Source organism: Streptomyces niveiscabiei (assembly GCF_033794345.1).
GTDB classification, from domain to species: domain Bacteria; phylum Actinomycetota; class Actinomycetes; order Streptomycetales; family Streptomycetaceae; genus Streptomyces; species Streptomyces niveiscabiei.
This window is the reverse complement of record NZ_JARAYJ010000001.1, coordinates 75,443-131,748: the sequence shown is the minus strand read 5'-3', so window position 1 is coordinate 131,748 and position 56,306 is coordinate 75,443. Positions and strand designations below refer to the sequence as shown.

Annotated in this window: 52 protein-coding genes (2 of these 52 running past the window's edge); 20 read left to right on the top strand and 32 right to left on the bottom strand. The window is 71.8% G+C overall.

What is annotated here, in order from left to right; genetic code table 11:
* Positions 1–332 carry the end of an aminopeptidase P family protein gene (locus PV682_RS00535; protein ID WP_319722777.1) on the top strand. It extends 790 nt beyond the left edge of the window, so 332 of the gene's 1,122 nt are visible here — the last part of the coding sequence; the start codon falls outside the window, past its left edge; its stop codon occupies positions 330–332.
* Positions 333–381: 49 nt separating this feature from the next.
* Positions 382–1,296 (top strand): aminoglycoside phosphotransferase family protein, encoded by a 915-nt coding sequence (locus tag PV682_RS00530; RefSeq protein WP_319722775.1) that lies wholly within the window; start codon positions 382–384, stop codon positions 1,294–1,296.
* Positions 1,297–1,316: 20 nt separating this feature from the next.
* On the opposite strand, the gene treZ is transcribed toward PV682_RS00530, so the two are convergent.
* Positions 1,317–3,062 carry a malto-oligosyltrehalose trehalohydrolase gene (gene treZ, locus PV682_RS00525; RefSeq protein WP_319723327.1) on the bottom strand — a complete coding sequence of 582 codons (1,746 nt, stop codon included), beginning with the start codon at positions 3,060–3,062 and terminating at the stop codon, positions 1,317–1,319.
* A gap of 200 nt (positions 3,063–3,262) precedes the next feature.
* On the opposite strand from treZ, the gene PV682_RS00520 reads away from it, so the two are divergent.
* Complete coding sequence (locus PV682_RS00520; protein ID WP_319722773.1) at positions 3,263–3,814, top strand: DUF1707 and FHA domain-containing protein; 552 nt, start codon at positions 3,263–3,265, stop codon at positions 3,812–3,814.
* Between the two features lie 63 nt (positions 3,815–3,877).
* Positions 3,878–4,273, top strand: a complete 396-nt coding sequence (locus PV682_RS00515) for an SSI family serine proteinase inhibitor (RefSeq protein ID WP_319722771.1) — start codon at positions 3,878–3,880, stop codon at positions 4,271–4,273.
* A 9-nt stretch (positions 4,274–4,282) separates the two neighbouring features.
* Here the strand turns inward: PV682_RS00515 and PV682_RS00510 are convergent, their stop codons facing one another.
* The 3 genes from PV682_RS00510 to glgX all read right to left on the bottom strand — a co-directional run bounded on the left by PV682_RS00510 (position 4,283) and on the right by glgX (position 10,290).
* Positions 4,283–5,524 (bottom strand): M14 family zinc carboxypeptidase, encoded by a 1,242-nt coding sequence (locus tag PV682_RS00510; RefSeq protein ID WP_319722769.1) that lies wholly within the window; start codon positions 5,522–5,524, stop codon positions 4,283–4,285.
* Between the two features lie 202 nt (positions 5,525–5,726).
* A complete protein-coding gene (gene treY / locus PV682_RS00505) occupies positions 5,727–8,105 on the bottom strand; it encodes a malto-oligosyltrehalose synthase (protein WP_319722767.1) in 2,379 nt (792 codons plus the stop codon).
* A 58-nt stretch (positions 8,106–8,163) separates the two neighbouring features.
* Complete coding sequence (glgX, locus tag PV682_RS00500) at positions 8,164–10,290, bottom strand: glycogen debranching protein GlgX (RefSeq protein WP_319722765.1); 2,127 nt, start codon at positions 10,288–10,290, stop codon at positions 8,164–8,166.
* Positions 10,291–10,548: 258 nt separating this feature from the next.
* On the opposite strand from glgX, the gene PV682_RS00495 reads away from it, so the two are divergent.
* The gene (locus tag PV682_RS00495) at positions 10,549–11,787 is read left to right on the top strand and encodes an SAV2148 family HEPN domain-containing protein (RefSeq protein ID WP_319722763.1); all 1,239 of its coding nucleotides are present in this window, start codon (positions 10,549–10,551) and stop codon (positions 11,785–11,787) included.
* Between the two features lie 108 nt (positions 11,788–11,895).
* The gene (locus PV682_RS00490) at positions 11,896–12,618 is read left to right on the top strand and encodes a 3'-5' exonuclease (RefSeq protein ID WP_319722761.1); all 723 of its coding nucleotides are present in this window, start codon (positions 11,896–11,898) and stop codon (positions 12,616–12,618) included.
* A gap of 30 nt (positions 12,619–12,648) precedes the next feature.
* Here the strand turns inward: PV682_RS00490 and PV682_RS00485 are convergent, their stop codons facing one another.
* The gene (locus PV682_RS00485; protein WP_319722759.1) at positions 12,649–13,506 is read right to left on the bottom strand and encodes a phosphotransferase enzyme family protein; all 858 of its coding nucleotides are present in this window, start codon (positions 13,504–13,506) and stop codon (positions 12,649–12,651) included.
* 298 nt (positions 13,507–13,804) lie between these two features.
* Between PV682_RS00485 and PV682_RS00480 the strand changes: the two genes are divergently transcribed.
* The 4 genes from PV682_RS00480 to erm all read left to right on the top strand — a co-directional run bounded on the left by PV682_RS00480 (position 13,805) and on the right by erm (position 17,898).
* Positions 13,805–14,692 (top strand): carbohydrate ABC transporter permease, encoded by an 888-nt coding sequence (locus PV682_RS00480; protein WP_055722393.1) that lies wholly within the window; start codon positions 13,805–13,807, stop codon positions 14,690–14,692.
* Positions 14,689–15,516: a carbohydrate ABC transporter permease gene (locus PV682_RS00475; protein ID WP_319722756.1), complete on the top strand. Its 828-nt coding sequence runs from the start codon at positions 14,689–14,691 to the stop codon at positions 15,514–15,516. Before PV682_RS00480 ends, PV682_RS00475 begins: the two co-directional genes overlap by 4 nt.
* Entirely contained in the window at positions 15,516–16,799 is a 1,284-nt protein-coding gene (locus PV682_RS00470) for an ABC transporter substrate-binding protein (RefSeq protein WP_319722754.1), read from the top strand. The genes PV682_RS00475 and PV682_RS00470 overlap by 1 nt, the downstream gene beginning before the upstream one ends.
* Positions 16,800–17,121: 322 nt before the next feature.
* The gene (erm, locus tag PV682_RS00465; RefSeq protein ID WP_319722751.1) at positions 17,122–17,898 is read left to right on the top strand and encodes an ErmE/ErmH/ErmO/ErmR family 23S rRNA (adenine(2058)-N(6))-methyltransferase; all 777 of its coding nucleotides are present in this window, start codon (positions 17,122–17,124) and stop codon (positions 17,896–17,898) included.
* A gap of 107 nt (positions 17,899–18,005) precedes the next feature.
* On the opposite strand, the gene PV682_RS00460 is transcribed toward erm, so the two are convergent.
* Entirely contained in the window at positions 18,006–20,258 is a 2,253-nt protein-coding gene (locus tag PV682_RS00460) for an MMPL family transporter (RefSeq protein WP_319722750.1), read from the bottom strand.
* A 246-nt stretch (positions 20,259–20,504) separates the two neighbouring features.
* On the opposite strand from PV682_RS00460, the gene PV682_RS00455 reads away from it, so the two are divergent.
* Positions 20,505–21,059 carry a DUF1697 domain-containing protein gene (locus tag PV682_RS00455; protein ID WP_319722749.1) on the top strand — a complete coding sequence of 185 codons (555 nt, stop codon included), beginning with the start codon at positions 20,505–20,507 and terminating at the stop codon, positions 21,057–21,059.
* On the opposite strand, the gene PV682_RS00450 is transcribed toward PV682_RS00455, so the two are convergent.
* Positions 21,042–21,881 (bottom strand): aldo/keto reductase, encoded by an 840-nt coding sequence (locus tag PV682_RS00450; RefSeq protein ID WP_319722748.1) that lies wholly within the window; start codon positions 21,879–21,881, stop codon positions 21,042–21,044. The genes PV682_RS00455 and PV682_RS00450 overlap by 18 nt on opposite strands.
* A 23-nt stretch (positions 21,882–21,904) precedes the next feature.
* Between PV682_RS00450 and PV682_RS00445 the strand changes: the two genes are divergently transcribed.
* Complete coding sequence (locus PV682_RS00445) at positions 21,905–22,906, top strand: ketopantoate reductase family protein (protein WP_319722746.1); 1,002 nt, start codon at positions 21,905–21,907, stop codon at positions 22,904–22,906.
* Positions 22,907–22,931: 25 nt separating this feature from the next.
* Positions 22,932–23,543, top strand: a complete 612-nt coding sequence (locus tag PV682_RS00440) for a TIGR03086 family metal-binding protein (RefSeq protein ID WP_319722744.1) — start codon at positions 22,932–22,934, stop codon at positions 23,541–23,543.
* Here PV682_RS00440 and PV682_RS00435 read toward each other — a convergent pair.
* The 15 genes from PV682_RS00435 to PV682_RS00370 form a co-directional block, all read right to left on the bottom strand.
* The gene (locus PV682_RS00435; protein WP_319722742.1) at positions 23,527–24,282 is read right to left on the bottom strand and encodes a sirohydrochlorin chelatase; all 756 of its coding nucleotides are present in this window, start codon (positions 24,280–24,282) and stop codon (positions 23,527–23,529) included. The genes PV682_RS00440 and PV682_RS00435 overlap by 17 nt on opposite strands.
* A 6-nt stretch (positions 24,283–24,288) precedes the next feature.
* Positions 24,289–25,173: an ABC transporter permease gene (locus PV682_RS00430; protein WP_319722740.1), complete on the bottom strand. Its 885-nt coding sequence runs from the start codon at positions 25,171–25,173 to the stop codon at positions 24,289–24,291.
* Positions 25,160–25,945, bottom strand: a complete 786-nt coding sequence (locus PV682_RS00425) for an ABC transporter ATP-binding protein (RefSeq protein ID WP_319722738.1) — start codon at positions 25,943–25,945, stop codon at positions 25,160–25,162. The genes PV682_RS00430 and PV682_RS00425 overlap by 14 nt, the downstream gene beginning before the upstream one ends.
* A gap of 36 nt (positions 25,946–25,981) precedes the next feature.
* The gene (locus PV682_RS00420; RefSeq protein WP_319722736.1) at positions 25,982–27,094 is read right to left on the bottom strand and encodes an aliphatic sulfonate ABC transporter substrate-binding protein; all 1,113 of its coding nucleotides are present in this window, start codon (positions 27,092–27,094) and stop codon (positions 25,982–25,984) included.
* Positions 27,095–27,330: 236 nt separating this feature from the next.
* On the bottom strand, positions 27,331–28,668 hold the full coding sequence (locus PV682_RS00415; RefSeq protein WP_319722734.1) for a sulfate adenylyltransferase subunit 1: 1,338 nt from the start codon (positions 28,666–28,668) through the stop codon (positions 27,331–27,333).
* Positions 28,669–28,670: 2 nt separating this feature from the next.
* The gene (cysD, locus tag PV682_RS00410; protein WP_055721384.1) at positions 28,671–29,597 is read right to left on the bottom strand and encodes a sulfate adenylyltransferase subunit CysD; all 927 of its coding nucleotides are present in this window, start codon (positions 29,595–29,597) and stop codon (positions 28,671–28,673) included.
* Positions 29,594–30,154: an adenylyl-sulfate kinase gene (gene cysC / locus PV682_RS00405; RefSeq protein ID WP_079056891.1), complete on the bottom strand. Its 561-nt coding sequence runs from the start codon at positions 30,152–30,154 to the stop codon at positions 29,594–29,596. The genes cysD and cysC overlap by 4 nt, the downstream gene beginning before the upstream one ends.
* Positions 30,151–30,861 (bottom strand): phosphoadenylyl-sulfate reductase, encoded by a 711-nt coding sequence (locus PV682_RS00400; protein WP_319722733.1) that lies wholly within the window; start codon positions 30,859–30,861, stop codon positions 30,151–30,153. Before PV682_RS00400 ends, cysC begins: the two co-directional genes overlap by 4 nt.
* Complete coding sequence (locus PV682_RS00395; protein WP_079056892.1) at positions 30,858–31,037, bottom strand: hypothetical protein; 180 nt, start codon at positions 31,035–31,037, stop codon at positions 30,858–30,860. Before PV682_RS00395 ends, PV682_RS00400 begins: the two co-directional genes overlap by 4 nt.
* A complete protein-coding gene (locus PV682_RS00390) occupies positions 31,034–32,731 on the bottom strand; it encodes a nitrite/sulfite reductase (protein ID WP_319722732.1) in 1,698 nt (565 codons plus the stop codon). Before PV682_RS00390 ends, PV682_RS00395 begins: the two co-directional genes overlap by 4 nt.
* 115 nt (positions 32,732–32,846) lie before the next feature.
* Positions 32,847–32,930, bottom strand: coding sequence for a putative leader peptide (locus tag PV682_RS44240; RefSeq protein ID WP_316944184.1), 84 nt, complete (start codon positions 32,928–32,930; stop codon positions 32,847–32,849).
* A gap of 128 nt (positions 32,931–33,058) precedes the next feature.
* Entirely contained in the window at positions 33,059–33,631 is a 573-nt protein-coding gene (locus PV682_RS00385; RefSeq protein WP_055721387.1) for a GNAT family N-acetyltransferase, read from the bottom strand.
* Between the two features lie 116 nt (positions 33,632–33,747).
* Complete coding sequence (locus PV682_RS00380) at positions 33,748–35,025, bottom strand: hypothetical protein (protein ID WP_319722731.1); 1,278 nt, start codon at positions 35,023–35,025, stop codon at positions 33,748–33,750.
* Between the two features lie 209 nt (positions 35,026–35,234).
* Positions 35,235–36,461, bottom strand: a complete 1,227-nt coding sequence (locus PV682_RS00375) for a GAF domain-containing protein (RefSeq protein ID WP_319723325.1) — start codon at positions 36,459–36,461, stop codon at positions 35,235–35,237.
* A 422-nt stretch (positions 36,462–36,883) separates the two neighbouring features.
* Entirely contained in the window at positions 36,884–38,518 is a 1,635-nt protein-coding gene (locus tag PV682_RS00370; protein ID WP_319722730.1) for an acyl-CoA dehydrogenase family protein, read from the bottom strand.
* Between the two features lie 93 nt (positions 38,519–38,611).
* Between PV682_RS00370 and PV682_RS00365 the strand changes: the two genes are divergently transcribed.
* Positions 38,612–39,763 carry a YihY/virulence factor BrkB family protein gene (locus PV682_RS00365; RefSeq protein WP_319722728.1) on the top strand — a complete coding sequence of 384 codons (1,152 nt, stop codon included), beginning with the start codon at positions 38,612–38,614 and terminating at the stop codon, positions 39,761–39,763.
* 102 nt (positions 39,764–39,865) lie between these two features.
* Here PV682_RS00365 and PV682_RS00360 read toward each other — a convergent pair whose 3' ends face one another.
* Positions 39,866–40,699 (bottom strand): SDR family oxidoreductase, encoded by an 834-nt coding sequence (locus tag PV682_RS00360; RefSeq protein ID WP_319722725.1) that lies wholly within the window; start codon positions 40,697–40,699, stop codon positions 39,866–39,868.
* Between the two features lie 68 nt (positions 40,700–40,767).
* On the opposite strand from PV682_RS00360, the gene PV682_RS00355 reads away from it, so the two are divergent.
* Entirely contained in the window at positions 40,768–41,451 is a 684-nt protein-coding gene (locus PV682_RS00355; protein ID WP_319722723.1) for a helix-turn-helix transcriptional regulator, read from the top strand.
* 76 nt (positions 41,452–41,527) lie between these two features.
* Here the strand turns inward: PV682_RS00355 and PV682_RS00350 are convergent, their stop codons facing one another.
* Positions 41,528–41,926, bottom strand: coding sequence for a VOC family protein (locus PV682_RS00350; RefSeq protein WP_319722721.1), 399 nt, complete (start codon positions 41,924–41,926; stop codon positions 41,528–41,530).
* A 101-nt stretch (positions 41,927–42,027) separates the two neighbouring features.
* Between PV682_RS00350 and PV682_RS00345 the strand changes: the two genes are divergently transcribed.
* Positions 42,028–42,555, top strand: coding sequence for a DinB family protein (locus PV682_RS00345; RefSeq protein WP_319722719.1), 528 nt, complete (start codon positions 42,028–42,030; stop codon positions 42,553–42,555).
* On the opposite strand, the gene PV682_RS00340 is transcribed toward PV682_RS00345, so the two are convergent.
* The gene (locus PV682_RS00340) at positions 42,542–43,162 is read right to left on the bottom strand and encodes a VOC family protein (RefSeq protein ID WP_319722717.1); all 621 of its coding nucleotides are present in this window, start codon (positions 43,160–43,162) and stop codon (positions 42,542–42,544) included. The two genes, PV682_RS00345 and PV682_RS00340, sit on opposite strands and share 14 nt — an antisense overlap.
* 213 nt (positions 43,163–43,375) lie before the next feature.
* On the opposite strand from PV682_RS00340, the gene PV682_RS00335 reads away from it, so the two are divergent.
* A complete protein-coding gene (locus PV682_RS00335) occupies positions 43,376–44,026 on the top strand; it encodes a ThuA domain-containing protein (protein WP_319722715.1) in 651 nt (216 codons plus the stop codon).
* Between the two features lie 7 nt (positions 44,027–44,033).
* On the opposite strand, the gene PV682_RS00330 is transcribed toward PV682_RS00335, so the two are convergent.
* The 7 genes from PV682_RS00330 to PV682_RS00300 all read right to left on the bottom strand — a co-directional run bounded on the left by PV682_RS00330 (position 44,034) and on the right by PV682_RS00300 (position 52,912).
* Positions 44,034–45,092, bottom strand: a complete 1,059-nt coding sequence (locus tag PV682_RS00330) for a LacI family DNA-binding transcriptional regulator (protein WP_319722713.1) — start codon at positions 45,090–45,092, stop codon at positions 44,034–44,036.
* Between the two features lie 214 nt (positions 45,093–45,306).
* Entirely contained in the window at positions 45,307–47,142 is a 1,836-nt protein-coding gene (locus tag PV682_RS00325) for a family 43 glycosylhydrolase (protein ID WP_407705579.1), read from the bottom strand.
* Between the two features lie 38 nt (positions 47,143–47,180).
* The gene (locus PV682_RS00320) at positions 47,181–48,086 is read right to left on the bottom strand and encodes a carbohydrate ABC transporter permease (protein ID WP_319722709.1); all 906 of its coding nucleotides are present in this window, start codon (positions 48,084–48,086) and stop codon (positions 47,181–47,183) included.
* Positions 48,086–48,970, bottom strand: coding sequence for a carbohydrate ABC transporter permease (locus tag PV682_RS00315; protein ID WP_109362766.1), 885 nt, complete (start codon positions 48,968–48,970; stop codon positions 48,086–48,088). The genes PV682_RS00320 and PV682_RS00315 overlap by 1 nt, the downstream gene beginning before the upstream one ends.
* Positions 48,971–48,981: 11 nt before the next feature.
* Positions 48,982–50,319 (bottom strand): ABC transporter substrate-binding protein, encoded by a 1,338-nt coding sequence (locus PV682_RS00310; RefSeq protein WP_319722705.1) that lies wholly within the window; start codon positions 50,317–50,319, stop codon positions 48,982–48,984.
* Between the two features lie 300 nt (positions 50,320–50,619).
* Positions 50,620–51,747 carry a LacI family DNA-binding transcriptional regulator gene (locus tag PV682_RS00305; RefSeq protein ID WP_319722703.1) on the bottom strand — a complete coding sequence of 376 codons (1,128 nt, stop codon included), beginning with the start codon at positions 51,745–51,747 and terminating at the stop codon, positions 50,620–50,622.
* Positions 51,748–51,898: 151 nt separating this feature from the next.
* Entirely contained in the window at positions 51,899–52,912 is a 1,014-nt protein-coding gene (locus PV682_RS00300) for a hydroxyacid dehydrogenase (RefSeq protein WP_319722701.1), read from the bottom strand.
* Between the two features lie 566 nt (positions 52,913–53,478).
* On the opposite strand from PV682_RS00300, the gene PV682_RS00295 reads away from it, so the two are divergent.
* The 3 genes in view from PV682_RS00295 to PV682_RS00285 are tightly spaced (each overlapping or abutting the next) and all read left to right on the top strand, a layout consistent with a single transcriptional unit that may run on beyond the window.
* Positions 53,479–54,828 carry an extracellular solute-binding protein gene (locus PV682_RS00295; protein WP_319722700.1) on the top strand — a complete coding sequence of 450 codons (1,350 nt, stop codon included), beginning with the start codon at positions 53,479–53,481 and terminating at the stop codon, positions 54,826–54,828.
* Positions 54,825–55,805 (top strand): carbohydrate ABC transporter permease, encoded by a 981-nt coding sequence (locus tag PV682_RS00290; protein ID WP_319722697.1) that lies wholly within the window; start codon positions 54,825–54,827, stop codon positions 55,803–55,805. The genes PV682_RS00295 and PV682_RS00290 overlap by 4 nt, the downstream gene beginning before the upstream one ends.
* Positions 55,802–56,306: the 5' portion of a carbohydrate ABC transporter permease gene (locus PV682_RS00285; RefSeq protein WP_109362767.1), read on the top strand. It continues 332 nt past the right edge of the window; only the first 505 of its 837 coding nucleotides appear in the window; it begins with the start codon at positions 55,802–55,804; its stop codon lies off the right edge, out of view. Before PV682_RS00290 ends, PV682_RS00285 begins: the two co-directional genes overlap by 4 nt.

Genomic DNA, 56,306 nt, shown 5'->3' with positions numbered 1-56,306 from the left:
GCGAGGCGCAGGAGGCCGGGTTCCGCGCGGTGCGCCCCGGCGCCGCCTGCCAGGACGTCGACCGGGCCGCCCGCGCGGTGATCGCCGACGCCGGGTACGGCGAGTACTTCATCCACCGCACCGGGCACGGCATCGGGGTCACGACCCACGAACCGCCGTACATGATCGAGGGCGAGCGGCAGGCCCTCGTACCCGGCATGTGCTTCTCCGTGGAGCCAGGGATCTACCTGCCGGGGCGGTTCGGGGTGCGGATCGAGGACATCGTGACGGTCACCGAGGACGGCGGGCGCCGGCTGAACCGCACCGCGCGCGAGATGGTCATAGTGCACTGAGCCCCCCAAGGAGCCCCTCCCCACCTCACCGACCTGTGACGGCGCGACCATGACCCAGGCACCCACCCCCACCGCGGACACCGTCCGCCGACTGGCCCACAGCCTCCTCAAGAACGGCGACCCCGGCGTCCGCCCGGTCACCGAGGGCGAGGGGCACTCCACGTGGTGGGTCGGCACCCGCCACGTCCTGCGCCTCGCGCCCGACCGGGACGCCGCCGTCCGCCAGCGCCGCGAACTGCGCCTGCGCGACGCCGTCCGCCCGCACGTGCCGGTCGCCGTGCCGACCAGCGTCGCGCACGGCGAGTGGGCGCCCGGCCTGACCTACACCCTCGACACGCTGGTGCCCGGCGGCACCGCCGAGGAGCACGACGTGTCGGCCGTCGGCGAGGCCGACCTCGCCGGGCTGCTCGGCGGACTGCGCGAGGTCACCGCCCGGCACGCCGAGTCGCTCGGCGTGCCGCGCGCCGCCCCGCGCTCCCTGGAGGCGCTGCGCCGGATGGCCGTCCAGGCCGCCGAACGGCTCGCGAAGGCCGACGAGTTCGACGCCGACCGGCTGGCCCAGCTCACCCCGCCCGGCGCGGCGCAGCTCGCCTCGCAGCCCGGGACCGCCGTCCTCGTCCACCACCGGCTGCGCGGCGAGCACCTCGTGGTGAGCGCCGAGGGGCGGGTGCGCGGCGTCCTCGACTGGACCGCCGCCGTCCTCGGCGACCCCGCCGAGGACATCGCGGGCCTCGTCCTCGCCGTCGGCTCCGGCGCCGCCGTCCGCGCGGCCACCCTCGCCGGCTACGGCCCCCGCCCCTGCCTGCGCGGCCTGTGGCTGGCCCGCTGCGAGAGCGTCGTCCAGCTCGCCGACCGCCTCGACGGCCCCGCGACGGCCCTCCCGCTCGCGCGCACGCGCCTGAAGCGGGCGTGGGAGGCGATCTTGCTGGAGAGGGTGACGGACCTTCGGGAGGACGACGAGTAGCCCGGTCCGCGAAACGCCCCTCAGTCCTGCTCCAGGACCGCACACGCCTCTGCGGGCACCCGGAGCACCCCGTCGGCCCCCGGGGGCTCCACGGGCTCCCAGGCGGCCAGCACGCGGGCCGGGCGGGGGCCCAGGGGGACGTCCGCCGGGGTCGGGGAGAGGTTGACCGCCACCCGGAGGTCGCCCCGGCGGAACGCCAGCCAGCGGGCGCCCTCGTCGTAGGCCACGCGCAGGTCCGCGAGGTCGGGGTCCGTGAGGTCCGGGTGGGCGTGGCGCAGGGCGATCAGCGCGCGGTACCAGGCCAGTACGCGCGCGTGGGGTTCGCGTTCCGCCTCCGCCCAGTCCAGGCAGGAGCGGTCCCGGGTGGCCGGGGACTGCGGGTCGGGGACGTCCTCCTCGGCCCAGCCGTGCGCCGCGAACTCCCGCCGCCTGCCCCGCCGTACGGCATCCGCGAGGTCCGGGTCGGTGTGGTCGGTGAAGAACTGCCAGGGCGTCGAGGCGGCCCACTCCTCGCCCATGAACAGCATCGGCGTGAACGGCCCCGTGAGGGTCAGCGCCGCCGCGCACGCGAGGAGCCCCGGCGACAGGGACGCCGAAAGGCGGTCCCCCTGCGCGCGGTTGCCGATCTGGTCGTGGGTCTGGCTGTAGCCCAGCAGCCGGTGCGCGGCCGTCCGGGACCGGTCCAGGGGACGCCCGTGCCGGCGGCCCCGGAACGACGAGTACGTCCCGTCGTGGAAGAAACCGTCCGTCAGGGTCTTGGCCACGGCGGCCAGCGGGGCGCGCGCGAAGTCGGCGTAGTACCCCTGCGACTCGCCCGTCAGCGCGCAGTGCAGCGCGTGGTGGAAGTCGTCGTTCCACTGCGCGTGCAGCCCGAGCCCGCCGCGCTCGCGCGGGGAGATCACCCGGGGGTCGTTCAGATCGGACTCGGCGATCAGGAACAGCGGCCGGCCGGTCTCGTCGGCGAGCGCGTCCACGGCCGCCGACAGCTCCTCCAGGAACGGGTACGCGCGCGTGTCCCGCAGCGCGTGCACCGCGTCCAGCCGCAGCCCGTCCAGCCGGAAGTCCCGCAACCACGCCAGCGCGCTGCCCAGCAGAAACGATCTGACCTCGTCGGACCCGGCCGCGTCCAGGTTCACGGCGGCACCCCAGGGCGTGTGGTGCGTGTCCGTGAAGTACGGCCCGAACGCGGGCAGGTGGTTCCCCGAGGGCCCCAGGTGGTTGTGCACGACGTCCAGGACCACCCCGAGGCCGAGACCGTGCGCCCGGTCCACGAACCGCCTGAGGGCCTCAGGGCCGCCGTACGGCTCGTGCACGGCCCACAGGGACACGCCCTCGTACCCCCAGCCGTTCGTGCCGGGAAACGGGCACAGGGGCATCAGCTCGACGTGCGTGACGCCCAGCGCGGCGAGGTGGCCGAGACGGTCCGCCGCCGCGTCCAACGTGCCCTCGGGGGTGTACGTGCCGACGTGCAGCTCGTACAGCACCGCCCCCTGCAACGGGCGCCCCGCCCACGGCACGCGCCACGCGTACGCGCCCTGGTCGACGACCGCGCTCAGCCCGTCGGGGCCGTCCGGCTGGCGGCGCGAGCGCGGGTCGGGCAGCACGGGACCGTCGTCCAGCGCGAAGCCGTAGCGCGTGCCGTCGGACGCCTCGGCCTCGCCCGTCCACCAGCCCGCGCGCCGCGGATCGCGCTCCAGCGCGCGCGTGATGCCGTCGCCGTGGAGCGTCACACGGCCCGCCTGCGGTGCCCACACCTCGAACTGCACGGACGGTTCCCCTTCGTCGGTGGCCCGTCCATCGTGGGCCATGAACGCCCGGTCCGCCCCGCGAACACCGCCACCAGGGCCCGAACCCGTCAAGTACGCGCGCGGGACGAGCCGTTGTCCCCGCCTCCCCACCTGCGCGCGCGGGGCGTCGTTCTCCGGTTTTCTGGACACCCGGGGGCTACTGAAAGACAATCACCAGCGTGACGTCGTCCTTCGAGTTCAACACGTACCCCGCGCGGCTCTCCGACGGGGAGCGCGACAAGGCGCTGAAGGTGCTGCGGGACGGCGTCGCCATGGGGCGCCTGTCCCACGACACGTTCATCCGCCGCATGGAACTCGCGCTCGCCGCGCGCCGCTCCGACGAACTCGCCGCCCTCACCGCCGACCTGCCCCGCGAGAAGCGGCTGTCGCGCCTGGTGTTCGGCAGCGTCGAGGCGGTCTCCGGGTTCACGGTCCGGCTGCGCAACGCCTGGCGCGCCGAGCGGCTCCCCAAGCTCCTGCTGCCCGTCCCCGGCGCCGGACACCCCCTGCGGATCGGCCGCGACCCGGCCAACGGGCTGCGCCTGACCCACGAGACGGTCTCGCGCGTGCACGCCGAACTGAGCCACCAGGGCGGCATGTGGGTGCTGCGCGACCTCGGCTCCACCAACGGGACCACCGTCAACGGCCGGCGCGTCATCGGCGCCGCGATCGTCCGGGAGGGCGACCAGATCTCCTTCGGGCGCGTCGAGTACCGCCTCGCGGCGGGCTGACGTTCGCCGCACGTTCGGGTGACCCGGGTGGGGTGAGGCGGCGCCGATGCCGATGCGTACGGCATGACACGTTTCCTCGTTCTCGCCGCCGCCCTGGCCCTCACGGCCCTCACCGCGCCCGCCGAGGCCGCCCGGAGCGCACTGCCGGGCAACTGGCTCCAGATCAGCGTCACCAAGGGCGACGGCCACTCCAGCGACACGCGCGGCACCCTCCTGCTGTGCAACGACGTCCCCCAGGGGCACGCGAAGGCCGCCGAGGCGTGCGCGCAGCTGCGGGCGGCCCGCGGCGACATCCGGGCCATCCCGCCGAAGGACGTCCTGTGCACCCTCGAATACGCCCCCGTCACCGCCTCCGCGCGCGGGCAGTGGAACGGGCGGCCGGTGCAGTACCAGCACACCTTCGGCAACAAGTGCCAGATGGCGGCCGAGACGGGCGACGTGTTCGCCCTGAACGGCTGACGCCAGGGCTCAAGCCGCTCTCCCGCGCGCGTGCAGCGCCGCCGCCACCACCGTGCGGGACTGGTGCTCCACCTGGTGGGGGAGCGGCACCCAGCGCGCGTGGAACTGGTCCGCGAACGAGGCGCTCCACACGCGCACCAGATGTTCGAGACGGGGCACCGCCCGGTCGTCGTGCTCGCGCAGCACCCGCAGGAGCATCGCCGCCGCCCGCAGCGGCAGCCGCCGGGCGAACGCGTCGACACTGCTGACGTACGCGCGCGAGGTGTCCGCCGGGCGCGTGTGGGCCCAGTCCGAGGCCAGCCCCGGCACCAGGTCCAGACCCCAGCGCGCGGCCCGCAGCAGGGGCCCCTCCGGGCCGTACAGGCGCGGCAGCGCCTCCCGGTGGACCTCCTCGACCATCCGCGCGTCGTCCAGCAGCCTGCGCGACAGGTGCCTGAGGGCCGCCGGAGGGTCCGGGTGGGGCGCGCGGTCGTCCACCAGGTCGCTCGCCCACATCGGGACCTCCACGACCGCCGTGAGGCCGCCGTAGCGGTGCGTGCGGTACCAGGTGCTGTTGCGCGCGTCGTCCGGCATGCTCGGGTACGCCGCGCCCGCGCCAGGACCCGGCATCACATGCACGCCGGGCCCCGACACCGGCCAGCCCGCCGCGTCCGAAGCGCCCGTCTCCACCGGGATCCGCAGCCGCGCCGCCGACCGCGCGAACGGCGCCGCGAGCCCCGGGATGTCCCGGGTCAGCTGCACCCAACTGCCGCCCAGGTCGGTGCCGTGCAGCGACACCTGGAGGTAGGGCCGCAGCTCGTCGATCACACCGGTCAGCGCGCGCGTCTCGGGCGGCAGCCGGTCCGGCGGGAGCGCGGCCGGCGACCACTCCGGCTGCTCGGGGCCGGCCGGCCGGTAGAAGCCCAGGTGGTAGTCCAGCAGGCTGCGCGGCGCGGGCGTGCTGTGCAGGCTCGCGCCGTCCGGGTCCGCGCACACCAGGAAGTGCCACGACCGCCCGGCCCGCAACCCCCGCTCCCGCAGCACCCGTTCGGCCAGCGACAGCAGGGTCGGGCCGCCCGTCGGCTCGTTCGCGTGCGCCCCCGCCACCACCAGCACCGCCCGGCGCGCGTGCCCGACGGACAGCAGGTGCAGCGGCCGTCCCGCGCGCGAGACCCCCACCTGCCGCATCCCGCACAACCCGGGCCGCCGCACGGCCAACGAGCGCGCGGACGAGGTCAGTTCGGCCAACGTCGGATAGCGCGGCTCCGGCAAGACTCACCCCCGTCACAGGTCCTGCTCCGCCCTCCCACTACCCCACGCCCGCCAGACGCTGTCAAGCACGACGGAGGCCGGTGGTACGGGAGAGCAGCCGGGAGCACCTCGGTGGATGTACGGCGTCGGCGCGCACGCCGGGCGCGCGGCATGGGGTGTGCGCGGGCGCGTGACCAGCCGAACGCGCCGGACCGGACCCGGGTCACGCCCCGCCCGCCCCCTCCTCGGCCCGCTCCAGCAGGGCCACCGGCAGACGGCCGAAAACGTCCCCCACGCGCGCGTGCCCCTCGAACACCCGCCCGTCCCCCAGGACGTCGGCCCACCGCCCCGGCGGCAGCGGCAGCACCGTCCCCCGCCAGCCGCCCGCCTCGGCCAGCCGCAGCGACAGCCGCGTCACGGCGGCGACCACCGCGCCGGAGCGCGCGTACGCCAGACAGTGGCCGGCCGCCTCCCCGCGCGCGGGCAGCGGCGTGTAGGTCGCCGACGCGCCGAACACCTCGGGCCGGCGTCGGCGCAGGCGCAGGGCGGCGGCCGTGAGGGCGGCTTTCTCGTCGGGAACGGCCCTCTCGTCGTGGGCGGCCGTTGCGCCGGGGGCGGCTTCTCCGTCGGGAAGGGGCGCCGGGAAGCGTGCCGGGCGTCGGTTGTCGGGGTCCACCAGGGCCAGGTACTCGCTCTCGGTGCCCTGGTAGACGTCCGGCACGCCCGGCATCGTCAGGTGCACCAGGGCGGTCGCGAGGACGTTCGCCCGGATGTGCGGGGCGAGGTCGCGGCGGACGGCCAGCACCCGTTCCGCGCCCGCCGGGCCTGCCTCGGCGAACGCCTCCACCGCCTCCTCGTACGCCGCGTCGCGCTCCGTCCAGCTCGTGCGCAGGCCCGCTTCCCGGACGTGCTTCAGCAGCGCCTCGCGCAGGCGCGCGGGGTCGGCGGGACCGAGGCCGAAGACCGTCTGCCAGGCCGCCCACGCCAGCTGCGGGTCCTCGAACGCGGGGAGCTGGGCGACGAGTCCGGCCCACCGCTCGGGGCACTCGGTCAGGACCGCGAGCGCCGCGCGGACATCGGCACTGCGCTTCGTGTCGTGCGTCGAGACGACCGTCCCGCCGGTCGGCCAGTCGCGCTGCACGCGCGCGCAGTACGCGTGGAACGCGTCCGGCGACACGGCCGGGGCGCCGGGATCGCCGCCCACCTCCGTCGCCGACAGCAGGGGCACGTACCGGTAGAACGCCGTGTCCTCCACGGACTTGGCGCGCAGCGCGGACGAGGTCTGCGCGAACCGGGTACGCAGTTCGGCGCCGTACGCGGCGGTGCCCAGGAGGAGGTTCCGTACGACGTCCACCGCGCCCGCCTCCTCCGGGACCGCGAACGCGGCGCGGGCCTGCCGGGCGGCCTCCTCGGTGAGGACGGACGCCGGGTCGGACGCGGGGTAGGGGCGGTAGACCTCCATGCGGACCAGGAGTTCCGTGAGCGCCGTGCGCAGGGCCCAGGGGGCCCGGTCGAGGGCGGCGGGGTCGGGGGAGGCGGCGCAGGCGCGGACGGCCGTGCGGGTCAGGCGGTCGAGCTCGGCGGCGAGTTCGTGGGTGAGGGTCGTGTACGCGGCCCGCCGGACGGTCGCCGCCCAGTCGCCGCCCCGATCGGCCTGAGCGCCCGTCAGACGGCCGTACGCGGCCAGGAGGCCGGAGTACCCCACCGGGTCCGTGAAAAGGCCGTCCACGTGCCGCAGGGCGTCGTAGCCGGTCGTCCCGGCCACCGGCCAGGAGTCCGGGAGGCGTTCGCCGGCCGAGAGGATCTTCTCGACGACCGTCCAGCGCCCGCCCGTCGCCCGGTGCAGCCGCTCCAGGTAGGCGTCCGGGTCGGCGAGGCCGTCGGGGTGGTCCACGCGCAGGCCGTCCAGGACGCCGTCGGCCAGCAGACGCAGCAGGGTCGCGTGGGTGGCCTCGAAGACCTCCGGGTCCTCCACCCGCACCCCGATCAGCTCCGAGATGCTGAAGAACCGCCGGTAGTTCAGCTCCGTGCGCGCCAGCCGCCACCACACCGGCCGGTACCACTGGGCGTCCAGCAGCTCCGGCAGCGGCAGTCCGGCCGTCCCCGCGCGCAGGGGGAGGACGTGGTCGTAGTACCGCAGCGTCCCGTCCTCGACCCGCAGCCGCTCCAGCTCGTCGCCCAGCGGACCCCCGAGGACCGGGACGAGCATCCGGCCGCCCTGCGCCTCCCAGTCGACGTCGAACCAGCGCGCGTACGGGGACGCCGGGCCCTCCCGCAGCACCTCCCACAGCGCGCGGTTGTGCCGCGGCGCCATCGCCATGTGGTTCGGCACGACGTCCGCGACCAGTCCGAGACCGTGCGCCCGCGCGGCGTGGGCCAGCGCCCTCAGCCCCTCCTCGCCGCCCAGTTCGCCCCGTACGCGCGCGGGGTCGACGACGTCGTAGCCGTGCGCCGAACCCGGCACCGCCTCCAGGACCGGCGACAGGTGGAGGTGCGACACCCCCAGGGAGGCCAGGTGGGGGACGGCCTGTGCCGCGTCCGCGAAGGTGAACGCCGGCTGGAGCTGGAGCCGGTAGGTGGCTGTGGGGTGTCGAGGGGTCATGCAGGGGTTGGTACCCGGGGGAGCGGGGTTCCGTACCGGGCCCCCGGGAACCCGTGGGCTACGCCGGGCGTTGAAGGACCACCACGCTCCGGTCCAGCAGGCGCAGGTGGTCGCCCGCCGACACCTTGAGGCCGGTCCCGGAGGGCGGCGGAGTGGGGTGGGCGGTGTCGACGGTGAGGTGCCAGCGGGGGCCGTGGTCCACGGGGACCACGAAGTCCAGCGGGGTCGGGGAGGGGTTGAACATGAGGAGGAACGAGTCGTCGGTGATGCGCTCGCCGCGCGGACCGGGCTCGGAGATGGCGTGCCCGTTGAGGAACACCGTGAGCGCGGAGGCGGTCGCCGAGGTCCAGTCCCGGTCGGTCATCTCGCGGCCCTCCGGGGTGAACCAGGCAATGTCGGAGAGGTCGTCGTGAGTGCCCTCCACGGGCCGGCCGTGGAAGAAGCGCCGGCGCCGGAAGACCGGGTGCTCCCGGCGCAGCCACACCAGCGCGCGCGTGAAGGCGAGCAGGTCGTCGTCCTGCGGGTCGTCCGCCTCCGGGTCCGGCCAGTGCACCCACGACAGCTCGCCGTCCTGGCAGTACGCGTTGTTGTTGCCGCGCTGGGTGCGCCCGAACTCGTCGCCGTGACTGAGCATCGGCACGCCCTGGGAGAGCATCAGCGTCGCGATGAAGTTGCGGGTCTGGCGCGCGCGCAGGCGCAGCACCTCGGGGTCGTCCGTGTCGCCCTCGGCCCCGCAGTTCCAGGACCGGTTGTGGCTCTCGCCGTCCCGGTTGCCCTCCGCGTTGGCCTCGTTGTGCTTCTCGTCGTACGACACGAGGTCGCGCAGCGTGAAACCGTCGTGGCAGGTCACGAAGTTGACGGAGGCCAGCGGGCGGCGCCCGTCGTCCTGGTAGAGGTCGGAGGAGCCGGTCAGCCGGCCCGCGAACTCCGCGAGCGTGCGCGGCTCACCGCGCCACAGGTCCCGCACGGTGTCGCGGTACTTGCCGTTCCACTCGGTCCACAGCGGCGGGAAGTTGCCCACCTGGTAGCCGCCCTCGCCGACGTCCCAGGGCTCCGCGATCAGCTTCACCTGCGAGACCACCGGGTCCTGCTGCACCAGGTCGAAGAACGACGACAGCCGGTCCACCTCGTGGAACTGCCGCGCCAGGGTCGCCGCGAGGTCGAAACGGAACCCGTCGACGTGCATCTCGGTCACCCAGTACCGCAGCGAATCCATGATCATCTGGAGGACGTGCGGGGACCGCATCAGCAGCGAGTTCCCCGTCCCCGTGGTGTCCGTGTAGTACCGGCGGTCGTCCGCGAGCCGGTAGTAGCTCCCGTTGTCGATGCCCCGGAACGACAGCGTGGGCCCCAGGTGGTTGCCCTCGGCCGTGTGGTTGTAGACGACGTCCAGGATCACCTCGATGCCCGCCTCGTGCAGCGCGCGGACCGCCGACTTGAACTCCAGCACCTGCTGCCCGCGGTCGCCCCAGGACGCGTACGCGTTGTGCGGCGCGAAGAAGCCGATCGTGTTGTAGCCCCAGTAGTTGCTCAGGCCCAGGTCCACGAGCCGGTGGTCGTTCACCGACTGGTGCACCGGCATCAGTTCGAGGGCCGTCACCCCCAGGCGTGTCAGATGCCCGATCACCGCCGGGTGCGCGAGCCCCGCGTACGTGCCCCGCAGCTCCGGCGGCAGCTCCGGGTGGAGCATCGTCAGGCCCTTCACATGGGCCTCGTAGATCACCGTGTGGTGGTAGTCCACGCGCGGGGGCCGGTCGTCGCCCCAGTCGAAGTACGGGTTCACCACGACCGACGTCATCATGTGCGGCGCGGAGTCCAGGTCGTTGCGTTCCTCGGGCGCGTCGAAGTGGTAGCCGTACACCTCCTCGCCCCAGCGCACCGAACCGGCGACCGCGCGCGCGTACGGGTCGAGGAGCAGCTTCGCCGAGTTGCAGCGCAGCCCGCGCGCGGGCTCGTACGGGCCGTGCACGCGGAAGCCGTAGCGCTGGCCGGGCATCACCCCGGGCAGGTAGGCGTGCCGGACGAACGCGTCGGACTCGCGCAGTTCCACCGCCGTCTCCGAGCCGTCGTCGTGCAGCAGACACAGCTCCACTCGGTCCGCGGCCTCCGTGAAGAGCGCGAAGTTCGTACCGGCGCCGTCGTACGTGGCACCCAGGGGATACGCCTGTCCAGGCCAGACCTGCATGGGACGACTCTTCCAGGGTTGTCGCGGACATGTGGCTCGTACGACGGTATGGCGAACCGGGGTCGGTCCAGTTCTCCAACTCGCCCACGGACGGACGACCGTCATGACTCCGTTCACTTCCTCCCCATCCGGAGGGCGATGGATTCGAGGCAGCCGCGAACGACCCTGTCCATCCGGCTGCACCGCCGACCGCTCCCGGAGTACCCTTCCTTGATCGTTGGGACGGGAAGGCTCGGGGGAGCGGAAGGCGGTGCTTGGGTGGGCTCGGGAGGGCTGGAGCTGCCCCCTGGTGACGAGGGTCACGAGGGCGGCTCGGCGGACGCCCCGCCCGGCGCGGTGTCGCTGGCCAGACCCATGGACGCGGGGGCCATCGGACCGGAGCTGGACTGGGACGCCGACGCCTGGCGCGAGGTACGCACCCGCGCGCAGCGCGCCGGCCGGGCCTACATCTGGCTGAACCTCGTCGAACAGCGCCTGCGCGCGGTCGTGTCGGCGGTCCTGCGGCCCGTGTACGAGCCCGTGCACGGCGACGACTGGGTCGTCGCGGCGGCCGGGCCCGCCGGGCAGGAGTGGGTGCAGCGCGCGGTCGCCGTCCGCGAGGTCAGCCGCCGCAAGGGCTACCTCCTCGACCCCGCCGACGACAACGTGATCTCGTTCCTGACGCTCCCGCAGCTGCGCGAGCTGATGGTCCAGCACTGGCCCTGCTTCGAGCCGTACTTCGACGAACGGCGCGACGTCGAACTCGCCCTCGACGAGCTGGAGGTCACCCGCAACGTCGTCTCCCGCAACCGCGCCCTGTCCGGAAACGTGCTGAGCCAGGCCGAACGCGCCTCCGCGCGCCTGCTGGAGATGCTCGGCACGAGCGGCGACGTGCCCTCCGCGCGCCGGCTGCCCGTCGACGCCGTCGAGGACCTCGTCGGCGACCGGTACGCCGACGTCGTCGCCGTCCACTCCGACCGCGTACGGCTCATGCGGCAGTTCCCCGCCGAGGACCTCTTCGGGGGCGCGCGCCGGATCGACGCCATCGGCATCGGGCTCAACCTGCTCGTGCAGAACTTCTCCGGGCGCCGCCTCGTGCGGCTCGCCGAGGCGGGCGGGCGCGTACGGCTGCTGTTCATCAACCCCGCCTCCAGCGCGGTCAAGCGGCGCGAGCGGGAACTCGGCATCAAGCGCGGCGAGCTGAGCCGGGCCGTCGAGATGAACATCCTGCACATGCGCCGGGTCCGCTCCCGGCTGCGCGACCCCGGGGCGTTCCAGATCCAGGTGTACGACGAGACGCCCCGCTTCACCGCCTACCTCGTCGACGGGGACGGCCCCGACGGGATCGCCGTCGTCCAGTCGTACCTGCGGGGCATGCGCGGGATGGAGGCGCCGGTGCTCGTGCTGCGCGGCGGCAACCGGATCGTCAAGGCGGGGGACACCGAGGAGAGCGGCCTGTTCCCGGCGTACCGCGAGGAGTTCGAGCTGGCCTGGGCGGATTCGCGGCCTGTGTCCTGAAACGCGGTGTCCGGGGCGGGGGATGCGGAAGGTGGCCCTCCGATTGTCAGTGGCTCGTGCGAAGGTGGGGACCACTGGGGGAAAGCACCACCGAGAAGGGGGGCCGACATGGCCTGGCACCAGGAGTTGATGATCGGGTTCGACCTGGAGACGACGGGGACGGATCCGCGGGAGGCACGCATCGTCACCGCGGCCGTGATCGAGGTCGTGGGCGGGGAGGTGCGCGGGAGCCGCGAGTGGCTCGCCGACCCGGGGGTCGAGATCCCGGCGGACGCGGTCGCCGTCCACGGGATCAGCAGCGAGCGCGCGAGCGCGGAGGGCCGGCCGGCCGACGAGGTCGTGGGCGCCGTGGCCGACGCGCTGGTGAGCGCCTGGCGCGGCGGGGTGCCCGTCGTCGCCTACAACGCCGCCTTCGACCTCACCCTGCTCTCCGCGGAGCTGCGGCGGCACGGACTGCCGTCCCTGCGCGAGCGCCTGGACGGCGAGGAGCCCGCGCCCGTCGTCGACCCGTACACGATCGACCGGCACGTCGAGAAGTACCGGCGCGGGAAGCGCAACCTGGAAGCCGTCTGCGCGGAGTACGGCATACGGCTCGACGCCGCGCACGACGCCTCCGCCGACGCGTTGGCCGCCGCCCGGCTGGCCGGGGCGATAGCGGGGCGGCACACCAAGGTCGCCGACCTCGGAGTCGGCGAACTGCACCGGCGGCAGGTCACGTGGTACGCCGAGTGGGCCGCCGACTTCCAGGCGTTCCTGCGCAAGAAGGGCGACGCGGACGCGGTGGTGGACGGGGTGTGGCCGGTGCGGGAGGTCGTCCCGCAGGACGCGTGAGAGGCACAGGGGCGTGAGGGGTGTGGTCGGTCAGAAGGGGTACCAGCGGACCGACGCGTCGCCCGTGCGCAGGGACGCGACCCGGCGGGTGAACTCCGTCAGGGCCTTGGGGTTGGTGGGGGTGTGCTGGGCCACCCAGGCGCAGCTCGCGGTCTCGCGGGCGCCCCGCAGGACGGCGCAGCCGGACCAGGCGCGCACGTCCCAGCCGTAGGCGGCCGTGAAGGCGTCGTACGCGGGCGTGGGGAGGGCGTAGCGGTCGTGGGAGAGGGCCATCACGACGAGGTCGTGCTCGCGCAGGTCGGTGGAGAAGGTCTCCAGGTCGACCAGGACCGGGCCACCTGGGCCGATGTGGACGTTGCGGGGGAGGGCGTCACCGTGGATGGGGCCCGGCGGGAGGTGCGGGGTGAGGGCGGCTGCCGACGCCGCGAAACTGTCACGCCGTTCCCGCAGGTACGCCGCGTCCGCCGGGTCGATCGCGGAACCGGCAAGCCGCAGCCAGCGCTCCACGCCGGACAGCAGATCGCGCGGGGGCAGGGCGAACGGGGGCGCGGGCAGGGCGTGTACGAGGCGGAGGAGCTCGGCCAGGTCGCGGGGCTCGGCGGGACGTACGGCATCCGGGAGGCGGTGCCACACGGTCACCGGATGGCCGTCGACCAGCAGCGGCTCCGACTCGGCCGCGCGGACCGCCGGGACACCCTCCTTCGCGAGCCAGGCGGCGATCGCCGTCTCCCGGCGCGCCCGCTCGATCAGCTCGGCGTCCCGGCCCACCTTGACGACCAGGCCGCCCAGTTCGAACACGGCGTTCTCCCCGAGCGCGAGCAGCCGCGCGTCCGGCGCGCCCGGCAACTCCGCCAGGGCCAGCACCTCGCGCGCGCGTGCCTCGTCCATCCGCCTGCCTCCGCTTTCCGCCGTGGGGCGACCGCTCGGCCGCCTCTCCTGTCGTCGCCGGTGGGCCCGCGCGCAGTACCGCCGCGCACCCTCCTCGCCGCCGGCCCCCGTGCCCGGGGTCCCGCCGGACCGCGTCCGCTTCCCGGGACGCCGCCCGGCCGTGCCGCCGTCGTGATCCGGCCATGAGGCCGCCAGTGTCGCATTCCCACTGGTGAGCCCCCGCGCGCGGTGTCTTGACGGGGGTCGGCGGGTTCACGACCATGGCGGGGCCCGTCGGAGCTGTGCGAAGGGGTGGCGTGTGAGGGTGCGGCAGGGTGTGCTGGACCGAGGGGCGTGGTTCCTGGTGCTGCCCGCGCTCGTGCCGATCCTGGTGCTCAGCGTGGGGCCTCTGCTGTACGGGATCCTGCTCGCGTTCACCGACGCCCAGTCGGGGCGCACGCAGGCCACGCAGTGGATCGGCGGCCTCAACTTCCGTGACCTGCTGGACGACACCCTGTTCTGGGAGTCGTTCCGCATCGGCCTGGTGTGGGCGTTCGCGGTGACCGTCCCGCAGTTCCTGCTCGCCCTCGGCCTCGCCTCGCTCCTCAACCAGGGCCTGCGCTTCGGCTGGCTCGCCAGGGCGCTGGCGATCGTGCCGTGGGCGATGCCCGAGGTCGTCGTCGGGATCATGTGGCGGCTCGTGTACCACCCGGACGCCGGAATCCTCAACGAGACGCTGCGGAACCTGGGGTTGGGCGACGGCAGGGACTGGCTCGGCGGACTCGGTACGGCGCTGCCGGCCGTGATCGTCGTCGGCGTGTGGGCGGGCCTGCCGACGACGACCGTCGCGCTGCTCGCCGGGCTCCAGAACACGCCGCGTGAACTCCACGAGGCCGCCCAGGTCGACGGCGCGGGCGCCTGGCGCCGGTTCCTCACCGTCACCTGGCCCGCGCTGCGCCCGATCGCCCTCGCGATCACCGCGCTCAACTTCATCTGGAACTTCAACTCCTTCGCCCTGGTCTACGTGCTGACCAGCGGCGGCCCCGGCGGACGCACCCGGCTGCCGATGCTGTTCGCCTACGAAGAAGCCTTCCGCTACGGCCAGTTCGGGTACGCGGCGGCGATGGGATGCGTGATGGTCGCGGTCGTCGCGGTCTGCCTCGCGGTGTTCCTGGCCGGACGGCTCAAGGGAGGTGACGAGGCGTGAGAAGACTCGGTAGGCCCGCGCAGTACGCCGCGCTGCTCGCGTATCTCGTGTTCCTCGCCTTCCCGTTGCTGTGGCTGCTGTCCACCGCGTTCAAACCGCCCCGGGAACTGGGGAGTCCGCACCCGACGTGGATCCCGAGGGACCCGACGCTCGACAACTTCCGGCAGGCGTTCGACGAACAGCCCCTGCTGCGCGCCGGGTTGAACTCCCTGCTCGTCGCCGCGACGGCCGCGCTGATCGCCGTCGCCGTGGCCACCCCGATGGCGTACGTCCTCGCGCGGCGCCGGACGAAGCTCGCGCGGGCGGTGAGCGGGTGGGTGGTCGTGAGCCAGGCGTTCCCGTTCGTGCTGCTGATCATCCCGCTGTTCCTCGTGCTGAAGAACCTGCGGCTGATCGACTCGCTCGCCGGGCTCGTCATCGTGTACGTGGTGTGGGCGCTGCCGTTCGCGCTGTGGATGCTGACCGGGTATGTCCGCGCCGTGCCACGGGAGTTGGAGGAGGCCGCGGCCGTCGACGGGGCCGGGCGGCTGCGGACGCTCGTGTCGGTGACCGCGCCGCTGCTGGCGCCGGGGATCGCGGCCACGGCGATGTTCGCGTTCGTCACCGCGTGGAACGAGTTCTTCTTCGCGCTGGTGCTGCTGAAGACGCCGGAGAAGCAGACACTGCCGGTGATCCTGACGCACTTCATCGGGGCGGAGGGGGTCGCCGACCTCGGGCCGCTGGCGGCGGCCTCGTTCCTGGCGACGCTGCCTTCGCTGGTCGTCTTCGCGTTCATCCAACGCCGGATCACGGGAGGGCTGTTGGCGGGGGCGGTGAAGAGCTGATGCGGACCAGGACCCTGAGCGCCGTCGCCGTGCTGCTGCTCGTCCTGCTGGCCGCCTGTTCCCCCGGCGGTTCCCGCGACGACGGCCGGATCACCCTCCGCTTCCAGTCCCTCGCCTGGCAGGACGACTCCGTCGCCGCCACCAAGGAACTCGTGAAGGAGTGGAACGCCACCCACCCCGACGTCGACGTCGAGTACGTCCAGGGAAGTTGGGACAGCGTCCACGACCAGCTCCTCACCTCCTTCGAGGGCGGCGACGCCCCCGACGTCATCCACGACGCCTCCGACGACCTCGCCGACTTCGCGTACGGCGGCTACCTCGCCGACCTGACCGACCTGCTCCCCGCCCGCCTCAAGTCCGACATCCCGGACCGGAGTTGGGCGACGACGACGTTCGGCGACGGCATCTACGGCGTCCCGTTCCTCCAGGAGCCGCGCGTCCTGATCGCCAACGCGACCTGGCTGCGCGAATCCGGCGTACGCATCCCCACGCCCCGACAGCCCTGGACCTGGCCGGAGTTCAGACAGATCACCCGGCAACTCAGCGGCGACGGCAGGTTCGGCGTCGCCTGGCCCCTGCGCGAACCCGTCTCCGCCACGCTCAACCTGTCCCTCTCGGCGGGCGGGCGGCTCTTCCACCGAGGGGACGACGGGAAGGTCACCATCCGCATGGACGCGGGCGACACGGTCGTACCGCGGACCATCCACGACCAGGTCGACGTGGACCACAGCGCCTCCGACTCGACGCTGGGCAGCGGGGGTTCGGACACGCTGCCCGGGTTCTTCGGCGGGAAGTACGCGATGGTCCCCCTCGGGTTCTCCTACCGGCAGCAGATCTCCCAGCAGGCACCCAAAGGCTTCGAGTGGCAGGTGCTCCCCGCGCCCGCCGGTGCCGCCGGACTCACCCAGGGGGTCAGCCCGCAGACGCTGTCCGTCGCGCGCGACAGCCGCCACAAGAAGGAAGCCGTCGCCTTCCTCGACTTCCTCCTGCGCCCGCCCAACATGGTCCGCCTCGCCCTCGGCGACTGGATGCTCCCCACCGGGACAACCGCCTTGCAGGACCCCGCACTTCACACCACCGAACACGGCTGGGCGACCGGCACGGCCCTCGTCGGCCACCTCGTCCCCGCGCCCGCGCAGTCCGTGCGCGGCTACCCGGAGTGGAAGGACAAGGTCGCGACACCCGCCCTCCAGGAGTACTACAGCGGCGCCATCGACCTCGACGAACTCCGCCAACGCCTGGAGAAGGACGGCAACTTGGTGCTCGCGCGCTACCAGCGCTGAGCGGGCCCGCGGAAAACGCGTTGCCCGGGGTTCCCGGGGGCCCTAACGTCGGGTGCGTGGCAGCAACTTGCGCGATCATCAACACCGGTCTCGGCCGGGGTGTCACGTACTCCATTCGGATGCGTCGTCTCCCCGGAACCCTGACCGGTCCGGGGCGCGACACCCGCTGACGGCTGAGCCGCCGGGTCGTCCTTCTCCTCCGTACGCCTGATCAGGGTGCACGCGGTCCGCGTGTGCCCCCTTGGCGTGCCCATCTCCTGTCTTCCGGTCGGGGTCACGGCTGCCCGTTCCCCAAGAACCCGGAAGACGAAGGACGTTGGCCATGGCCCGCCCATCCCCTGCCGCACGCGCGCTCTCCCAGAACTTCCTCGCGGACCGTGCCGCCGCGCGGCAACTCGCCCGACTCGCCGTGCCACGCGGTGAGATCGTCCCCCTGATGCTCGAAGTCGGCGCGGGGAAAGGCGCGTTGACCGAACATCTCGCACCGCGCTGCCGCGAGCTGCGGGCGTACGAGATCGATCGCCGGCTGCTGCCCGGGCTGCGCGAACGGTTCGCCGCAGCACCTCAAGTCGCCGTGATCGGCGGGGACTTCCTCGCCGCGCCGGCGCCGCGTACGCCGTTCTCCGTCGCCGGGAACGTTCCCTTCTCCCGTACGGCGGCGATCGTGGACTGGTGTCTGCGGGCGCCCGCACTCGCCGACGCGACGCTGCTGACCCAGCTGGAGTACGCCCGCAAGAGGACGGGGGACTACGGGAGTTGGACGCTGGTGACGGTGCGGAGCTGGCCCCGGTACGAGTGGCGGCTGGTCGGGCGGGTGGGGCGGACCCGGTTCCGGCCGGTGCCGGGGGTGGACGCGGGGGTGGTGCGGATCGAGCGGCGGGCCGTGCCGCTGGTCGAGGCGGCGGCGTACTCGCGGTGGGTCGGGCTGGTCGAGGCGGGGTTCTCCGGGGTGGGAGGGTCGCTGCATGCCTCGTTGCGGAGGGTCTGTCCGAGGCGGCGGGTCGATGCGGCGTTCCGGGCGGCGGGGCTGGATGCGCGGGTGCTCGTAGGGGAGGTGGCGCCGGGGGAGTGGCTGCGGATGTTCGAGGTGCTGAGGTGAAGATGTGTAAATATGCCCACCTTGACGCCTGACGCCTGACGCCTGACGGCAACGCCGAGGGCCCGTCGACTCCCCCCGGAATCAACGGGCCCCCGGCGCCTACCGGTTCACACCTTCACCGGCGTCCTCTCCTCCCCGCCCGCAGCCCCCACGACCGCCTCCGCCGACTCGTCGTGCGTCAGATCCGGCATCCAGCGCAGCCACTTCGGCAGATACCAGTTCCGCTCCCCGAGCAGCGCCATCACCGCCGGCAGCAGCACGCCCCGGATGATCGTCGCGTCGATGAGGACGGCCGCCGCGAGGCCCACCCCCATCTGCTTCATCGACTGCATCGACAGCGTCCCGAAGATCGCGAACACGGCGACCATGATGACGGCGGCGCTGGTGACGACCCCGGCGGTGGTGACGACGCCGTGCGTGATCGCGTCGAGGGTCGTCCGCCCCCGCATCCGGGCCTCGCGGATACGGGAGACCACGAACACGTGGTAGTCCATCGAGAGCCCGAAGAGGATGACGAACAGGAACAGCGGAAGCCAGGTCACGATCGCCCCGACCCCTTCCGCGCCCACCAGCGATGCACCCCAGCCGTGCTGGAAGACGGCGACGAGAATCCCGTAAGCGGCCCCCACGGACAGGAGGTTGAGGGCGATCGAGGTGACCGCGACGGTGAGCGAGCGGAACGACACCAGCATCAGCAGGAAGGCGAAGACGACGACGAAGACGAACACGGGCGCAACGGAGCCCACGAGTTGCTCGTTGAAGTCGTGCGAACTGGCCACGTCACCGGCGACCGGCGCCTGAACTCCCGGCACCTTGCCGAGAGTTGCCGGACGGACCTCGTCGCGCAGCTTGACCAGGCTCTTCCCGGCCGCGTCCAGATCGGCCCCGCCGACCAGCGGGACGTACACGTAGGCGAGGTTCTGCCGCTGGTGCACCTTGATCTCGACGGGCCCGCGCGAGGCCCCCGAGGAGACCGCCTCGGCCTTGAACTCCTCCAGCGCGGACCGGACTTCGGGCGCGGAGATGTCCTTCGCCTTGACGACGACCTCGGCCGGCGCCGTACCCCCGGGGAACGCCTCGTTGACCCGGACGTACGTCTGGACGATGGGCAGCCGGTCGCCGAACTCCTTCTCCAGCGTGAGGTTCTGGGTCTTCATGCCGAGCGCGGGCGCGGCGATCGCGAGGAGCGCGCCGCCCGCGACGGCCACGGAGACCCACGGCCGGGCCAGGACCCGCTTCAGGACGGCCGACCAGAACCGGTTCTCGCCGCCGCCCGGGCCGCCGTGCCTGGACCGCCGCCGCAGGAACGGCACCCGGCCCTTCTCGACCCGCTCGCCGAGCAGGGACAGCAGCGCCGGCAGCACGGTCACCGACCCGACCATCGCCACCGCGACGACCATCAGCGACGCAAGACCCATCGCCTCGAACTCGGCGAGCCCCGTGAACAGCATCCCCGCCATCGCGACGCACACCGTCACCCCGGAGACGACGATCGCCCGTCCGCTGGTCGCGGCGGCGATCCTGAGCGCGGTCCGCGGATCGTGTCCGGCCTCGCGCTCCTCGCGCTCGCGGCGCAGGTAGAACAGGCAGTAGTCGACGCCGACGGCGAGCCCCACCAGCAGCATCACGGAGTCGGCGGTGTCGCTCATCGGCTGGAGGTGGCTGACGACGCCCATCAGGCCCATCGTCGCCATGATCGCGGTGAGCGCGAGCGCCACCGGCAGCAGCGCCGCGACCAGCGCGCCGAACGCGATCAGCAGGATGCCGAGCGCGACGGGGACGGCGGAGTACTCGGCCTTCTTGAAGTCGTCGCCGAACGCGTCGTCGAACGTCTTGTTCATGCTGGCGGCGCCGATCTCCTCGATCCGCAGCGAGTCCGCGTACCGCTCCTGCACGGCAGCAACCGTTTTCAGCACCGGTTCCACCCGCTCGCCCGCCGTCTCGGCGTCGCCGCGCATGTCGAACTGGACGAGGGCGCTGCGCCCGTCCTTGGAGACCGTGTCCGTGTCGTACGGGGAGGTGACGTCGGTGACCCGGCCGGTCTTCTCGACGGCGCTGATCACCGCCTGCACGGCCTGCCGGAACTCGGCGTCGGTGGCCTTGAGTCGGCCGTCCTTGGCCTGCAACAGGACGGTCTCACCGGCCGGTTCCTCGATGCCGGAGTCCTTGATGATCGTGGCGGCGGTGTGCGTCTCGCCCTTCAGGTCGTCCGCGTCGCCGACGTCCGCCCGGCCCATCGCCGAGCCCAGCCCCATCGCCAGGACGACGAACAGCACCCAGATCCCGACGGCCGCCCATCGGTGGCGGGCGCTCCAGCCGCCTGCGCGGGCCGCGAAGCCCCGCACGTCTGCCTTCCCCATGACCGGCCATCCCCCTCGGCTTCGGCGACGACCCCCTGTCCTCGCCTTTGCATCGAAGGTATGGCGCGGATAAGAGCCGTTCCTCGTGCCCGCCGGTGAAGTCCTGGCCTGCGAACTCATCCCCACGGACCGCGCGCTCTCCCCTCACGGGAGGACCGCGGGCCCCTACACGCATCGGGGTCGGCTCCCGCTCCTCTCGGGGGTGTGCCGCCGTGACCAGCGCCGACCGCCCCCTACCCTGACCCCATGACGACGATCTACGCGGCCCTCCTGCGCGGTATCAACGTGGGCGGCAACCGCAAGCTCCCCATGGCCGACCTGCGCGCCCTGCTGGAGGGCCTCGGGTACGGCGACGTCCATACGTATCTCCAGAGCGGGCAGGCGGTGTTCTCCACGGACGGCGACGATGCTTCCCTCGCCGCCACTGTCGAGCGGGCCATCGAGAAACGCTTCGGCTTCACCGTCGACGTCCTCGTCCGCGACCACGCCTACCTCAAGGCGATCGTCGACGCGTGCCCCTTCCCCGCGGCCGAGCTGGAGCCGAAGCAGCTCCACGTCACCTACTTCTCCGCCCCCGTGACCGCCGACCGCTTCGCCGGGATCGACCAAGCCGCCTTCCTCCCGGAGGAGTTCCGCATCGGCGACCGCGCGCTCTACCTCTACGCCCCCGACGGCCTCGGCCGCTCCAAGCTCGCCGGGCAACTCGCCCGCCCCCGCCTGACGAAGGACACCGTCGCCACCAGCCGGAACTGGAACACCGTGGTGAAACTGGCCGAGTTGACCTCACCCCAGCCGAGCTAGCTCCTCCCGCGAGAGCCGTACGAGGCCGGCGTCCAGGTTCTCCTCCAGGTGAACCGGCGACCCCGTCCCCGGCGTCGGGCACAGCACCGGCGACCGGTGCAGCAGCCACGCCAGCGCGACCTGCCCCGCGCTCACCCCGCGCGCGGCGGCGACGGCCATGCACGCCGGGTCGGTCGTGAGCGTGCCGTTGCCGAGCGGGAACCAGGGCAGGAAGGCGATCCCGCGTTCCTCACACACCGTCAGAAGCCGCTGCGAGGACCGGTCCTGGAGGTTGTACCGGTTCTGGACGGACGCGATCCGCGTCAACTCCAGCGCCGCACCGAGCTGCTCAGGCGTCACCGTGTCCAGCCCGACCAGCCGGATCTTCCCCTCCGCCCGCAACTCCTCCAGCGCGCCGAGCTGTTCGGCCATCGGCACGCCGGGGTCGAGCCGGTGCAGCTGGTACAGGTCGATCCGCTCCAGCCGCAGCCGCCGCAGACTGGCCTCGCACATCGCCCGCAGCCGCTCCGGCCGCCCGTCCACGTGCCAGGCGCTGTCGCTCGTCCGCACGACCCCGCCCTTGGTGGCGACCACCACCCCCGCCGGGTACGGATACAGCGCCTCGGCCACCAACTCCTCGGCGACACCGGGCCCGTAGTTGTCCGCCGTGTCGATCAGCGTCACCCCGCGCTCGACGGCCCGCCGCAGCACGGCCACAGACTCCCGGGCATCCCCGCGCGGCCCCCAGTAGCCGGGGCCGGTGAGCTGGGCGGTGCCGAAGCCGAGGCGGCGGACGGGGAGTTCACCGCCGAGTACGAACGTCTCCTGAAAAGCGCCGGTCATCCGGCAGACCCTACGCTCGTCCCATGCGCTACATCATCATCGGAGCAGGAGCCGTCGGCGGCACGATCGGCGGGCGACTCGCGGGGGCCGGACGGGAGGTCGTCCTGGTCGCACGCGGCGCCCACCACACGGCACTTCGGGAGAACGGGCTACGACTGCACGTCCCCGAGGGCGAGTTGACGTACCGCCTCCCCGTCGTCGACGGACCCGAGGCGCTCGGCGAACTGCGCGCCGACGACGTCCTGATCCTCGCCGTCAAGACACAGGACAGCGAGGCCGCCCTCGCCGCCTGGGGCCCCGCGCCGGTCGCCGGGGGCGGCACCGCCGCCGAGCGGCTCCCCCTGCTGTGCGCCCAGAACGGCGTGGAGAGCCAGCGCATCGCCCTGCGCCGCTTCACGCACGTGTACGGCGTCTGCGTCTGGCTGCCGTCCGCGCACGTCGAACCCGGCGTGGTCTCGGCCGCCGGCACCCCGCTGACCGGCATCCTCCACCTGGGCCGCTATCCGCACGGCACGGACGCCACCGCCCACCGCATCGCCGAGGACTTCGAAGCGGCGCGGTTCGAGGCGCCCGTCGTCCCCGACGTGACGCGCTGGCAGTACGCGAAGCTGCTCACCAACCTGGCCAACTCCCTCGAAGCGGTGGCCGGTTCGGAAGGCATCGCGGCGCTGTGGGAGCAGGTGCGGGGCGAGGGGGAGGCGGTACTGAAAGCGGCGGGAATCGCTTATACCGGCACCGAGGAGGAACGAGCGCTGCGGGGCGACAAGATCACGCTCGTTCCGCTGCCGGGCGCTCCGCGCGGGGGCGGCTCCTCCTGGCAGTCGCTCGCGCGGGGCACCGGCAGCATCGAGGCCGACTACCTCAACGGTGAGATCGCGCTCCTCGGGCGCCTGCACGACGTACCGACCCCGCTGAACACGCTCCTCCAGCGGCTCGCGAACGAGTTCGCGCGCGAGCGGCGCGCGGCCGGTTCGCTGCCGGTCGACGAGCTGCTCAAGCTTGTCGCGTTTGTTCAAGAGGGCTGAGCGGACGGTCTCTAGCGTGGGGTGCATGACCACTTCCGAAGGCACGCCCACCCACCAAGACACCCATGCTCACCTGGTCGCCTGTGCCGCCGAGGCGGCTCGGGTCGCCCGTGGCGTCCCGGCGGCACGGCTCGACGGGCCCACCCACTGCGGGGACTGGGACCTGCGCACCCTCGTCAACCACTGGGTGCTGTACACGTCCCACGGCCTGGAGCACCGCGCCCTGCGCACCCAGCTCCCGGAGAAACTCACAGAAACCGATTTCACCGCCGACCCCGACTGGGCCGACGCGTACGCCGCCCAACTGGACCGCGCGCTCGCCGCCTGGTCAGGACCCGGCGTCTGGGAGGGCGAGATCGACCTCGGGTACGCCACCCTGCCCGCCGCCGAACTCGCCGAGCTGCTGATCAAGGAGACGGTCCTGCACGGGTGGGACGTGGCCACGGCCACCGGCCAGGAGTTCCGCGTGTCGCGGGAGACCGCCGCGCTGGTGCTGGACACGGTCCGCAAGCACGGCGACCTCTACCGGCAGTACGACGGCTTCGCCGCACCGGTCCAAGTCCCCGACGACGCCCCGGTGTTCGACCGCGCACTCGCCGAGAGCGGCAGGGACCCCCGGCTCAACGCACCGAGGTGACCCCGGCGGCGAGCATCGCGAGGGGCTCCGGGCGCGCCCCCGCCTCGTCGTACCGCCGCAGCAGCAGCCGCGCCACCTCCGGCGCCGGACCCAGCACCTCCGCCAGGACGTCCGCCCCGGCCGCCCCCCGCGCGATCCGGTCCGGGAGGAAGCCCGGCGCGAGGACGTACGGGGCGACCGCGACGCGGCGGCAGCCGAGCGCGCGCAGCTCCCGCACCGCGTCCTCGGTGCGGGGCAGTGCCGCGGAGGCGAACGCGGGTCGCACGGCGCACCAACCGGTGTGCCACCACTCCCGCGCGATGTCGGCGATCACCGCGATCGCCTCCGGGTCGGTGGACCCCGCCGAGGCCAGCACGACCCCCGTCGAGGACTTGTCGGCGGGCGTCAACCCCGCCTCGTACAGGCGGCGTTCGAGCGCCGACACCAGCAGCGGCGACGGGCCGAGGACCGCCGCCTGGCGGATGCGCAGCGAGGCGGGCGCGTCCGCGAGCACCGCCGGGATGTCCGCCTTGGCGTGGAAGGCACGGGTCAGCAGCAGCGGCAACGCCACCACGTCCCGTACGCCTTCGGCCGCCAGCGACTCCAACACCTCAGGAACAGCGGGGGAGTTGAAGTCGAGGAAGCCGGTCTCCACGCGCAGCCCCGGCCGCAGCGACCGCACGCGCCGCACCAGCGCGTGGACGGTCGCCGCGTGCCGCGGATCGCGGCTGCCGTGAGCGACAACGAGGAGTACCGGCATGGGAGTTCAGTTCCTCACCAGCAGGCCCCGGCTGCGCAGCACCCACCGCTCCAGCGGGCTGAAGATCAGCAGGTCGATGGCGATGCCGACGAACAGGATGAGGACGATCGCCTCGAACACCATCGCCATGGAACTGGCGTTGCGGCCGTTCTCCAGCAACGCGCCGAGCCCGATGCCGAGATCGGGCGAGGAGGCGATGATCTCGGCGGCCATCAGCGACCGCCAGGAGAACGCCCACCCCTGCTTGAGGCCCGCCAGGTAGCCGGGCAGGGCGGCCGGCATGACGATGTGCCAGGCGCCCTTCAGCCCCGTCGCGCCCATCGTGCGGCCGGCCCGCAGGAACAGCGGCGGCACCTGGTCGATACCGGACACCAGGCCGTTGGCGATGGACGGGACCGCGCCGAGCAGGATCACCGCGTACATCATCGAGTTGTTCAGGCCCAGCCAGATCACGGCCGGCGGCACCCACGCCACCGACGGCAGCGACTGGAGCCCGGACAGGATCGGCCCGATCGCGGCGCGCACGAACTTCACCCGCGCCACGAGGAGTCCGAGCGGGGTGCCGATGGCGAGCGCGAAGAGGAAGCCGAGCAGGCCGCGCGAGACGCTGGTCCAGATGTAGTCCAGGAGGCGCCCCTCCAGCCAGGCGCTCTTGAACTCCGCGCCCACGTCGGACGGCGAGGGCAGCTTCGTCGGGTCGTCGACGACCTTGAAGGTGATCAGCGCCTGCCAGACGAGGACCACCAGGACGACGGCGACGATCGGCGGCAGGATCTTCGTCCGGAAGGTGACGAGGAACGGCGTACGGCTCGACGCGGTCGACTCCAGCGCGTCGAGTCCCGCCTCCAGACCGCCAAGACCGGTGCTCTCCTTGGTGTCAGTGCTGGCCATGACGGCGGATCTCCCCACGCAGTACTTCGGTGATCTCCAGGGACAGTTCGGCCACCGGGGCGTCCTCGATCCGGCGCGGCTGCGGGATGTCCACCCGCCACTCGCGCTCGACGCGACCCGGCCGCGACGACAGCAGGACGACGCGCTGCGCGAGCCGCACCGCCTCGCGCACGTTGTGCGTGACGAACAGGACGGACACGCCCGTCTCGGCCCAGATCCGGGTCAGTTCGTCGTGCAGGACGTCCCGGGTGATGGCGTCGAGCGCGGCGAACGGCTCGTCCATCAGCAGGAGTTGGCTGTCCTGGGCGAGCGCGCGGGCCATCGCGACACGCTGGCGCATACCGCCGGAGAGTTCGTGGACGCGCTTGCCGTACGACCCCTTCAGCCGGACCAGCTCCAGCAGTTCCTCGGCGCGCGTGCGGCGCTCGCTCTTCGGAACTCCCCTGAGTTTCAGGGCGAGTTCGATGTTCTTGCCCGCGGTGAGCCACGGGAACAGGGCGTGCTCCTGGAACATCAGAGCCGGGCGCCCGTCGGTCGTGATGGTGCCGGCGGAGGGCCTGTCGAGGCCCGCCACCAGGTTGAGCAGGGTCGACTTGCCGCAGCCCGAGGCCCCCAGGAGGGTGACGAACTCGCCCGGCGCGACATCCAGCGTGATGTCGTCCAGGACGAGCTGCTGCCCGGCGGGTCCGGCGAAGGACTTCGAGACGTGCTCGATACGGGCCGCGTGCTCCACCGACTCGGCGTCGGCGGCCTTGGCGAGAGCGGTTGCCATGATCGTCACCTCCTGGGAACTCGGGGGAATCCGGGCTTACTTGACGCCGAGACCGGCGTCGGCGACCGCGGTGGCGCCCTCGGCTTTCAGCACCTTGTTCAGGAGCGTCAGGTCGTAGATGCCGTCCAGCTTCGGCTTGGCGAGCAGGCCCGCCTTGACCGCGTGCTCGGCCTCGGTGTTGAGGGTGGCGGCCAGCGGGTCGTCGGTGAACTGGATCGACGCCCACGCCGGGTCGAGGACGTTCGTCGGGAGCGCCTTGCCCGAGTCGATCTTCAACTGGGCGTTGGCGGCGGCCTTCGCCTCGGCCGGGTTCGCGTTGATCCACTTGTTGGTGTCGACCGACGCCTTCAGCACCGCCTCGACGGCCTTCGGGTGCTCGGTGAGGAACTTCTGCGACACGATGATGTTCGTGATCACGAACTTCTTGTCCGGCCACAGCGACGCCTCGTCGAGCAGCACCTTCGCACCCTCGGCGACCAGCTTCGACGCGGTCGGCTCCGGCACCCACGCGCCGTCGATGGAACCGGACTTGTAGGCGTCCGGCGTCACCTTGTTGTCGGTGCGGACGACGGACACGTCACCCTTGCCGCTCTGCGCGTCGACCTTCCAGCCCTGCTCGGCGATCCAGTTGAGGAACGCCACGTCCTGCGTGTTGCCGAGCTGCGGGGTGGCGATCTTCTTGCCCTTGACGTCCGCGACCGTCTTGATCTTCGCCGGGTTCACGACCAGCTTGACCCCGCCGGACGCCGAACCGCCGATGATCCGCAGGCTCTTGCCGTCCGACTTGGTGTAGCCGTTGATGGCGGGGGAGGGGCCGATCCAACCGATGTCGATCGAACCGGCGTTGAGCGCCTCGATCTCCGACGGGCCCGCGTTGAAGGTCGCGTACGACGCCTTGGTGGCGCCCAGCGCCTTCTGGAAGAAGCCCTTCTGCACGCCCACCAGCGCGGTGCCGTGGGTCAGGTTGCCGAAGTAGCCGATCTTGACGGAGTCGAGGCCGTCGATCTTCTCCGCCCCGGCGGCGACCTTCTGCTCCGAGGAGGTGTCCTTGGACTCGGAGCCGTAACCGCAGGCGGCAAGGGTCAGCAGGGGAAGGGCGGTTGCCGCGACGAGGGTGCGGCGGGCGAGCGAGGAGCGGGAGGCAGGCACGGGAGGGGTTCCTCTCGTTGGCCCGGCGGGTCACGGTCTCTCAGGTCGTGGCCGGGAGTTCGGCAAAGGGTTTTCGTCGATGTCGGGACGTCCGGTGGGGGGACAGGGCGCGCGAGCGGTGCGCGTACGTCATCACGCACATCGGGCCACCCCGCCCTGCCCGCTGCCGAGGGCGCCGCTGCCGACGCGGCCACCCTCCTTCGCGAACGTCGAGTAGAAGTCGTCCTGAGTCATCGTCAGAAGTCCCAACCGTCGTCGTCCGACGCGTCCTTGACGGGCTCCGGCGCGGCGAACGACTCGCCGACCATGCCGGCCGTGAGGGTCGTGCCGTCGGCCGGGTCGATCAGGATGAACGAGCCGGTGCGGCGCGAGTCCGCGTACGAGTCGACCGGCAGCGGCTCCGCCGTACGGATCTTCACGCGGCCGATGTCGTTGGCGACGAGCTGTCCCGGGTGCGGGTGCAGGGACAGGTCGTCGAGCGTGAGGCGGGAGGGGATGTCCTTGACGATCGCCTTGACCGTGCGCGTGCCGTGCTTGATCAGGACGCGGTGCCCGACGGTCAGCGGCTGGTCGGCGACGTGGCAGACGGTCGCCTCCACGTCCTGCGTGGTCGCGGGGGCGTCCTTGCTGGGGACGATCAGGTCGCCGCGCGACACGTCGATGTCGTCCTCCAGGAGGAGCGTCACCGACTGCGTCGTCCAGGCCTCCTCAACTGCCGTGCCCAGCAGGTCGATTCCGGCGATGCGGGTCGCGCGGCCCGAGGGCAGGACGGTGACCGGCTCGCCGACGCGGAACGAACCGGCGGCGATCTGACCGGCGTACCCCCGGTAGTCGGGGTGGTCGGCGGTCTGCGGGCGGATCACGTACTGCACCGGGAGCCGCGCGTGGCAGTGCGCCAGGTCGTGGGCGACGGGGACGGTTTCGAGGTGTTCGAGGACCGTCGGGCCGCCGTACCAGTCCATGTTCGCGGACGGTTCCACGACGTTGTCGCCGGCCAGCGCCGAGATGGGGATCGCGGTGACCTCCGGGACGCCCAACTCGGTGGCGTACGCGGTGAATTCCTCGGCTATCGCGGCGAACACGCCCTCCTGGTGGTCGACCAGGTCCATCTTGTTGACGGCGAGGACGACGTGCGGGACGCGCAGCAGGGCCGCGATCGCCGCGTGCCGGCGGGTCTGCTCGACGACGCCGTTGCGGGCGTCGACGAGGATCACCGTCAGCTCGGCCGTGGAGGCACCCGTCACCATGTTGCGGGTGTACTGCACGTGGCCGGGCGTGTCGGCGAGGATGAACCGGCGTGCGGCGGTGGCGAAGTAGCGGTACGCCACGTCGATCGTGATGCCCTGCTCGCGCTCGGCGCGCAGGCCGTCCGTCAACAGGGCCAGATCCGGGGCGTCTTGACCCCGGGACGCCGACGCCCGCTCCACGGCCTCCAGTTGGTCCACCAGGACCGACTTGGAGTCGTGCAGCAGCCGGCCCACGAGGGTGGACTTGCCGTCGTCCACGGAACCGGCGGTCGCGAACCGCAACAGCGTCGTCTCCGTGCGGATGGTGTCGGGGAGTGCGGTGCTCATGGTTAGAAGTACCCCTCGCGCTTGCGGTCCTCCATCGCGGCCTCCGACAGCTTGTCGTCGGCGCGCGTGGCCCCCCGCTCGGTCAGCCTGGACGCCGCGATCTCGGCGATGACCTGCTCCAGCGTCACCGCGTCCGAGTCGACCGCGCCCGTGCAGGACATGTCTCCGACCGTGCGGTAGCGCACGAGCCGCTTCTCGACCGTCTCGGACGGCTTCGGGCCGCCCCACTCGCCGGCCGTCAGCCACATCCCGGACCGCGCGAACACCTCGCGCTCGTGCGCGAAGTAGATCTGCGGCAGCTCGATGCCCTCGCGGGCGATGTACTGCCAGACGTCCAGCTCGGTCCAGTTGGACAGCGGGAAGACGCGTACGTGCTCACCCGGCGCGTGCCGCCCGTTGTACAGGTTCCACAGCTCCGGGCGCTGGCGGCGCGGGTCCCACTGCGAGAACTCGTCGCGCAGCGAGAACACCCGCTCCTTGGCGCGCGCCTTCTCCTCGTCCCGGCGCCCGCCGCCGAACACCGCGTCGAACTTCTCCGCCTGGATCTTCTCCGTCAGCGGCAGCGTCTGGAGCGGGTTGCGGGTCCCGTCGGGACGCTCCTTGAGGACACCCCGGTCGATGTAGTCCTGCACGGACGCGACATGCAGGCGCAGGCCGTGCTCCTGGACGACACGGTCCCGGTACTCCAGCACCTCCGGGAAGTTGTGCCCGGTGTCGACGTGCAGCAGCGAGAACGGGACCGCCGCCGGACGGAACGCCTTCAGCGCCAGATGCAGCATGACGATGGAGTCCTTGCCGCCCGAGAACAGGATCACCGGGTTCTCGAACTCCCCCGCGACCTCGCGGAAGATGTGCACGGCCTCCGATTCGAGGGCGTCCAGATGCGAGAGGGCGTACGTCCCCTCGGTAACCGTCGCGACGGTGGTCACACCAGTCCCCTTTCGCTGAGCAGCGCGTACACCGACGCGGCGGACTCCCGCACGGTCTGGTCCTGCGACTCGATCCTGAGGTCGGGCGACTCGGGGGCCTCGTACGGGTCGTCCACGCCGGTCAGACCGGTGAGTTCACCCGCCGCCTGCTTGGCGTACAGGCCCTTCACGTCCCGAACGGAGCACACCTCGACCGGAGTTGCCACATGCACCTCCAAGTACGGTGTCCCGCCCTCCTGGTGGCGCTTGCGGACGGCCTCGCGGCTGTCCGCGTACGGCGCGATCACCGGGACCAGGACCTTCACGCCGTTGCGGGCGAGGAGCCCGGCGAGGAAGCCGATGCGCTGCACGTTGGTGTGCCGGTCCTCGCGGCTGAAGCCGAGGCCCGCCGAGATGAACTCGCGGATCTCGTCGCCGTCGAGGACCTCGACGGCGTGGCCCTCGGCCCGCAGCCGCCCGGCCAGCTCGTACGCGATGGTGGTCTTGCCGGCACTCGGCAGACCCGTGAGCCAGACGGTGGCTCCGGTCGTCACGTCGCTCTCCTGATTCGTCGTCATCCGTGCAGCCCGCACTCGGTCTTGGCGCGCCCCGCCCAGCGCCCGGCGCGCGCGTCCTCGCCCTCCAGGACGCGGCGCGTGCAGGGGGCGCAGCCGACGGACGCGTAGCCGTCCATCAGCAACGGGTTGGTGAGCACGCCGTGTTCGAGGACGTACGCGTCCACGTCGTCCTGCGTCCAGCGGGCGATGGGGGAGACCTTCACCTTGCGGCGCTTGGCGTCCCAGCCGACCACGGGAGTATTGGCGCGGGTCGGGGACTCGTCGCGGCGCAGGCCGGTCGCCCACGCCTGATACGCCGTCAGGCCCTGTTCCAGCGGCTGGACTTTACGCAGCTTGCAGCACAGGTCGGGGTCGCGGTCGTGGAGCCGGGGACCGTACTCGGCGTCCTGCTCCGCGACCATCTGACGGGGCGTCAGGGTGATGACGTTGACGTCCATCACGGCCTCGACCGCGTCCCGGGTGCCGATCGTCTCGGGGAAGTGGTAGCCGGTGTCCAGGAAGACCACGTCCACGTTCTTGCGGACGCGGGAGGCCAGGTGGGCGACCACCGCGTCCTCCATCGAGGAGGTCACGCAGAAGCCGGCGCCGAAGGTGTCCACCGCCCACTGGAGGATCTCCAGCGCGGAGGCGTCCTCCAGGTCGCGGCCCGCCTGCTCGGCCAGTTCCCTCAACTCGTCGTCGGTGCGCGCTTTCTGAGCGGTCGTCATATCTGGTCCCCTCCGTTGTCGGCCCGTCGAAGCCCCCGGGAGAGCAGCCCGAGGAACTTCAACTGGAATGCGCGACTGCACGCCGCGCATTCCCAGGCGCCGTGACCCTCCTCGCTGGGGCGAAGGTCTTCGTCGCCGCAGTAGGGGCAGTAGAAGGGTGCCGCGCGCTCGCTCATGACAGCGCCTCTTCCGAGGCCCGCGCCGCCCACGCCGCGAACCGCTCGCCGTCCTCGCGCTGCTCCTGGAACCGGGTCAGCACGCGCTCCACGTAATCCGGCAGCTCGGCCGAAGTGACCTTCAGGCCACGGACCTTGCGCCCGAACCCGGCGTCGAGGCCGAGCGCGCCGCCGAGGTGCACCTGGTACCCCTCGACCTGCTCGCCGTTCTCGTCGGTGACCAACTGGCCCTTGAGACCGATGTCCGCCACCTGGATCCGCGCGCAGGCGTTCGGGCAGCCGTTCAGGTTGATGGTCAGCGGCTCGTCGAACTCCGGGAGCCTGCGCTCCAGTTCGTCGATCAGGGAGGCGCCGCGCGCCTTCGTCTCGACGATCGCGATCTTGCAGTACTCGATGCCGGTGCAGGCCATCGTGCCCCGGCGGAACGTCGAGGGGCGGGCCTTGAGGTCGAGCGCCTCCAGGGCCTCGACCAGCGACTCGACCTGGTCCTCCGCGACGTCCAGAACGATCATCTTCTGCTCGACGGTGGTCCGCACCCGGCCCGAGCCGTGCGCCTCCGCGAGGTCCGCGATCTTCGCCAGCGTCGCGCCGTCCACCCGGCCCACGCGCGGCGCGAAACCGACGTAGAAGTTGCCGTCCTTCTGCCGGTGCACGCCCACGTGGTCGCGCCAGCGCTGGAGCGGCTCGGTCGGGGCGGGGCCGTCGACCAGCTTGCGCTTCAGGTAGTCGTCCTCCAGGACCTGGCGGAACTTCTCCGGGCCCCAGTCCGCGACCAGGAACTTCAGGCGGGCGCGGGTGCGCAGGCGGCGGTAGCCGTAGTCGCGGAAGATGCCGACGACGCCCGCCCAGACGTCCGGGACCTCCTCAAGGGGGACCCACGCGCCGAGCCGTACGCCGATCTTGGGGTTCGTGGAGAGGCCGCCGCCGACCCACAGGTCGAAGCCGGGGCCGTGCTCGGGGTGGACGACGCCGACGAGCGCGATGTCGTTGATCTCGTGCACCACGTCGAGCAGCGGCGAGCCCGAGATCGCCGACTTGAACTTCCTCGGCAGGTTCGAGAACTCCTTGCTGCCGATGTACCGCTTGTTGATCTCCTCGATCGCCCAGGTGCCGTCGATGATCTCGTCCTCGGCGATCCCCGCGACCGGCGAGCCGATCACGACACGCGGGCAGTCGCCGCACGCCTCGGTCGTCGAAAGCCCCACCGCCTCAAGGCGGTTCCAGATCTCGGGGACGTCCTCGATGCGGATCCAGTGGTACTGCACGTTCTGGCGGTCCGTCAGGTCGGCTGTGCCGCGCGCGAACTCCTGCGAGATCTCGCCGATCACGCGGAGCTGCTGGGTGGTGAGCCGGCCGCCGTCGATGCGCACGCGCATCATGAAGTACTTGTCGTCCAGCTCCTCCGGCTCCAGGATCGCGGTCTTGCCGCCGTCGATCCCGGGCTTGCGCTGGGTGTACAGCCCCCACCAGCGCATCCGGCCGCGCAGGTCGTTCGGGTCGATCGAGTCGAAGCCGCGCTTGGAGTAGATCGTCTCAATGCGTGTCCGCACATTGAGACCGTCGTCGTCCTTCTTGAACTGCTCGTTGCCGTTCAGCGGGGTGAAGTGCCCCGCGGCCCACTGACCCTCGCCGCGGTGACGGCTCACCTTGCGACGGGACGCTGCGGCGGCAGGGTTCTGCGGGGTGGCGGCCATGGTTGTGTACGTCCTTCAAGACAGGCGAATGCGGCTCTGACCTGGGTGATCCCAGCACGTCAGGAGTATGGGCGCAGGACAGACGAAAGGGCGGGAACAGCTGCGACGCGGCTCGTCAGCTCGCCGGACAGATGGCGCTGGACATGCGGCAGAGATCGACGTGCCGCCGACTCACCAAGGCGATTCCAGTTCCGGACATGGTGGAAAGCGTGGCACGGCGTTCTGGACACAGTCCAGCTTCATCCGACATACGGACACTCATGTCTCGTTGGATGAGACGCGGGTGGAATCGGTCACATGCGCCGCACGAGGGCTTGTCGGCGCAGGTCAGGCCGGGTATGCGCCCGGCCAGGGGCCCGGCGCCGGGACCTCGGCCTGCTCCCTGACCTCGGTGTCGTACAGCCGGAAGCCCCGGCGCTGGTAGTTCGCCAGCGCGTGCTCCCCGTCCAGGCTGCACGTGTGCAGCCACACCCGCTTCGTGGGCGTCCGCTGCGGCCAGCGCTCCGCGAGGTCCCAGGCCCGCGCGGCCCCGTACGACAGGAGGTGACCGCCGATCCGGCGGCCCCGGAACGCCGGGAGCAGGCCGAAGTACACGATCTCCACGGCGCCGTCCTCCTGCGGGTCCAGCTCCACGTACCCGGCCGGAGTGTCCCGCTCGTACGCCACCCACGTCTCGACACCCGGACGCTCCAGGTGCTCGCGCCAGCGGTCGTACGACCAGGCGAGCCGGTCGATCCAGCGGATGTCCCCGCCGACCGAGGCGTACAGGAACCGGCTGAACTCCGGCGACGGGACGGCCGCGCGCGCCACCCGCACATCGCCCTCCGGGGCGGGCGCGGGGAGGAGGTCGGTCGGCGCGGACTGCTCCAGGGACCAGGTGGTGACGGGGATGTTGCTCATGGGGCCAGGCAATCATCCGGACACGAGGTCTGTCGATGACCTGCCGGCGGCCTGCCGGTGACCTCCCGGTACCGACAGAAACGGCACAGCAAACGGTTACGACCTCTTACGGCCCGTTACGACGCGTCGTCGCTCCACTGCCTCTTCGCCGCCCGGTCCACCGACGCCAGCGGCATCGCGAACAGCGTGCTCCCCGACTGGGACCACACCTCGCCGGTCGCCGCCCAGTACGACAGGGACTGCGGGGCGCCGCTCCAGCAGGCGTGGTCGCCCGCGCCGCCGCACTCCGCGGCCGACGTCCCCTCCGTGTCCTGCCGCCACAGCGTCCCGTGCGCGTGGCCCTCGCCGGGCGCCTGGCTGACGTACCAGGCGTCGTCGCGGGAGAGGACGCCGCGCGCCCCCGTCACCTCGGTGCGGTACGCCTCGGTCGCCGCGACGCGGCCGTACGAGTCGGCGGCCAGCAGGCCCGTGCGGTCGGGCAGGGAGCTGAGGGCGTAGCGCCACAGGCGGGTCGTGTCGCCGTGCGTCGTCCACTCGCCGGCGACCAGGCTGTCGGGGACCGTGGAGCGGTCCAGCGAGATCGTCGAGGGACGCGGGGAGCCCGCGCCCAGCCGGTACGTGCCGACCGCCGGGAGCACGAAGCGCGCCCGGTGCGCCGACCAGCCGCCGGCCACCCGGCCGACCGCGTCGCCGTCGACCGAGGCGCGCTGGATGCGGTTCATGTCGAAGACGTACAGCGCCGCGCCGTCCCCGCCGTCGGCGGTGACCAGCAGCTTGTCCTGGTACCAGACCATCCCGGACAGCCGGGAGGAGACCGGGCGGAAGTCGTTCCCGTCGTCCACGGGCACGGCGAGCAGGACCCACGAGTACGTCAGCCGGTCGGGGTCGTTCGCGTCGACGAACGCGACCCGCGCGAGCCCGCTCGCCTGCGACCAGCCGGAGAGGATCACCCGGTTCGTGCCCCACACCCCGTCGTCGTCCGCGTCCCCGGACGTCGTCACCGCGCCCGCCCGCCAGCCGCGCGTGTCCGAGGCGTCCCAGCAGTACGAGGTCACCGGCTCGGGAGCGACGGGGAGCTGGCCGCGCTCGGCCGCCGTGCAGTCGGCGGAGTCGCGCAGCAGCCGGTCACCGGCCTCCAGCACCGAACTCACCCCGACCGGACGGCCCATGCCCGCCGCGAGCCGGTCCAGGGACTGCCGCGGGACCAGATCCTCCGTCATCCGCAGCGCGGTGGTGACCTCCGCCTGCTTCAGCGCGCCCGGCGCGTCCGAGACCGTCGCCTGCGAGGCGCTGACGATCGTCGCGGCGGCGGTCAGGGCGAGGGCGGTCCCGGCGAGGAACCCGCGCAGCGCTCTTCCCCTACGGCGCCGGCGGTGGCGGCCACGTTGCGTCATTACGTCCTCCCAGGGCGGGCCAACTGCGCCTGTTGATCCGTGCGTTGACCAAGGAGCAGGTGGGGTGACCCGTAAGGGACTCTACGGCAGACGGGCCGCACCCGGGAGGAAGACCCGGCAAAGGATGTGCGGAAAGCGTGTGCGAAGGGGATTCCGAGGGATATCCCTATGCCGACTCCCTTGGCGGGCAGGGGATTTCCATGGCGATGTCACGCGCCCGGTTCGCGTGCTCTGCCCACCGCCGACGACGCCGAGTGCGGGAGCAGGTCCCCCGGCTGGTCCGGCAGCAGGACGACCACCTCCGCGTCCTCCCGGTACCGGTACGGCCGGTGCTCCAGGAACTCCCCGAGATAGCGCCGTATCCGCGACATCTCCGCACGCACCGTCACCGTCCGCGCCGGGTCCCCGAACACCTCCTGGGCCAGCTCCGCCGCGCTGCGCCCCGCCGGGTGCACCGCGAGCAGGTACAGCAACTCCGCGTGCCGCGGGCTGAGTTCCTGCGACCAGGAGCCCGCACCGCCCGACACGGTCACCGACCAGCGCCGCCGCCGGGACAGGTCCAGCGCGATCCGCGCACCATGGCCCCGGCCCCCGCCCGGCTCCACCGCCCGCACCAACCAGCCCCCGTCCAGCGGCTCCAGGGCGCACAGCCCCAGCGCCGGCACCCAACCCGTGCCGTCCGGCGCCGACTTGGGCAGCGTGATCCGCTGCACGTACGGCATCCCGGTCACCGCCGCCGTCCAGCCGTCCCGGTCCACGACCGCCGCCCGGCCGCCGAGCCGGGCCAGCACCGGGGCGGCCACCGCGCGCAGGCGTTGCAGGGAACCGAGGTGCGTCTCCCGCAGCCGCGCCTCGGCGAGCTTCGCCACCGACTCCACCCACGCCAGCGTCGCCGGGTGCACGGACTCCTGCGGGCCGCTCACGTCGACCACACCGAGCAGCCGGCCGTCCCTCGGGTCCGTGATGGGGGCGCCCGCGCAGGTCAGATGGGTCAGCGAGCGGACGAAGTGCTCCCCGGCGAACACCTGTACCGGGCGGCGCTCGACCGCCGGGGTGCCCACGCCGTTCGTGCCGGCGACCTCCTCGCTGAGGTCCGCGCCGAGGCCGAGGCCCACCTCGTCCGCCTTGCGCAGCACCGGCGAGCAGCCCTCCCGCCACAGCACCCGGCCCTCGCCGTCGGCCACGATCATGATGTGCCGGGCGTCGTCCGCCGCCGGGAGCAGGCCCGCGCGCAGCACCGGGACGACCTCCCTGAGCGGGGACTCGGCCCGCCGCCTGCGGACCTCGTCCGGCGCCAACAGGCCGGGCGCGAAGTCGTGTTCGGGGTCCACGCCGCGTCCCAGGACCCTCGTCCAGGACTGCTCGATCACCTGGCGCGGACGGGACCGCCGCTCGCCGGGGACACGGACGGCGGTCACGGTCCGCGCCGCTTTCATCGGCGGATTCGCCACGGGTGCCTCCGGAGACGACGTGAGGTGGAGAAGGGGAGAAGGGGAGAAGGTGGAGAAAGCGGACAGGGTCGGGTGCCGGCTGCCCGGGTGCGCGGCGGCCGGTCCTCCCATCCTGCCGCCCCGGCCCGGTGTCCGGATGCGTTCACGTTCCTCTACAGGCCCGTTGCAACCCCTTGCAACCCTGGTGAACACACCTGTGGTCCTTGAAACTTGAGCCACGCCGACGAGAGCGGCGGCCCCGGCCTCGCAGGACCGGGGACGCGCGGGTGGTGCCGTGTCGGCGCGGCACCACCCCGTGGGGGCCGAGGCCCGGTGCGGGCCGGGAGCCGGGCGGGCCGGGAGTTGTGCAACCGGTTACGCCGTTTTGCCGCGCGGGGAGTTGTGCAACCGCTTGCACAACAACCGCCTCACACCGCCCGCGCCCGCTCCACCACCGCCCCCAGGTCCAGCGTGTGCGGCAGCCCCCCGAACGTGGCCCCCGCCTCCCCGCCCAGCCGCGAGGCGCAGAACGCGTCCGCCACCTCCGGCGGGGCGAAGCGGACCAGCAGCGAACCTTGCAGGACCAGCGCGAACCGTTCGGCCAGGCGCCGGGCCCGCGCCTCCACCCCGGCCAGGTCCGCGAGCTCCGTCAGCAGGTCCTTGATCGCCGCGTCGAGGCGGTGATCGGCGCCCCGCGCCGACCCCACCTCCCTGAGGTACGCGTCCAGCGCGGCCGGTTCCCGCTGGAGCGCCCGCAGCACGTCCAGCGCCTGGATGTTCCCGGCCCCCTCCCAGACCGAGTTCAGCGGCGACTCCCGTACCAGCCGGGGCATCCCCGACTCCTCGACGTACCCGTTGCCGCCCAGGCACTCGGCGGCCTCGACGACGACCGGCGGACACCGCTTCGTCACCCAGTACTTGGCGGCCGGGACGGCGATCCGCAGCAGCGCGAGCTCGCGCTCGCCCCCGTCGTCGCACGCGGCGGCGAGCCGCATCCCGAGGACGGTCGCCGCCTCCGACTCCAGGGCGAGGTCCGCGAGGACGTTCCGCATGAGCGGCTTGTCGAGGAGCTTCGAGCCGAACGCCTCGCGGTGCGCGCAGTGGTGGACGGCCTGCGCGACGGCCTGCCGCATCAGCCCGGCCGAGCCCAGCACGCAGTCGAGCCGGGTCGCCGCGACCATCGCGGCGATCGTGCGCATCCCGCGCCCCTCCTCGCCGACCCGCCGCGCCCACGTCCCGTCGAACTCCACCTCCGCCGACGCGTTGGACCGGTTGCCCAGCTTGTCCTTGAGGCGTTGCAGCAGGAACCGGTTGCGGGAACCGTCCGCCAGCACCCGGGGGACCAGGAAACACGTCAGCCCGCCCGGCGCCCGCGCCAGCACCAGGAACCCGTCCGACATCGGCGCCGAACAGAACCACTTGTGCCCCCTCAGCTCGTACGCGCCCGTTTCAGCAAGCGGTTGTGCAACGGACGCGATCGCCCGGACGTCGCTCCCGCCCTGCTTCTCCGTCATCCCCATCCCCAGCAGCGCACCCCCCTTCTCGCCCACCGGCCGCAGCTCCCGCTCGTACAGCGCGGAGGCCAGCAACGGCTCCCACTCGGCGGCCAGTCCGGGCTCCGTCCGCAGCACCGGCACCGCCGCGTGCGTCATCGACAGCGGACAGCACGTCCCCGCGTCGGCCTGCGACCACACCAGGAACCCGGCGGCCCGCCGCACCTGCCCGCCCGGCCGCGACCAGGCCGCCCCCGTCAGCTCAGCGCCGACCCCCTTGCCCAGCAGCCGGTGCCACGCCGGATGGAAGTCGACCTCGTCGACCCGGTGCCCGTACCGGTCGTGCGTCCGCAGCCGGGGCGGATTCCCGTCCGCCTGTACGGCCCACTCGCGCACCTGTACGGAACCGGCCGACCTCCCCAGTTCCGCCAGCGACGAGTGGGCCTCGTCACGCAGCTCAGGGGCCAGATGCCGGTCCACCGCGTCCACCAGGACCCGGTCGGTGCCGTACACGTCGTACGCGGCAAGGGGAGGAGGCTGATTGGTCACGGTGTGGGTGGTGCCTGCCATAGCGCGCAACCTATCCCCTCCCCGGGCGTCACGTGCGCCGACGCCATGGCACCGGGGATGAGCGCGGCCTCCAGTGGCGGATACCTTTAGGGCGTGCAGCCAGCAAGTCAGTCACCCCCGCACCACGCGGCACCGAGCCGTTTCCACCGGGCGCGCGCCCTCTACCGCGACGTGTCCATGCGCAGGACCGCCTGGCTGCTGCTCAAGGACACCGTCAACTCCTGCGTGGAGTACCGGATCCTGGGCCTGGCGGCAGAAGCCGCTTTCTTCACGTTGCTGTCCGTGCCGCCGCTGCTCCTCAGCCTCATCGGGCTGCTCGGGTACGTCGACGACTGGACCGGCACCGACACGATCACCAGCCTGGAGGCCAACATCCTGGACGCCTCCCGGACGGTCCTGTCCGACAAGGGTGTCCAGCAGCTCGCCCAGCCGATCCTCGACGACGTCATGAAGGGCGGCCGGCCCGACATCATCTCGATAGGGTTCCTGTTCGCCCTGTGGTCCGGCTCGCGCGCGGTGAACGTCTTCATCGACACCATCACCGTCATGTACGGCCTCGACGGCGTGCGCGGCATCGTCAAGACGCGGCTCGTCGCCTTCGCCCTGTTCATCGTCGCCCTCGTCATCGGGGCGGTCGCGCTGCCGCTGATGGTCGCCGGGCCCGACGCCGTCGTACGGGTCGTGCCCTGGTCGGCGACGCTCGTGCAGCTCCTGTACTGGCCGGTCGTGACCCTGCTGTCGATCGCCTTCCTGACCACGCTGTACCACGTGTCCGTGCCGGTGCGCTCGCCCTGGATCGAGGACGTGCCCGGCGCGCTCGTCGCCCTCGCGATGTGGGTGTTCGGCAGCTTCCTGCTGCGCATCTACCTCCAGAGCACCATCGAGGGCGCCACCATCTACGGCTCGCTCGCCGCCGCCGTCGCCGTCATGCTGTGGATCGGCGTCGCCGCGTTCGCCGTGCTCGTCGGGGCCGCCGTCAACGCCGCGATCGACCGCGTCTGGCCAGCCGCCGCGACCGCCGCCGCCCGCGCCGCCAACGAGCGGCTGCGCAAGGAGGAGGTCGTCGAGTACGTCGCCCGGATGTCCGCCGCGCAGGGCCGCGAGGACCCCGACGACCCCGACATGCCCTCCGAGTTCCCCGAACGCTGGTCCCGCTTCCTCCCCCACGAGAACGTCACGGCCCGCCTGCGGACCCACGCGAAGACGGTGGCGAAGGCGCAGGAGGAGCAGCGGCGGGAGAAGTGAGGGAGGGTGCGGGAGCGGGTTGCTGAGGGGGGGCGGGAGCGGTTGGTGGGGGAGGTTGTGGGAGCGGTTTCTGTCCGTTGCTACGCCGTTGCTGCGCCTTTGTTACGCCTTCCAGGCGCCCTCCGCCGCCGCCTCCCGGGCGTACTCCGCGAAGTCGCGCGGGGCGCGGCCCAGGACCTCGTGGACGTCGTCCGTCGACAGGAACTCGTTGTGGCCGTCGAGCAGCGCCGCGAACGTCTCGGTGAGGAACGCGACCTCGCCGGGCGGCAGGCCGAACGACGCCAGGACCCCGGCGTACTGCTCCGAGGTGACCGCCGTGTACGTCAGCTCCCGGCCCGACGCCCGCGCGATCTCGGCGACCGCCTCCCGGAACGTCATCAGGCGCGGGCCCGACAGGTCCAGCGCGCGGCCCACGTACCTCTCGCCCTCGGTGACCGTCCTCACGACGACCTCCGCGAGGTCCGCCAGATCCAGGAACGGCTCGGTCACCTCGTCCGCCGGGAACACCAGGTCGCCGGTGATCCGCAGGCCGTCCGCCATCGGGCCCTCGCTGAAGTTCTGGTTGAACCACGAGGCCCGGACGATCGTCCAGTCCGCGCCCGAGGAGGTCAGCGCGTCCTCGGCGGCCCGCGCGGAGTGCTCGCCGCGGCCCGAGAGCAGGACGAGGCGCCGTACACCGAGGGCGAGCGCCTGCTCGGCCAGCGCGCCGACCGCCTCGCCCGCGCCGGGGGCGCCGATGTCCGGCGGGTACACCAGGTACGCCGCGTCGGCGCCGCGCAGGGTGTCCGCCCAGGTCGCGGGGTCGGACCAGGAGAAGCCCTGGGCTCGGGAGGCGGGGCGGACCTTCAGGCCGGCGGCCTGGGCGGCTCGTGCGACGCGGCTGCCGGTACGGCCGGTCGCGCCGGTCACCACGAGGGTCGTGTCTGTGTTCGTCATGGGGCCAGTCAAGCGGGGGGTGGGGGTGAGTCCGCAAGAGCACCGGAGGAGCGGCGTAGCGTGGAAGCGTGTACGAGGAACGCCCGTCCCGCCTGACCGGCGCGGTGGTGTGGACGAACACGCCATCGGGGGCGCCGGGTGCGGTCCTGCCCGACGGCTGCATGGACCTGCTGTGGACCGAGGGTCGGCTCCTGGTCGCGGGGCCCGACACCCGTGCGTACGTCCCTGAAGGGCCGAGTGCCGCTTGGACTGGCGTCCGCCTCTATCCCGGCACCGCGCCCGCCCTGTTGGGGGTCCCCGCGCACGAACTCCGCGACCGGCGCGTCGAGTTGGCCGACCTGTGGCCGGCGTCGGAGGTGCGGCGGATCAGGGCGCGGATCGCTTCGGCTCCGAACCCGGCAGCGGGCTTGGAGGAGTTGGCCCTGGAACGGGCGGCGCCTTCTGATCCGCTGCTGTCCCGCCTGGTCACCGCGCTCGACGCGGGGCGCTCGGTGTCGGCTACGGCGGATGAACTGGGGCTGGGGGCACGGCAGTTGCACCGACGCTCCCTGTGGGCCTTCGGGTACGGGCCCAAGACGCTGGCGCGGATCCTCCGGCTGCAACGGGCGGTGGGGTTGTTGCGGCGGGGGGTGGCTCCGGCGGAGACGGCGGTGCGGGCGGGGTACGCGGATCAGGCGCATCTGTCGCGTGAGGTGCGGGAGTTGGCGGGGGAGACGCCGACGGGGTTGGTGAGGCGGGCGACGGATGGGTAACGCCCTGAGAGGTGCGGGCGAGTGTCCGGTGGGAGAGCCCGCACCGTGAGGTGTTGGGGCAGGTACCTGGCACTTTTCATGCCTGGCTCAACGGCGCGAACAGATCCACCCCGTTGCCGTCCGGGTCGTGCACTACCGCGTACCGCTGCCCCCATACGGCGTCCCACGGTTTCATCTCCCCGTGATGCCCTGCGGCGATCAACTCCTCGTACACGGCGTCGACTTCACCAGGCCCGTCGCACAGCAGCGCAAGGGACGCCCGCCCACCCGGACCCGGCGTCTCGAAGCCGGGGGAGAAGGAGCGCACCATCTCCTCCGTGTCGAGCATGAGGCGCAGTCCGCCGGGGAGGGCGGCCTCGGTGTGCCCCTCCCGTTCGGCGCCCTCGGGGAAGGCGAAACCGAGGCGGCGGTAGAAGGCGACGGACGCGGACATGTCGTGGACGAGGAGGCCGATGGCGTCGAAGCGTGGAGTCATGGGGGCACCGTAGGCAGGCGGGGAGACGCCGGTCTTGAAGGAAACGGACGTCTTCCGGAAACCGTTTGCACAACATCCGCCCCCGCCGCGAGGGTGTCCCGATGACCACCCCGCGCCTCGACCTCCTCCGCTGGCAGACCGACCTGACCTGGTCCCTCTTCACGTACCACCTGGACCTCCTGCGACCGGACGACCACCTCTGGGAACCGGCGGACACCTGCTGGACGCTCCACCCGGACGGGGCGGGCGGCTGGACGCCGGACTGGGCGGAGACCGAACCCGACCCGGTGCCGGTCCCGACGGTCGCGTGGGTCAGCTGGCACCTGGGCTGGTGGCTGGGCACGACGACGGACCACGTACTGGGCCGAACTCCCCGCAAACGGAAGGACGTTGCCTGGCCGGGCCCGGGCGGACCGGCGATCACCTGGCTCCGGACCCTGTACGAGGAGTGGACGGCGGCCGTGGCAAGCCTCACGGACGCCGACCTCGACCGCCCCTCCGCGTACCCCTGGCCGGAGGGCGCGGGCCTCACGCTGGCCCACCAACTCGCCTGGGTGAACGCCGAGTTGATGAAGAACGTCGCGGAGATCGGCCAACTCCGCATGATCCGTACGGTCAGTCGAACGTGACGGTCCCGTTGGGCGTGTCCAGCGTGAACGACATGCCCAACGCCCCTTCGGAGACGGGGAGTTCGACGTCGAGCGCGGCAAGGGCGGACCGCACCGCCGAAGGATCGGGAGCCGTTGCCGACAGCGACACCAGCGGAGTGACGGGCAGCCCCGACGCGGTCGGATGCGGAGAGGACCCCCAGTCGATGAGGAACGGAACGAGCCCGGAGGACCCGTCCGTCAGCCGCCATTCGAGCAGCGCTCCGTCGGGACGGCGCCGGCTCATCGCCCGCACCTCGCCGGGGTCGTACCCGCGCGCCCGCGCGGCCGTCACCGCGAGGTCGATGTCCGGCGGGGCGATCGCCCAGGTCAGCGTGGTGGGCCGGGGCAGCCGGTCCACCCCGAACGGCCGTGCCCCCCGATGCGCGGACTGCTCCGGATCGGGCCCGATGATCTCCAGATACGCCCCACCCCCCAGCCCCACGAGGTGATTACGCGTACCGAGCCCGACATGCACCCCGCCCGGCGCCGGCACGACCCCCGTCCGCCGGGCGAAGTCATCGACGGTAGCGGCCAGTTCGGGCGTCGCGAGCACGAGATGGTCGAGCCGTGCGGGAATCGTGTTCATCCCGCACGAGCCTACGCGCAAGCCCTTCACAACAGGACCCACGAGACGGAACGGGCTCGGACCGTGTTGTCGCACTCCCGCCCGTCGAATCGAGCCCGCTCGGCAGGCGGAGTCCCTCAAGGGATGAGTAACCGGTTACTACGAAATTTTCGGTAGCCCAGAGACCCCTGCCCGGCCCCGCCTCCGCCCGCCCACCGGCATAGGCTCGACCCCATGGCCCCACGTCTGCTCGTCTACAGCCGCACCACCGGCTACCGCCACGACTCCATCCCGTACGCGGCCGACGCCCTGCGCGCGGTCATGGGGGAGTGGACGGTCGACCACACCGAGGACCCGGCGGCCCTGGACTCCCCGCTGACGCGGTACGCGGCGGTCCTCTTCCTCTCCACCAGCGGCGAGGTCCTCACCCCGAAGGGCCGTGAACTCCTCAAGGAGTACGTCGAGTCGGGCGGCGGGTTCGTCGGGGTGCACGCGGCGGCCACGACCGAGTACGAGTGGCCCTACTACGGGGAGCTCCTCGGCGCCCGCTTCGACCGGCATCCTGAGTACCAGCCCGGCAAGGCGGTTGTGGAGGACGCGGATCATCCCGCCACGCAACACCTGCCGAAGGTCTGGGACTTCACCGACGAGTGGTACGACTTCCGCACCAACCCCCGGGGTTCGGTACGGGTGTTGCTGACCGCCGACGAGTCCTCGTACGAGGGCGGCGGCATGGGGGAGGACCACCCGCTGGCCTGGACCCGCACGCAGGGGGAGGGCCGGGTCTTCTACACGGCCCTCGGGCATGCGGAGGAGGCGTACGACGACCCGGCGTTCCGGGCGCACCTGCGGGGCGGTATCACCTGGGCGGCGCAAGGGAGTTGACGAGGCGTCAGGCGTGGGTGCGGATCCGGGGCGGTGCCGTGCTCGCCCGTACGACCAGCCGTGTCGACAACTCCGTACGGGTCCCCTCCGGGCGCTCGCCGTCCATCATCCGCACCAGCAGGCGCAGCGCGGTCGCCGCCATCTCGCCGAGGGGCTGGCGGACGGTCGTGAGGCCGGGGCTGGCCCAGCGGGACTCGGGGAGGTCGTCGAAGCCGACGACGCTGATGTCGTCGGGGACTCTCAACCCGTGTTCCGCCAGGGCCTCGTAGACGCCGAGGGCCATGTGGTCCGAGCAGACGAAGACGGCGGTGGGGGGCTCGGGCAGGTCGAGGAGTTCGCGCATGCGCTGGCGCGCGGTGGACTCCTCGAAGCAGCCGTACCGGATGTACTCGGGCCGCTGCGGCAGCCCGGCGGCGGCGAGCGCCGAACGGTAGCCCGCCACCCGGGCGTTGCTGCACTGCTTGCGGCGGCGCCCCGCGATGACGGCGATCCGCTCGTGCCCGAGCGCCAGCAGGTGTTCCGTCGCGCTCACCCCGCCCTGCCAGTTCGCGGCGCCCACCGACACGGCGCCGGGCGGCGGTTCGTGCGCCGGGTCGATCATCACGTACGGGATGCGGTGCTGTTCCAGCCACGCGTACTGCGAGTCCGTCAACTCGGCCAGGTTGAACAGGACTCCGGCCGAACCGCGGGTCGTCAGCTTGTCGAGCCAGCCGCGCTGCGGGCGGTCGCCCCGGGCGCTGCGGCCGAGGCCCGCCGAGACGACGACGTCCAACCCCGCCTCGTGGGCGGCCTGTTCGACGCCGTGCAGCACCGCGCCCGACCAGGAGCTGTCCAGGGAGTGGACGACGAGGTCCACCAGCCTGGGCGGCTTCGACGCGTCGAACCGGGGCCTGCGGACGTACCCCAGCCGGTCCAGCGCCTCGGTGACCCGGCGCCGGGTCTCCGGTGCCACGTCCTCCCGGCCGTTGACGACCTTCGAGGCCGTCGGGACCGACACCCCGGCCTCGCGCGCCACGACCGCCAGCGTCGGTCCGGCCGTCACGTTCGGACTCACCGTGCGGACCATAGGGAACCCACCTCTCCGGCCCGCCATTGGGCCAGCGAAAGCTCGACCAGCGCTGTTTCGGCCGTTTTCGTGCGCCCGGCCGACAGAAAGCGCTTGCTATCCTAAAGGCGCCGCAGCGTGACGGGAAGACACCGGGAGTCACGGGTTCACATGACCGGAATCGCGGACGTGAATTTTCGAAACCCCGAACAGGCGCGGGGGTTTCTGGTGCACCTTAGGGGGATTTCCGCGGCAACTCCTCGCACTCCAGGCGGAAGTCACGGAAGTCCGCGGTGAACGCGGCATCGACGAGATCGCGGGCGTGAATCCCTACGAGCGTGCCCGTGAAGCGCAGTCCGCCGCCGTGGTCGTCGGAGAGGCGGCTCGCGTCCAGGGGCGGGCCGACCTGGGTGTACGTGTCGTCGCGCAGGTACCAGAACCGCGCCTCCGTCCCCTCCACGGAGACACCGATCGTGATCGGTGCGCCCAAGTCGACGTCCACCACGGCGACTTCACGCGCCCCCGTCTCGTCCCGGTCGATCAGGCTGAGGACCGTACGGCCCTCGCCGCGCCACTGCTGGCCGCGCTGCTTCTCGCCCGGGGGCTCCGACCAGGTGAGATCGAGGCTGAGGTACGCCTCCGCGTCGTACCGCAGGATCAGGCCGGCGGCCTGCGTGAACGTCGACGGGCTTGCCTCGACGGTGACCTGGGCCACTGCGTGGTGTTCGGTGAGGCGTTGGGCGAGGAGGCTCTGGGACCAGCGGGACTCCGGGCCCTGGCGTCCGCGCAGGCGGATCCAGCCCGGGCGCGAAGTGACGTCGGCCCAGGAGGGGTCGGGGGGTTCGCGGAGGGTGCTCCAGGGCCAGCCCAGGGGGTCGGTCGGCCGGTTGGTCGGCCAGTTGCTCAGCTGGAGGGAAGTTTCCGAAAGAGGGTCGTCGGGAGTTTCGGAAACCGGCGCCGGAGAGCCCGTCCTCCCGGCGACCGGTGGGCCGGAAACCGGCACCCCGGCAACCGGCCCTCCAGGAACCGGAGTTCCGGAAATCGCCGGTACGGCCACCTCCACCGCCGGATGCCACCCCCCGCCCCTCAGCCGGGGCCACCCCTCCTCGTCCCACTCCACCGCCTGCACCGCGGTCTCCCGCCCCAGCGTGCAGCGCGGCCCCTCCGGAGTCTCCAGCGGGCGCCCCACCAGATGGCTGAGGAACCACTCGCCCCCGGGTGACCGCACCAGCTCCGCGTGCCCCGCCTTCTGCAACGGCACCGACGGATCGTCCCGGGACGTCAGCAGCGGGCGGTCGGCGATCTCGTACGGCCCGGTCAGGCAGCGGCTGCGCGCGGTCAGGACGCCGTGCTCGAAACCGGTTCCCCCCTCGGCCAGCACCAGGTGGTACCAGCCGTCCCGCTTCAGCAACTTCGGCCCCTCGACGAGCCGTTCGTGCTGGAGCAGCAGGTGGGTGTCGCCGAGCGGCTTCAGCGTCGCCCGGTCCAGCTCCGTCGCGACGATCCCCGAGAAGCGGTTCCCGGCCGGGCGGTGGTCGTTCTGGAGGTTGAGCAGCCACAGCCGGCCGTCCTCGTGGAAGAGGGCGGGGTCGAAGCCGTGACCCGCCACCCGGCGCGGCTCGGCCCAGGGACCGGAGACGTCGGGTGCGGTCGTGACGTACGTATCGAGGTCGAAGTACGGCGTGCCGACCGAGCGGACGATCGCGTACACCATCCAGAACGACTCGCCGTCCCAGCTCAGCGAGGGCGCCCAGATGCCGGCGGAATCGGGCACGCCCGCGAGGGAGTTGCCGGGGACGGCACCCTCGACATGACCGGCGTGCTCCCAGTGCGCCAGGTCGCGGGAGCGGTGGACCGGGATCGTGGGGAACCACTCGAACGAACTCGTCGCGATGTAGTACCAGTTGCCCGCGCGGACGAGGGAGGGGTCGGGGGCGAAGCCGCGGATCACCGGGTTGCGTGCCACCGACTGCCCCTCGGTGCACGCCACTTGTGAGGTGCACGCCACTTGTGAAGCGCAGGCCGCCACCCGGGAAGCGCCGCCCGGCACTTGAGCCTCCTCGCCCGGCATCTCAGCCTTCTCGCCCGGCACTTGTGGCTCCTCGCCCGTCACTTCAGTGCCCCCAGCGTCACGCCCGACCGCCAGTACCGCCGCATCGCCACCATCATGATCGCCATCGGCACGATCGACAGCAGCGCGCCCGTCAGGACGAGGCTCGTCAGGTCGACCCCCGACTCCAGCCGTTTCCCGGACCAGTTGTAGAGGCCGATGTTCAGCGTCCAGTTGTTCTCGCCGCGCAGCACGGTCAGCGGCAGGAAGAAGGAGTTCCACGTGTTGACGAACGCGAGCAGGAACACCGTCGCGCCGCCGGTCGTCATCATGCGCAGCACGATCGAGAAGAAGATGCGCAGCTCGCCCGCCCCGTCGAGCCGCGCGGCCTCCAGGAGTTCGTAGGGAATCGTCGACTCGGTGTAGACCTTCGCGAGGTACACGCTGAACGGGTTGATCAGGCAGGGGACGAGCATCGCCCAGGGCGTGTCGACCATGCCGATCTCGGAGAACAGCAGGTAGAGCGGGAGCGTGAGCAGGGCGATCGGGATGAGGAACGAGCCGACGACCGACGCGAAGACGAGGCCCCGCCCGGGGAAGTCGAAGCGCGCCAGGCCGTACCCGGTCGCGAGGGCGATCAGCGTGCCGCCGAGGGAGCCGACGCCCGCGTACAGCAGGGAGTTGGCGGTCCAGCGCAGGAAGATGCCGTCCTCGTAGGTGAACAGCTGGTGCAGGTTGTCCCAGAGGTGCCAGCCGGAGAACCAGAGGCCGTTGGACTGGTACAGGCCCGTACGGTCCTTGGTCGCCGCGACGATCAGCCACCACACGGGGAAGAGGCTGTAGACGCATCCGAGCGTGAGCCCGATGAGCAGGAACCGCTGGCCGCCGCGCGAACGGGAGCGCGGATCGGGTTGCGTGAGTCGGCGGACCGCCGTTTTCGGCGCGCGGTCTTCGGTCAGGGTCATCAGTCGGCCTCCCTCGATGTCAGCCGGTAGAAGACGAAGGAGGCGAGGCCCAGGATCAGCGCGAGGAGCACCGAGAGGGCCGCGGCGTAGTGGTAGTTGCCGGCGTTGAACGCCTGGTTGTAGATGATCATGATCGGGGTGAAGCTGTCGTCGACCGTCTGCGGTGTGACGTTCCTGAACAGCGCGGGCTCGTTGAAGATCTGGAGCATCTGGATGATCGACAGCAGCCCGGTCAGCACCAACGCGCCCCGCACGTACGGCACTTTGATGCTGCGGGCGATCCTGAGCTCGGAGGCGCCGTCCAGCCGGGCCGCCTCGAACAGCTCGCGCGGGACCGCCTGGAGCGCCGAGTAGATGATCACCATGTTGTAGCCGATGCCGTGCCAGGTCAGCAGGTTGCCGATGGACGGCCACACCATCGACGGCGCGAAGAAGTTCCAGTGGAACCCGAACACGTCCCCGATCGCCGTCAGCGGACCGACGTCCGGGCTGTACAGGTTGATCCAGACGATCGCCGCGACGACCCCCGGGATCATGTACGGCACGAGCAGCAGGATCCGGAACCGGCTCGCCGCGCGCGAGGTCACCGCGTCGAGCAGCAGCGCGAGCACCAGGCTGACCAGCAGCATCACCGGGATCTGCACACAGGCGAAGACCACGACCCGCAGGACCGAGCCCATGAACGCCGAGTCGGTGAGGCCCTCGCGGTAGTTGTCGAGGCCGGTGAACTTCTCCGTCGAGCCGCCGAGGCCGAGCCCGGACTGCTGGACCTTGAAGAGCGACTGGTAGACGGCGTAGCCGATCGGGAGGAGGTACAGAAAGACGAAGCCGAGCTGGAAGGGCACCGTGAACGCGGCACCCTTCCAGCGCTGGGAGCGGATCATCGGAAGCTTCCTCAGCCCTTCACGGTGATGCCACGGGACTTGAGGTCGTCGACCGTCCACTTCTGCATGTGCGCCAGCAGGTCGGTGACCTTCTGCTCCTTGCTGACCACCTTGGCCCAGCCGGCTTGCAGCTCACTGAACATGGCCGTCCAGTCCGGGCCGAACGTCCAGTCCGTCGTCACTGTGTTCAGGCTGTCGCCGACGACCTTCTTCGCCGGTTCGTAGTGCGCGCCCAGCAGCTTCCGCGAGATCGACTCGTCGATGTACGAGCCGGTGTCGGCGAGCGCCGGCATCACGCCGTTGCCGGTCTCGGGGCTCGCCATCGTCTTGACCGCGCCCGGGTCCGTGGACATCCACAGCGCGGCCTCGGCGGCCTGCTTCGGGTTCTTGCAGTCCTTCGTCACCAGGGTGACGCTGCCGGTCAGGTTAGTGCCCGCCGGGGTCTTCGGTGCCTCGCCCGCGAACGTCGGCCACGGCGCCAGCGCCCACTGGCCGAACGACTTCGTGAAGTTCTGCACCATGCCGGCCATCTGCCAGGTCGAGATCTGGCGCGTGACGGTGCCGCCGTTGTCGTAGTTGCGCTGTACGGCCGCGTAGTCGGCGAACGAGAGCGTCGAGTTGAGGTCGTTGTCGATGATGTCCTGGATCACCTTCGCGGCCTTCAGCGTGCCCGCGTCCTGGAAGTCGATCTTCCACGCGTTCCCGTCGATCGCGTACCAGTGCGCGCCCGCCTGCATCGCGAGCACCTCCAGCGTGGAGGGGTCCTCACCGGCGTAGTTCGTGATCTTGATGTTGTGCTTCTTCAGCTCCTTGCCGGCCGCGACGAACTCGTCCCACGTCGTCGGCGCCTTGATGCCGTACTTCTGGAAGACGTCCGCCCGGTAGATCGTGAAGTTCGGCGAGGAACTGGTCGGCACGCCGTAGAACTTGCCCTGCACCTGCGCGCTCGCCCAGGAACCGGCGTTGAACTTGTCCTTGCTGGACTCCACGTACTGCGAGACGTCGGCCAGCGCGCCCTGGGACACCCACGTCGTCACGTATTCGGCGGTGTTCTGCACCAGACACGGGGCGTTGCCCGCCTTCACCGCGTTCGTCAGCTGCTTCTGCATCGTCAGCTGGTCGGTGACCTTCGTGTACTTGAGCTGGACGTCCTTGTGGGACGCGTTGAACGCCTTGACGACCGCCTCCTGACCGTTCGCCCACCCCCAGTAGGGGAGGGTGACCGGGCCCGACGCCGAGGAGCCGCCGTCGTCGTCGCCCGAACCGCCGCAGGCGGCGAGCAGACCTGTCAGCGCGATTCCCGCTGCGGCTGCGCGGGCGATCCTTCTGCGGGGGCTGATGGCATTCATCTGACCGTGATCCTTCGGGAAGTAGGCGTCTCGACGGGGCGAGAGCGGCGGCTCGGTACTGGCCGTAGGCGGCGGCCGGACGGCGAGGAGATGGCTGCGTCGGGCCGGCTCAAGCGGAAGGTGTAGTAACCGGTTGCTGTGACGTTAGGCCGACAGGATCGGCATTATCAAGAGGCGTGCGAGAAAATCTTGGGCGAATCGGCCCGAAATCCGGTAACCGTTTACGTACCCTGCCGGGGCGTGCGGAGGGCGTTCCCGCCGAGGGTCCGGGACACTCGACTCGGCTGTACGGCAGGCGGGTTACCGCAGCGGCCCGGGCGGCCGGACCGAGTCCCGTACGACGACGTGGGTGCCCAGGATCAGGTGCTCGGCCTCGGTCGGCCTGCCCTCCCCGGACGGCCCGGAACCGGCGAGGTCCAGCCCGGCCCTGCGGTCGGCGACCGCGCGCAGCGCGACCCGGCCCATCTCCTCGTACGGCACGTGCACCGTCGTCAGTCCGGGCGTCAGCTGCGAGGCCAGCGGGATGTCGTCGTACCCCGCCACCGACACGTCGTCCGGCACCCGCAGGCCCACCGATCTCAGCGCCTGCATCGCGCCCGCCGCCACCACGTCCGTCCCCGCGAGGACCGCCGTGAAGCCCGGGGTCCGCGCGAGCGCCTGCTGGACCGCCGCGTACCCGTGCTCGTAGTCGTACGAACCGCGCCGCACGAGCCCCGGGTCGAACGGCACCCCGTACGCCTCGAAGGCCCGCCGCGCGCCCGCCAGCCTGCCCTGGGCGGTGGTCAGTCCGGACGGGCCCGGCAGCACCAGGACCTTGCGGTGGCCGGCCGACAGGACGTGGCTGGCCATGGCGTAGGCGCCCGCCTCGTTGTCATAGTCCACCGTCGTCGCCGGGACGTCGCCCTCCAGCGGCGGCCTGCCGACCAGGACCAGATGCGAGCCCGCCGCGTCCAGCGAGCGCGCGAAGCGGCCCATCCTCGTCTGGTACTCCGTGCGGTCGTAGGCCCCGCCGAGCAGCACCACGGCCGCCACGCCCTGCTGGCGCATCATGTTGACCAGCGCCAGCTCCCGCTCGGGGTCCTCGCCCGTCGTGCCGACCAGGGAGAGCCAGCCGCGCAGCGTCGCCGCGCCCTCGACGCCCTTGGCGACGTGCGCGAACGCGGCGCCGGTGATGTTGTTCATGAGGATCGCCACCGTCGGCGTACCGCCGCCCGCCAGCGATCTCGCGTGCGCGTTCGTCACGTAGTCCAGGTCCCGGACCACCTTCATCACGCGGCTGCGGGTGTCCGCCGCCACCGGGTAGTTGCTCACGCCCAGCACCCGGGAGACGGTCGCTACCGAGACCTTCGCCTCCTTCGCCACGTCCTTTATCGTCACCCTGCGCTTGGGTCGGCCGATCTTCTTGACGCCCGACTTTCGCTCACTCACCGTCACGCCTCCTTCCAGTCATGGGGGGTTCCACCGGCTCCTGACGGCCTCTCCGCCACCGCCGCCCGACCCGGTGACGACAAGGTATCCCGGCGGCGGACGACTCGTCAGAACCTGTGGATAACTTTCGTCTATGCAGGTCAGAAGGGGTTCAGGCGCTTCTGGCGAGGTCCGCGTGCCGGACCTCGTGGGCCGGCGGGAGCCCCTCCGTGAGCCGCTCGACCTCCGTCACGACGATCTCGCCGAGCCGTCGCAGCTCGTTACCGAGCGAACCGGCGATGTGCGGCGTGAGGATCACGTTCGGCAGCGTGTAGAGCGGCGAGCCGGCGGGCAGCGGCTCGGGTTCGGTGACGTCGAGGATCGCGGTGAGCCGCCCCGCCACCACCTCGTCGGTGAGCGCCGCGTGGTCGACCAGCGCGCCCCGGGAGGTGTTGATCAGGACCCCGCCGTCGGGGATCAGCGACAGGCGCGCGCGGTCCAGCATGTGGTGCGTCTCCGGGATGTCCGGCGCGTGCAGGCTGACGATGTCGCTGCGGGTCAGCAGCTCCTCCAGGGACATCAGGCGGGCGCCGAGCTTCTCCGCCTCGCCGGAGTCGACGTACGGGTCGTGCAGCAGCACCTCGAAGTCGAACGGCCGTAGCAGTTCGAGCAGCCTGCGCCCCACGCGCGACGCGCCGATCACCCCGACCCGGCGGCCCAGATTCCCGATCGGCGCGGTCTCCGCGGGCGTCGGCTGCGCGTGCGTACGGCGGTAGGTCTCGCGCAGGGAGAAGAAGTTCTTCCCGGCGAGCAGGATCATCGCGAGCGTGTACTCCGCGACGGGTACGGCGTTGGCGGTGACCGCGCTGGAGACGCTCACCCCGCGCGCCCACAGGGCGTCCCCGACCAGGGAACGCACCGAGCCCGCCGCGTGCAGCACGGCGCGGAGCTTCGGGGCCGCGGCCAGGGCCTCGGCGCCGAGGTGGGGGCAGCCCCAGCCGGTGATCAGGAACTCCGCCTCCGCCAGCGCGGAGGCCGCCGCCGGGTCGGTGAGGTCCTGGACGACGAGCGCGGGGTCGATGTCGGCGGTCCGGCGCAGCCGCTCCAGCACGGGCTCGGGGAACAGCAGCGGGAGGTGCACCGGATCCATGGCGAACACGGCCCTGGGCAGCGGGGCGCTGGGCATGACTCTCCTGAGGGCGAGTGGGGGCGAGTGAGGGCGGGTACGGGAAACGTTTACTGAAAGCGTCTTCTACCGTAAATCTGTGGCCGAGTCATGGTCAATCAGTCGGAGCGGATCAGTCCCGTTCGGCCCGGGGTCCGGGCTGAGCTGCCAATATCCCATCGGCACCGGGGCATTGAGGCCGCGCGGGGTGTACGGGGCAGGTGGACCGGGTGTGCGTGAAGGGGGCCGAGTCGTCACAACCGGTTGTGGTTCGCGCGCCCCGACGGTCTGTGTGGATCCGGCGGACGGGGCGGGTGGGCGGTGCTGGTCCGGGGCGGTTCACGGGGTCGCTGTTCGTGCAGCTCAGGAGCGTATCCCGGCCGTATCGGCGGCCTGTCGGGCGGGCCTTCCGGAGCGACCGGGCACGTGCACGGAGTTTTCGAAAACGTGCGCAAACCCTTGACGAGCCCCGTGAAGCGGCAGAAGCTCAGCGCACTCGGTCGTAGCAACCGGTTGCTACGCATTACTCGGGCGAGCCGCCGCCCTGCCCGTTTCCCCCTCTCCCATCTCCCAGAAGGCGAGACCCCATGCGCTCCCACGCCGGTGCCCCTCCCAGCCGACGCAGGTTCCTCGCGCTGTCGGCCGGTGGGGCCGTGGCCGGTGCGGCGGCGCTGAACGGCTGCGCGCTCCAGGTCTCCGGCTCGGTCGGCGGCGGGGGCGAGACCGTCACGATGATGGTCTCGCCGGGTGACATCACCCCGGACCAGGTCAGGCAGGCCAAGAAGAAGCTCGGGATCTCCATCGAACTGGTCAAGTGGGACATCACCAAGCTGATCGCGATGCTGACCAGCGGGAACCCGCCCGACCTGGTGCGCGGTGTGGGCGCGGTGGACGCCGCGTACTTCGCGGCCCGGGACACCGCCGAGAACCTCGACCCGTACTTCGCGCGCTCCACCGTCCTCAGGGCCGCCGACCTCGACCCGGTGAACGACCTGTGGCGCTTCGACGGCCGCACGCAGGGCAAGGGGCCGCGCTACGGCATGGCGAAGGACTTCTCCCAGGACTCCATGTACTGGTACAACACCGCCGTCTTCGACAAGGCGGGCATCCCCTACCCGTCGCAGACCGAGCCGGTCACCTTCGAGCAGTGGCAGGAGGACGCGCGCCGCCTCGTCCAGCGCAAGCGGGGCCAGACCATCGTCTTCGGCGGCAGCTACGCCGGCCTCACCCGCTCGACGCTGCTCGCGACGATGACGGCCTCGGCGGGCGGCAGCCTCTTCAACGACGACTTCTCCCGCGCCGACTTCACCACCCCCGAAGCCCGCAAGGCGCTCGCCTGGTACATCGACTACTGCCACACCAAGGTCGGGCCGAGCCTGATCCAGCCCGACCCCAACGGCTGGGACGGACCCACCTACCAGGCCGGACGCATGGCGATGACCAACTCCGGCTACTGGCTCGGCGGAATGATCGCCACCGACCCGAAACTCGCCGCCGTCTCCCGGCTCGCCCCCGCACCCGTCTTCGCCGGCGGCCCCCGCATCAGCGCCTGCCAGGGCGGCACCGGACTGTGGATGCCGAAGAAGGCGAGGAACAAGGACGCCGCCTGGCGGATCTTCGAGTGGTTCTTCGGCGAGGAACCCGCCAGGGAACGCGCCGCCGGAGGCTGGGGCATCCCCACCCTCAAGTCCCTGCGCCCCCTGATGCCCCATCAAGAGGCGTACCAGCAGCGGACGTTGAAGGTGCAGGAGGACGAACTCAAGCATTACTCGGTCGTCTCCTTCACCCCGTACACGCGGGCCGACGCCCTCGACGCCCTCTTCAACCAGGTCGCTCCGGCGGCGATGAACGGCGCGATCTCCGTCGACAGACTCGCCGGACAGCTGAACGACGTCGTCAACGAGCAGCTCAAGCGCGGTAAGGAGCAGGTGGGATGACGGTCGATCAGATCACTGCCAAGCCGGTACGGCCCGAGGCGCCTTTGGTGCACGGCAAGCGCGGCACGACCATGGTCGCCCGCCGCCACCGCGCGTTCTACCTGTTCACCTCCCCCTGGATCATCGGCTTCGTACTGCTGACCGTGATCCCGATGGGGTACGCGCTCTGGCTCAGCTTCACCACGTTCGACGGGATCTCCCCGCACTGGAGGTTCATCGGACTCGGCAACTACCGCGAGCTGATGGGCGATCCGGTGACCTGGGACGCCCTCGGCCGGTCCGGGCTCTTCGCCGTGACGTCCGTGCCGCTGTCCATCGCCGCCGGGCTCGGACTCGCCGTCCTGCTCAACAGGCCCCTGAAAGCACGGGGGTTGTTCCGGACGCTGATCTATCTGCCGGCGGTGGTGCCGCCGGTCGGCGCGGGACTCGCCTTCAAGGCGCTGTTCGACCAGAACTCCGGTGCCACCAACGGGGCGTTGACATTCCTCGGCATCGACGCCGTGGGCTGGCTCGCCGACCCGTACGCGCGCTACGTGCTGCTGATGACCGTGCTGTGGACCGCCGGCAACATCATGATCATCTCGCTGGCGGGGCTCCAGGACGTACCCCGCGAACTCCACGAGGCGGCCACACTCGACGGGGCGAGCGCCTGGCGGACGTTCCGCAGCATCACCGTCCCGCTGCTGTCGCCCGTCCTGCTCTTCCAGACCGTCACCGGGATGATCGCCTCGGTGCAGACCATCATGCCGCTGCTGCTCGCACCGCTCGGCGACACCAGCGGGATCACGACCGTCCCGCAGTCCAACTACCTGTACATGATGCACGTGTTCGCGCAGTACTTCGCGCTCGGCCGGTACGGCTACGCCTCCGCGCTGCTGTGGGTGCTCTTCGTCATCATCCTCGCCGTGACGGGACTGCTCTTCAGGTTCACGTCCGGCGTGGTCTTCTACAACGTCGACCCGGAGGCGAAGAAGTGACCACGACCGTCCGCGTCCGCACGGGCCGCCTCGCCCTCTACACCGGACTCGTCGCCCTCACCGGCCTGTTCCTCGGCCCGTTCGGCTGGCTGATCCTCACCGGCCTGAAGACACAAGGGGAGTTGGCGGCCTCACCCGTCCACTGGCTGCCCGACCACTTCCAGTGGCACAACTTCGCCGACGCCTTCACCCAGATCGACTTCCTCGGATACGCCCGCAACTCCCTGATCATCGCGCTGATCTACGCCACGCTCGTCACCCTCAGCTCCGCCTGGGTCGGGTTCGGGTTCGCGCGCCTCGACGCACCAGGGAAGAAGACCCTGTTCGGCATCCTCATCGGCTCGATGATGCTGCCCCAGATGATCACCCTGCTGCCGACCTACCTCATCTTCGCCAAGCTCGGCATGGTCGACACGTACTGGCCGTGGGTCCTGTGGGGACTGTCCGCCGCGCCCTATCTCGTCTTCCTGTTCCGGCAGTTCTTCGCGGGCCTGCCGCGCG

Coding starts and splice junctions, on each gene's coding strand:
- PV682_RS00435 (WP_319722742.1), bottom strand. CDS start 24,282: ATGCCGGTACTCCTCGTTGTCGCTCACGGCAGCCGCGATCCGCGGCAC.
- PV682_RS00320 (WP_319722709.1), bottom strand. CDS start 48,086: ATGACCCTGACCGAAGACCGCGCGCCGAAAACGGCGGTCCGCCGACTC.
- PV682_RS00445 (WP_319722746.1), top strand. CDS start 21,905: ATGCGCTACATCATCATCGGAGCAGGAGCCGTCGGCGGCACGATCGGC.
- PV682_RS00290 (WP_319722697.1), top strand. CDS start 54,825: ATGACGGTCGATCAGATCACTGCCAAGCCGGTACGGCCCGAGGCGCCT.
- PV682_RS00470 (WP_319722754.1), top strand. CDS start 15,516: ATGCGGACCAGGACCCTGAGCGCCGTCGCCGTGCTGCTGCTCGTCCTG.
- PV682_RS00440 (WP_319722744.1), top strand. CDS start 22,932: ATGACCACTTCCGAAGGCACGCCCACCCACCAAGACACCCATGCTCAC.
- PV682_RS44240 (WP_316944184.1), bottom strand. CDS start 32,930: ATGTCCGGAACTGGAATCGCCTTGGTGAGTCGGCGGCACGTCGATCTC.
- cysC (WP_079056891.1), bottom strand. CDS start 30,154: ATGACGACGAATCAGGAGAGCGACGTGACGACCGGAGCCACCGTCTGG.
- PV682_RS00515 (WP_319722771.1), top strand. CDS start 3,878: ATGACACGTTTCCTCGTTCTCGCCGCCGCCCTGGCCCTCACGGCCCTC.
- PV682_RS00450 (WP_319722748.1), bottom strand. CDS start 21,881: ATGACCGGCGCTTTTCAGGAGACGTTCGTACTCGGCGGTGAACTCCCC.
- PV682_RS00425 (WP_319722738.1), bottom strand. CDS start 25,945: ATGGCAACCGCTCTCGCCAAGGCCGCCGACGCCGAGTCGGTGGAGCAC.
- PV682_RS00485 (WP_319722759.1), bottom strand. CDS start 13,506: ATGGACGAGGCACGCGCGCGCGAGGTGCTGGCCCTGGCGGAGTTGCCG.
- PV682_RS00370 (WP_319722730.1), bottom strand. CDS start 38,518: ATGGCAGGCACCACCCACACCGTGACCAATCAGCCTCCTCCCCTTGCC.
- PV682_RS00415 (WP_319722734.1), bottom strand. CDS start 28,668: ATGAGCACCGCACTCCCCGACACCATCCGCACGGAGACGACGCTGTTG.
- PV682_RS00400 (WP_319722733.1), bottom strand. CDS start 30,861: ATGACGACCGCTCAGAAAGCGCGCACCGACGACGAGTTGAGGGAACTG.
- PV682_RS00300 (WP_319722701.1), bottom strand. CDS start 52,912: ATGCCCAGCGCCCCGCTGCCCAGGGCCGTGTTCGCCATGGATCCGGTG.
- PV682_RS00360 (WP_319722725.1), bottom strand. CDS start 40,699: ATGACGAACACAGACACGACCCTCGTGGTGACCGGCGCGACCGGCCGT.
- PV682_RS00330 (WP_319722713.1), bottom strand. CDS start 45,092: ATGGTCCGCACGGTGAGTCCGAACGTGACGGCCGGACCGACGCTGGCG.
- PV682_RS00340 (WP_319722717.1), bottom strand. CDS start 43,162: ATGAACACGATTCCCGCACGGCTCGACCATCTCGTGCTCGCGACGCCC.
- PV682_RS00385 (WP_055721387.1), bottom strand. CDS start 33,631: ATGAGCAACATCCCCGTCACCACCTGGTCCCTGGAGCAGTCCGCGCCG.
- glgX (WP_319722765.1), bottom strand. CDS start 10,290: ATGCAGGTCTGGCCTGGACAGGCGTATCCCCTGGGTGCCACGTACGAC.
- PV682_RS00455 (WP_319722749.1), top strand. CDS start 20,505: ATGACGACGATCTACGCGGCCCTCCTGCGCGGTATCAACGTGGGCGGC.
- PV682_RS00430 (WP_319722740.1), bottom strand. CDS start 25,173: ATGGCCAGCACTGACACCAAGGAGAGCACCGGTCTTGGCGGTCTGGAG.
- PV682_RS00530 (WP_319722775.1), top strand. CDS start 382: ATGACCCAGGCACCCACCCCCACCGCGGACACCGTCCGCCGACTGGCC.
- PV682_RS00350 (WP_319722721.1), bottom strand. CDS start 41,926: ATGACTCCACGCTTCGACGCCATCGGCCTCCTCGTCCACGACATGTCC.
- PV682_RS00310 (WP_319722705.1), bottom strand. CDS start 50,319: ATGAATGCCATCAGCCCCCGCAGAAGGATCGCCCGCGCAGCCGCAGCG.
- PV682_RS00390 (WP_319722732.1), bottom strand. CDS start 32,731: ATGGCCGCCACCCCGCAGAACCCTGCCGCCGCAGCGTCCCGTCGCAAG.
- PV682_RS00490 (WP_319722761.1), top strand. CDS start 11,896: ATGGCCTGGCACCAGGAGTTGATGATCGGGTTCGACCTGGAGACGACG.
- PV682_RS00315 (WP_109362766.1), bottom strand. CDS start 48,970: ATGATCCGCTCCCAGCGCTGGAAGGGTGCCGCGTTCACGGTGCCCTTC.
- PV682_RS00375 (WP_319723325.1), bottom strand. CDS start 36,461: ATGAAAGCGGCGCGGACCGTGACCGCCGTCCGTGTCCCCGGCGAGCGG.
- PV682_RS00460 (WP_319722750.1), bottom strand. CDS start 20,258: ATGGGGAAGGCAGACGTGCGGGGCTTCGCGGCCCGCGCAGGCGGCTGG.
- PV682_RS00395 (WP_079056892.1), bottom strand. CDS start 31,037: ATGAGCGAGCGCGCGGCACCCTTCTACTGCCCCTACTGCGGCGACGAA.
- erm (WP_319722751.1), top strand. CDS start 17,122: ATGGCCCGCCCATCCCCTGCCGCACGCGCGCTCTCCCAGAACTTCCTC.
- PV682_RS00295 (WP_319722700.1), top strand. CDS start 53,479: ATGCGCTCCCACGCCGGTGCCCCTCCCAGCCGACGCAGGTTCCTCGCG.
- PV682_RS00325 (WP_407705579.1), bottom strand. CDS start 47,142: ATGCCGGGCGAGGAGGCTCAAGTGCCGGGCGGCGCTTCCCGGGTGGCG.
- treY (WP_319722767.1), bottom strand. CDS start 8,105: ATGACCCCTCGACACCCCACAGCCACCTACCGGCTCCAGCTCCAGCCG.
- PV682_RS00345 (WP_319722719.1), top strand. CDS start 42,028: ATGACCACCCCGCGCCTCGACCTCCTCCGCTGGCAGACCGACCTGACC.
- PV682_RS00335 (WP_319722715.1), top strand. CDS start 43,376: ATGGCCCCACGTCTGCTCGTCTACAGCCGCACCACCGGCTACCGCCAC.
- PV682_RS00380 (WP_319722731.1), bottom strand. CDS start 35,025: ATGACGCAACGTGGCCGCCACCGCCGGCGCCGTAGGGGAAGAGCGCTG.